Origin of the sequence: Pseudomonas coronafaciens pv. oryzae str. 1_6, assembly GCF_000156995.2 — a bacterium.
Lineage (GTDB): Bacteria > Pseudomonadota > Gammaproteobacteria > Pseudomonadales > Pseudomonadaceae > Aquipseudomonas > Aquipseudomonas tremae.
Genome location: NZ_CP046035.1, coordinates 5582851 through 5638960, shown reverse-complemented (window position 1 = coordinate 5638960; position 56110 = coordinate 5582851). Strand labels below are relative to the sequence as shown.

The following is a 56110-nucleotide window of genomic DNA, read 5'->3' as shown; positions in this document are numbered from 1 at the left end:
CTTGAACATCTGGAAGACGCCTGTTCCCAAGCTTTGGCTGATGCTGAAAAACTGCTCGCCAAGCTTGAGAAACAACGCGGCAAGGCGCAGGAGAAACTGCACAATTCCCGCATCAAGCTGCAGGATGCTGCCTCCGCCGGAAAATCCAAGGCACAGACCAAGGCGAAAGACGCCGTGTCTGAACTTGAAGAACTGCTCGATGCACTCAAAGAGCGCCAGACTGAAACACGCACCTACATTCTGCACCTCAAGCGCGACGCTCAAGAAAGCCTCAAGCTGGCACAGGGTATTGGTCGTGTGAAAGAAGCCGTCAGTAAAATCCTGACCACTCGCAGCGCCAAGCCTGCCACGCCAAAAGTCGCTGCCAAGGCACCGGCCGCAAAAGCGCCGGCAAAAGCACCAGCCAAGGCAGCTGTAAAGGCACCGGCTAAAACTGCCGCTGCCAAGCCCGTCGCCAAAGCAGCTGCCAAGCCTTCAGCAGTTGCGAAACCGGCTGCAAAACCAGTAACCAAACCAGCAGCAGTCAAGGCGCCAGTGAAAGCGGCGGCCAAGCCTGCTACCCGGACTGCCGCAGCAGCCAAGCCCGCTGTCGCTAAAGCAACTGCCGCCAAACCAGTTGCTGCCGCCAAGCCTGCCGCTGCCAAACCCGCAGCCAGAAGCGCCGCAAGCAAAGCGCCCGCGACCAAAACTACTGCCAGCACTGCAGCCAAACCAGCCGCCGCCAAGCCAGTTGCCAAAGCGCCGGTAAAAGCACCTGCGAAAGCAGCAGCCAAGCCTGCTGCGGCGAAACCGGCGGCACCTGCCGCTGCCAAGCCAGCATCTGCGCCGGCTGCTCCAGCCGCTGCACCGGCAATACCTGCCGACAGCGTGACGCCAACCAGCGCTTCCTAAGCCTGGTCGTCGGTTCGACCCACCGCAATGCGCAGCACATGCAGCGCATTGCGGTTTTCTTCTGTTGGCCCGGTTGCATCACTGTCGACAAGCCCGATCAGCCACTCCTCCGCATCCCTTGCTTCGCCAGCCGGCCAGTCCCCCGTCAGCCCCTCGAGCTTCAGCATCAGACTCTGCTCGGCTTCAAGTTCCAGTGCCTTGACCTTCGCCCGCAGCCCGCCAAGCGCAGCGTCCTCAAGCGCCGCATTTCGCCATTCATTGCGCAAATCCCGCAGCGGACGCACCACATCGTCGTGCCAAGGCGTCGCCAGTTGTCTTATTTGCAGCAATCTTTGCGCGTTGCAGGCTACTTCACGCGTGCCAAGCCAGACCCCGCAAAGCACCATGCACACGTTGCCCCCGTTGGCTTGCAGCGTCAGACAAGCCTGCTCCACACCCGGTCGGGTGTAGAAATCGAGGGTGAAACTCCAGAGCGCTGAAGGCATAGTGATCCACCTGTTCAGGACGAAGCTGGTAGACTCCGCCGCCATTATGATTCGACTTCAAAGCCTTACCTTACAGCGTGGTCCGCAACGTCTGCTAGAAGACGCCGAGCTGACCCTGCACGCCGGCCATAAAGCCGGTCTGATCGGTGCCAATGGCGCCGGTAAATCCAGCCTGTTTGCCTTGCTGCGCGGCGAGCTGACGCCCGACGCCGGCGATTGCCTGTTGCCCGCCGACTGGCGCATCGCTCACATGCGCCAGGAGGTCGATACCCTTGAGCGCATGGCGGTGGACTACGTGCTTGATGGCGATGAGCGTCTGCGCGAAGTGCAGGGTTCGCTGGCCGAAGCCGAGGCGGCTCAGGACGGGGCGGCTCAGGCGCGTCTGCATTCGGAGCTCGACAGCGCCGACGGCTACACCGCTGATGCGCGCGCGCGCAAGCTGCTGGCCGGTCTGGGGTTCACCAACGAACAGATGGAACGACAAGTCGGCAGTTTCTCCGGCGGCTGGCGGATGCGCCTGAACCTGGCGCAGGCACTGATGTGCCCTTCGGACCTGCTGCTGCTCGACGAACCGACCAACCACCTGGACCTCGACGCCATTCTGTGGCTTGAGGACTGGCTCAAGAGTTATCCCGGCACCTTGCTGCTGATTTCCCACGACCGGGACTTTCTCGATGCCGTGGTCGATCACATCGCCCACGTCGAGCAGCGCAAGATCACTCTGTATCGTGGTGGCTACAGCGCCTTTGAACGGGCCCGCGCCGAACGTCTCGCTCAGCAGCAGCAAGCGTACGAGAAGCAGCAGGTGCAACGTGCGCACATGGAGAAGTACATTGCGCGCTTCAAGGCCCAGGCCACCAAGGCCCGTCAGGCCCAGAGCCGCATAAAGGCGCTGGAGCGCATGGAGGAGTTATCCGCCGCGCACGTCGATTCGCCGTTCAACTTCGTCTTCCGTGAGTCCGACAAGATCTCCAGCCCCTTGCTGGACCTGTCCGACGCGCGTCTGGGTTACGGCGACAAGACCGTACTGGAGAAGGTCAAACTGCAACTGACGCCTGGCGCGCGCATCGGCCTGCTCGGTCCCAACGGAGCGGGCAAGTCGACGCTGATCAAGAACCTCGCAGGCGAGCTTGAGCCGCAGAGTGGGCGACTGGTCCGCGGCGAAAACCTCACCGTCGGTTACTTTGCCCAGCATCAACTCGACTCACTGGACGCCAAGGCCACGCCATTGCTGCACTTGCAGCGTCTGGCGCCCACTGAACGCGAGCAGACACTGCGCGACTTCCTCGGCGGCTTCGACTTTCGGGGCGCGCGTCTGGACGAACCGGTGCTGAATTTTTCCGGTGGCGAAAAAGCCCGACTGGCGCTGGCACTGATTGCCTGGGAAAAACCCAACCTGTTGCTGCTCGACGAACCGACCAACCACCTGGACCTGGAAATGCGCCTGGCGCTGACCATGGCCCTGCAGGAGTTTGGGGGCGCGGTACTGGTGGTGTCTCACGATCGACACTTGCTGAAAAGCACCACCGATGACTTTCTGCTGGTGGCCGACGGCCGCGTGCAGGAGTTCGATGGCGATCTGGACGACTACACGCGCTGGCTGGCGGATTACCGTTTGCGTAACGCGCCGGTCAGCACCACGCCGGTCAACGCCGACAAGACCGACAAGAAAGCCCAGCGCCAGCAAGCTGCGGCGTTGCGTCAGCAACTGGCCCCGCACAAGCGTGAAGCCGACAAGCTGGAACGCGACTTGGGGTTGGTGAACGAAAAGCTCGCCAAAGTCGAAGAGGCACTGGCCGACAGCGCCAACTACGACGCTGCCAACAAGGACAAACTACGCGATCTGCTGGCCGAGCAAGCGAAGCTGAAAGTGCGCGAGTCCGAACTGGAGGACGCGTGGATGCAGGCGCTGGAACTGCTTGAGTCCATGCAGGCAGAACTGGAAGCACTGTCGTGAGCGAGGCAAGGGATTGATGGAGGTCTTGGGGTTGCAGATATCCGCCTACTGGATTGAGCCTGTGCTGATCGGCGTGCAAATTCTGCTGATCCTGCTGGCCGGTTATGTTTTGCAGCGGGTCGTGGGTGGTTTTCTCACCGGCCTGGGAGAGCGTTATCCATTGCCGCCAGAGCTGCTGGTGCCGGTTCGCGGAGGGCTGCGCTGGCTGATCATGGGCAGCGCATTTGTGTTCGTGCTGGGCAGGCTAGGGGTTTCAGCCACAGTACTGTGGACGGCGCTTTCCGGCTTCGTGGCCGTGGCGGCGGTTGCGTTCTTCGCAATGTGGAGCGTGCTGTCGAACCTGCTCTGCGCCATTCTGATCTTCACCATCGGGCCGTTCCGCATCGGCGACATGGTTGAGCTGGTCGACACACTGGACAAGCCCGGCGTGAAAGGCCGGGTCGTCGCCATCAACCTGATGTTCACCACGCTTATCGAGACGCCAGAAGCCGGCGGCGCGCTGGTTCAGGTGCCCAATAGCCAGTTCTTCCAGAAGTCGGTGCGTCGCTGGCGCGGCAGCGACCTGTTTCCGCAGATGGTGGTCGCAAAGCAGCCGGATGAGCAGGATTGAAAACAGTTAGCCTTCCCAAGCATTAACCACTAATTTATCGGGCATTCGACTTTGCTTGAGGTGCGTCATGGCGCTTGAAACGTGGCTGGGCTTTTTCGCGGCCTGCTGGATCATCAGTCTTTCTCCCGGCGCAGGCGCTATCGCCTCGATGTCCTGCGGCCTGCAATACGGCTTCTGGCGTGGCTACTGGAATGCCTTGGGCCTGCAGATCGCACTGGTGGCCCAAATAGCGATTGTCGCGGCAGGGCTTGGCGCGATATTGGCAGCCTCCGAGATGGCGTTCACACTGATCAAGTGGTTTGGCGTGGCGTACCTGGTCTATCTGGGCATCAAGCAGTGGCGTGCGCTGCCCACCGACCTTGGCGGCGAATCTGCCGTGCGCCCCGTCGGCAAACCTATGACACTGGTAATGCGCGGCTTTCTGGTCAATATCAGCAACCCCAAAGCAATGGTTTTCATATTGGCGATTCTGCCGCAATTCATTGATCCGGCTGCGCCATTGCTGATCCAGTACGTGATCATCGCCGCAACCATGGTCGTGGTCGACCTGATCGTCATGGCGGGCTACACCGGGCTGGCGTCGAAAGTGTTGCGCCTGCTCAAGACACCTCGCCAGCAACGCCGCCTGAACCGCACCTTTGCAAGCCTGTTCGTGGGCGCGGCGGGCTTCCTGGCGACGTTGCATCGCGGCACGGCGTAGCCACTTATTCTGCGCTCATGAAAGCTCATTGTTGCGCGCTTGCGCCCTCAGGGGAGAAGCGTGCGGTGGGCAAATGAACATTCCATAACATTCAACTTTTTAAGGCGTTTCCTACAAGAAAAAGGGACATGTTCTCTTTTTGTCTGTGCAAATCAGGAACAAGATCTGTTCGGGTTGATGGCTGGCTACGTAAAACGTGCGCTTCTAAAGTGGCCTCTCACCTCACCCACAGGATTCGCCAACATGTTTTCAAATACCCTGATCGCCTTTACTCAGCCCGCTACTCGCTGGTTTGGCAAGCCTCTCAAACTGTTGATGGCAGGTCTCGGACTGCTCGGTGCCAGCCTTTCCGTTGCTGCATCCAGTGAAGGCAATACACACCCCACCTTGCGCGCCTTGTCGGGCGTCTCGCCTGTCGATCATTTGCAGGCAGCGACCACAGCGTTGGTGGTCATCGACTTCCAGAACGAGTACTTCACCGGCAAGTTACCAATCCCGGATGGCATACAGGCGCTCGACAACGCCCGACGCCTGATCAACTTTGCCGATCAGTCGGGCATCCCGGTGTTTCATGTCCAGCACGTAGCGCCGAAAGACTCACCGCTGTTTGCCGAAGGGAGTCACGAAGCGCAATTCCATCCCTTGATGCAACCCCGTGCTCAAGACCAACATGTACAGAAGAACACCGTAAGCGTGTTCGCCAGTACCGACCTGGACAGTCAGCTGAAAGCCCGCGGAATCAAGACCGTTATTCTGGCGGGCCTCATGACTCATGCGTGCGTCGCCGGAGCCGCCAGAGATGCAACCCCGCTGGGCTACACTGTAGTGGTAGCCGCAGATGCATCGGCCACTCGGGCGATAACCCGGTTTGATGGCAACTCCGTGACCAGCCAGCAACTGCATCAGGCAGCCCTGACTGAAATTGAAGACACCTTCGGGGATGTGCTGTCGACAGACCGCATCACAGCGTTGTCTCTGCGCTAGGCACATCGGGGGAAGGCTCTTGAACCAGTTGCACGCCATCAAGGCTTTTCGCAGCCTCGTCGAGGCCGGGAGTTTTTCCTTGGCAGCAGAACGTCTGAACACCACACATTCGACGATCTCCAGGCACTTGCAGCAACTGGAACACGTCTTGGGTGCGCAACTGGTAAACAGGACCACTCGCCATCTGAGTGTGACCAGTGCCGGAGAACACTATTATCTGGCCTGTATCGACATACTCGACCGTCTGGATCAGGCAGCGCTGTCAGTCTCGTGTGCCGGCCAAAAGCTTGGCGGATCCCTGCGAATCAGTGTACCGATGGTCATCGGCACTCTGGAGCTGGCCAGTTGGTTGCCTGCTTTTCAGAAGCGCTACCCGGAGATACGTCTCGAGTTGAGTTGTAGCGACCGGTTTGTCGATCTGGTCGCGGGAGGGTTTGATCTGGCCTTGCGTATCGCAGAGTCTTTGACAGATACCACCCTTGCAGCAAGGCTTCTCGCCGTATCGGAGGTTCGTCTGGTGGCGTCACCTGGCTATATCGCTCGCCATGGCCTGCCACGCACAGCAAACGACTTGCAGCATCATCAGTTGTTGGGGTTCTCTGGTAGCCATGCAGAATGGCTACTGACCTCGGCCACGGGTCAGCCTGAGCGCATAAGGCCAGCAGGCATGCTACGCAGCGATTCGATTGCAGCCTTGCACGCTGCTGCACTGGCAGGTTCGGGCATTGCTGCCTTCACTGACATCACTGTCAGACAACCATTGGCACAAGGGCAGCTCGTGACAATTCTGCCCGACTGGAGCCTTGGGCAGCGTCGCTATCATGCGCTTTACCCGCAAACCCGCTACGTATCTCCATGGGTACGCGCTTTCATCGACTTCATGGTTGAGCATTACCGAGGCGCGTCTGGCTGACCTGGGTTGCTCTTGCACTGCTAGCGCAAGATTCGCGGTGCTTCATCTCTCGGCAGGCTATTTTGTGGCTCGCGTCGTTCGGTGAACCCGATCTCGCCACGCAACTGCTCACGTAACTGACGAGTGACGTCTTCACCGATGGACCTTGAGACTTCCCGAACAACCAGACCGCGATTGTGCGAGACCTTGATGTCACGCCCGTTCACCAGCTTTGTGTCCTGCCCCTCGCCCATAGCGGTGAAGGCCGAGGTGACCTCGAAAGTACGTGTGTTTATCAGGCTGAAATCGGCAACAAGGGTTAGTCCAAGAATCGCCGAATGACTATTGGTGTTGGCTATTTCGCCGACGTCCTCGCGAAAGTCGATGTCCGAGACAGTCCCGAACAACACATAGTCTGCGCCTTTGAAGTGGCCGTCCTTGATACGCTTGATAACGTCGTAGACATCTTCCTTGGAGCCAGTGGTGTAAGGCGTACCCTGCACCAACTGGAACATCCCGGACTTTAGAATCTCGCCCTTGATGTCACCACTGAATTTGCGCAGCTCACTTTGCTCGATATAGCTGGTCCGCGACTCGTATTCGTCATAACTGGACGACGCTCGGGTACTGTAGTAATCCGCGCTCAGGGTGGAGCGTGCAGAAACGGTATGGATGTATTGCTCCACACGCTCCTGAAATGCCATATCCGTCACTGCCACCTTCGGGGCCGCCTGCGCCCCTATGGCGCAGACCAAGCTGATAATTCCGATCCATGTGCGCATTGATTAACGCTCCGTGGTTTTACGAATTTCTTTTTCATCCATCCACTCTGCAAGACCGCTTTCGACGTCAACCAATTGCAGGCTGAACTTGTAGAAGACGTCCTTGTAGTCGGCGCTGCGCTTGACGATGGAACTGATCGAGCCTTCCAGGCGATATTTGGCGGCGATCATATTGCCGGTCTTGGCAACAGTGGCTTTCTTGTACAGACCGCTCTGGTTTTGCAGCTTGAGCTGATCGACCTGGTTCTGCATCTGGTTGTCATCACTGGCAAAACGGGCTGTGCCGCTTTTCATCAACTGGGTCTTGATCGACGTTGTGATTTCACGGGTGTCGATATACTCGCTGGTCTTGTTCTTCACATCGTAGACCTGGACAACCGGGCGCCCTTGCAGGATGCCTGACTGGGCCAGAGAGCGAGTCATGCTTTCCGCGATCATTTGCAGATCGGTAGAGCCGAACTCATTGGTGATTGTCTCGACAGCCTTGGTGTCGCCGTAACTGATGTTCTTGCTGCCCAGACCCGGTGAGGTATTGGCACAGCCGTTAATCAGCAGTGCAGCGGCAGCGATGAAGCAAAAACGTTTGAACAGCATTGTTTGATTCTCCAGAACCGAAAAATGGGCTATGAGCTCAAGGCGTATTGATTTCGATGCGGAAATCGGTCGCGCGCGGGACCGGCGCAATGGCTGGCAGCACGGCGCTTTGCGAGCCATACAGCGTCATGCTTTTCCAGCTTTCTTCATCGGCAACAGGGAAGCCATCGTTGCCCAACCAGGCGAAGCGGTAATACATCATCTTGTTGCGGCTGCTGATGTTGGTCAGTTGTGCCTTGACCGTCAGGAAGCCGTTTTCGCGTGCAACGCGCATGGCCCCGACTTCAATATTTTTCATGTTACCCATCACTACTACCTTGCTGGCAGCACTGCCCGGAGCGGGCGGCGGGGTAGCGCAGCCAGCCAGCAGGGCGAGCGCCAGCACGCCGAAATACTTCATGCACATGGAAAGTCTCCGTTCAGGGTTATTTGGCGGTGGCTATGGCCTGCGGCACGTTCGACGGATTGACCTGCGCCGCGAGACTGCCCGCAAACACCTGACTGCCCAAGGCACGCAAGGAAACCACCTGGTAGCGTTGATCGACCTTGACCCGCACGTGGGAACCGCCCAGTGAGTTGGGCAGGATGATCTGATGCTCGCCATGCGTCAGACGCAAACGAGCGACGAGCGTATTGTCCGGCAACGTGCGCCAGGTACGTGTGTCGGCACCTTCGGTAACGGCCGAAGCAATTCCCACCGCAAGACCTGCCAGCGGGTTGACGTCGTTGAGTTGCTTTTGCGCAACACCACGGGTGATGGCGCGCACCGTGGTCCGCAGGATGATGCCCGGCATGTCGTCACGCAGCGCACGGCGTGACATGGTTGTGGTGCTGTTGAGCAGAGTGAGATTGAGTGGCTGGCCGTCCAGCACGATCTGGTTGAACGTCGGCGTGGTGGTATCCGCGGTTATGACCGGGAAAGACAACGGCGTGATGACCAGATTTCCGCTGATCGGCAGCGGCAATGGAATGCTCACCGAACCACGGGCAGGGGCAAAGCCACTCTGCACAATGATCAGCACCTCACTGTTACCGTCCTTGCTGGCAGCGGCGTCGAGATCCTTGATGGCCTGTTCCAGCAATGGTGTGTTGGGCCGTAGTTCGGCCGCTTTGCGATAGCCCGGCGCAGCGAGGCCCTTTTCGCCCAGCGCTTCATAGACAAAGCCCGCCAGATAATGACTGAACGCGCTCTGGTAGCTGTTTTTCAGGCTGATGACTTCCGGGGCGTCAAGCAAGGCCACCGGATAGCCACGCAGCTCCTTGAATTGGGTTTTAACGCCTTGATTCTCGGCTTCGTGCTCGCTTTTCAGGTACTGCTTGTCACGCAGTTCGGCAATGACCGCTTCGCGTTCGTGAGTTTTCTTTATCTCGGTCCGGGCACCTTCGAAGTCGTTGCGAGCCAGCAGGTTGAGCGCCATCTGGGTGGTCAACATGACTTTTTCGTAGTCGTAGCCTTCGTAGCGACGCACCTTGTCGTTCACCAGAAAGCTGCCGAAGCTGGCCAGATACTTGTCGGTATCGAGCTTGACTGACTCCTCCCACTTGAACACCGTCCGATCAGCCGTGCGCCATGCGATCTGGCTGCCGCTGAAATCGCCTTTGGCGCGTAGCAGCTCGCCTTTCTCAAAGTAGTAGAGAAGGTCTTTATCTTCGCCCGTATTGTTTTTCTCCAGCGAACCCAGTGCAGCGTCAACATTGCCGCTGGCCAGCTGCTGGCTGGTTTCCTTCAGTTCTGCGTCGTAGCTACGAAAAGCAGAGCAGCCTGCCAATTGCGTCGCAATGATCAATACGAGCGCGGTCAAGGCACGAGGAGAAGACATGGTGCGTTCTATTCCCTTAGTGATTGCAGAGGCGAGAGGCGCCTGCCATGCAGTCCATGATCAAACAGCAGTGCTGTCTGAGTGTCGTTTACACAACCAAATCAAGGTGGTGGCGAAAGCGCGGGAGTATAAACTGCGAAACGCTTAAAGCAATGGCATTTTGATATCTCACATGTCTTTCAGACTTTTCCCACTTCCAACCCACCTGTTGTCGGCAACGTGACTGGGTTTTCCAGCGTTTCCTGAAAAATTCAGTAACAAAAACCTGTCATCACTCTTGAGTAGCGCTCTGGCTGAGTTAACAATGCAACGCATCGCATTCTTACCGAGATTCTGCAATGCCCCTCCGTTCTCGTTTCCTTGCCTGGCTGTTAGTGCCGTTACTGACGCTGTGCAGCCTCGGCGTGCTGGCCGACCCCGTCGAGGGCGCAGCTCAGGCATTGCATCTGCTGGACTATCTCAGCGCCGATTACCCTTCATCGGTGGCAGATGGCGAGGTTGTGGCCGAAACCGGCTATCAACGGCAGACCGATGCCCTGACCACGCTACAGGCGCTGATCCTGACGCTGCCAAAGCGTGCCGAGCGTGCGGAACTGGAGCAAGGCATCGCTGAGCTGGCACGTGCAGTCAGTGATCGGCAGGACGGCGCTCGCGTCGCCCGTCAGGCCCGGCAACTGGCCGCGAAACTGGCGGCGGCCTATGAAGTCAGCCAGGCACCGGCCATCACGCCGGACCCTGAGCGTGGCGCGCCCTTGTATGCCCAACATTGTTCGGTCTGTCACGGCGATACAGGGGCCGGTGATGGCCCTGCAGGCATCGGCCTGGAGCCGGCACCTTCTAACCTGCGTGATACGGCGCGCCTGGACCGCCTGAGCCTGTACGACCTCTACAGCTCGCTCGGGCTGGGCATCGCAGGCACCGACATGCCTGCGTTCGCTGATCAGCTGGACGATCGTCAGCGCTGGGACATTGCCACCTATATCGCCAGTTTCAGCGCGCAACCGGTGGCCAACGCCACAAAAACCTTCAACATTGCCGACCTGGCGCGTCAGACCCCGGCAGAAGTCCTGGCAGCCGAAGGCTCCGATGCTGCAGCGACTTTTCGTGCTCAACGCGCACAGCCACCACAAGTGCAGCGCGGTCCGGCGCAATTGCTCGACTACACCAGCGTAACGCTGGACAAAAGCCTGGCCGCTTATCAGGCAGGTGACCGCGAGCAGGCCTACGACTTGTCAGTAGCGGCTTATCTGGAAGGCTTCGAGCTGGTCGAAAGCTCGCTGGACAACGTGGACGCTAACGTTCGCAAGGACACTGAAAAGAGCCTGATGGCTTACCGGCAGTCGCTGCAGGACAGCTTGCCGCTCCCGCAGGTCGTACAAAAACTGGAGGTCGCCAAAGCCAGACTCAAGCAATCGGCGGGGCTGTTGGGCAGCGATGGCCTGAGCCTGTCGCTGAGCTATATTTCGGGCCTGTTGATCCTGCTGCGTGAAGGGCTGGAAGCGATTCTGGTGCTGGCAGCGATTCTGGCGTTCCTGCGCAACACCGGGCAACAGTCTGCGGTGCGCAGCGTCAATGTGGGCTGGGGCCTGGCGTTGCTGGCCGGCCTGGGTACCTGGGCGCTGGCGGCTTATGTCATTGATGTCAGTGGTGCACAGCGCGAGTTGCTGGAGGGCGCCACGGCGCTGTTTGCCAGCGTGATGGTGCTCTGGCTAGGCGTGTGGATGCACGACCGTCGTCACGCTGACGCCTGGCAGGATTACATCAAAAGCAGCCTGGTCGGCGGCGGCGGCCGTTTCGGGTTCGCGGTGCTGGCCTTCTTCTCGGTATACCGGGAGCTGTTCGAAGTCATCCTGTTCTACGAAACCCTATGGTTGCAGGCAGGCCCGGCCGGTCACGATGCAGTATTGGCGGGTGGTGCCACAGCGTTGGTGCTGCTGGTGGGTCTGGCGTGGATCATCTTGCGCGGCTCGGCAAAACTGCCCCTTTCGATGTTCTTCGGCATCAACGCCGCGTTGCTCTGCGCACTGTCGGTGGTCTTCGCCGGGCATGGCGTGAAGGCGTTGCAGGAAGCGGGCATATTCGGCACCCGTCCGGTTCCGTTCTTCGAATTCGACTGGCTGGGCATTCACGCCGACCTGTACTCGCTTGGCGCACAGGCCGTCGCCCTGACAGCCATCGCTATTCTGTACGGACGAAGCCGCCTGGCCGACAAATGCAGGCATCGGGCAGCAGACTGAACTTACACATGCTCAAGGGCAAGCGGCGTCCGCCGCTTGTCCGGACAGTATTCATACTTGCGATCAACGCCCCGCGTCAGATGTTATGCACACTGTACAAAGAACCACCTGTCAGTTCTGTCAGTAGACGCACTTTTTCTTCAGGCCTAGTGTAGCGGGACGCCAACTCGGCTATCGGGTACTGGCGCATTTACCTGAGAACGAGGTGGGTGATGGCCAAGTACGAGATACGGTTGTGGGCTGAAGATATCGAGCAACACGACCATCCTGAAATAGCCATCCAGTTTTTCGAGGACGACGACCTGCAAGAACAGGCCTGGGTGAGGTTGCATCCCCACGGCACACACCATATTCGCGGTGAACTGGGAAGGGATGAGGAAGTGCTGACTGTTCTGGCACTGGCCTTCAGGAAAAAGGTTTCTGAATTGGCAGATTGGTAAAGCCTGGTTAGCGCTTGTAATAACACCTGACTTACACAGGTGCCGGAGAAGCGGGCAGTACTGGCATCTCAATCAATAAAAGAGGATTGAGAAGATGGCTAATTATGAAATAAAGTTATCGACCGATGAATTGATGGGCGACAGCAGTCCTGAAGTCATGGTGGAATTCTGGAACACCAAGCTCAATGCTGGAAAGGGAGATGTCGAATTTATAAGCTTCGTTACATCCTCCGGTCAAGGCAAGGGTTATGACACTGTACGAAGCCAGGCAGATGCTGATGGCGATGGCATTCTGGATGCTCGAGACAACACGTTATTGATCGCATTGGCCAACGCGTTTGTGGGGATAGACACGTTGATAAAAAAGAAAAAAGTAAAGAAACCGAATTGATCGTTACATAAAAAGGGGCGCATTAGCGCCCCTGAACACATGGATCGTCACTGAAGTCAGCTCGGATCAACCGGCTTCTTCAACTTCGGATTCGGGAAAAACTGCACGCCCTGAACCTTTGGGTCAGCCGGTTTTACCGCAGCCTTGTTGACGCGCGTGCCCAACTCCTTAGGGATCGAAATCCCTTGGGCATTAAGCGTATCGCTGTAGCCACACCCCACGCACTCGCGGTGCGGCACGTCGTCTTCGCTCCACATCATCAGCTTGTCAGGCTCGCTGCACGCCGGGCAGACAGCCCCGGCGATGAAGCGTTTCTTGGTAACAATTACCGGTGTATCGGTCATGCTGCCGCATCCTCACTCAAGCCACTGTGACGCAACAATGCGTCAATCGACGGCTCGCGTCCGCGGAAGTCGACGAACAGCACCATCGGCGCCTGTGAGCCGCCACGCGCCAGAATCGCTTCGCGGAAGGCGCGACCGGTTTCGGCATTGAGCACGCCATCTTCCTCGAACTTCGAGAACGCGTCGGCAGACAGCACTTCGGCCCACTTGTAGCTGTAATAACCGGCTGCATAGCCGCCTGCGAAGATGTGCGCGAAGCTGTTCGGGAAGCGGTTGTAGGCGGGCGGACGCATCACCGAGACTTCGTCACGAACGCCCTCCAGAACTTCAAGCACGCTGCGGCCATCACCGTGAGTAGCGTGCAGCTCGAAGTCGAACATCGAGAATTCCAGCTGACGCACCATCATCAGACCGGACTGGAAGTTCTTGGCTGCGAGCATCTTCTCCAGCAAGTCCTGCGGCAATGGTTCGCCGGTTTCGTAATGACCGGAAATCAGTGCCAGACCTTCAGGCTCCCAGCACCAGTTTTCCATGAACTGGCTCGGCAACTCGACCGCGTCCCAGGCCACGCCATTGATACCGGACACACCGGCATGCTCGACACGGGTCAACAAGTGGTGCAGGCCGTGACCGAACTCGTGGAACAGGGTGGTGACTTCATCGTGGGTCAGCAGTGCAGGCTTGCCGGCAACGGCCGGTGTGAAGTTGCACACCAGATTGGCCACCGGGCTTTGCAGCGTGCCTTCAGCCGTGCGGCGACGGTCACGAGCGCCGTCCATCCAGGCACCGCCACGCTTGTTGGCGCGGGCATACAGATCGAAAAAGAAACGCCCGACGTGCTGGCCGTTTTCCTTGATCTCGAACAGACGAACGTCCGGGTGCCAGGTATCGAAGCCTTTCTGCTCGGCGATCTCGATGCCGTAAAGACGCTGGACGATAGCGAACAGGCCGCCGAGCACTTTGTCGATGGGGAAGTAGGCGCGCAGGATTTCTTGAGAAACGCTGTAACGCTGCTCACGCAGCTTCTCGCCGTAGAAACCGCTGTCCCAGCTTTGCAGATCCGGGCAGCCCTGTTCGGCGGCGTAAGCCTTGAGCTGCTCCAGGTCCTGAGCGGCGAAGGGCTTGCTGCGCTTGGCCAGATCGCGCAGGAAACTCAGCACCTGATCGCTGGACTCGGCCATCTTGGTCGCCAGGCTCAGCTCGGCGAAATTCGCATAACCCAGCAACTGCGCCAGCTCCTGACGCAGATCGAGAATCTGCTCCATGACCGGAGTATTGTCGTTCTTGCCAGCGTTCGGGCCTTGATCCGAGGCGCGAGTGCAGTAGGCCGCGTAGACTTCTTCGCGCAGCGCGCGGTCTTCGGCGTAGGTCATCACCGCGTAGTAGCTCGGGAATTCCAGGGTGATCAAATAGCCTTCGAGATCCTTGGCCTTGGCGGCGGCAGCCATCTGTTGCTTGGCAGAATCGGTCAGACCAGCGAGGGCGGACTCGTCAGCGACCAGCTTGGTCCAGGCCTGAGTGGCATCGAGCAACTGATTGGAAAACTGACTGCCCAGCTCCGACAGCTTGCTCTGTACTTCGGCGTAACGCTTCTGCTGCTCGGGCGGCAGATCGATACCGGAAAGACGGAAGTCGCGCAGCGCCTGTTCCAGGATGGTCTTCTGACCGACGTCAAAGCCTGCGGCCTCAGGGCCGTTGGCCAGCGCTTCATACGCCTGGAACAACGCGCGGTTCTGACCCATCTCGGTGGAGTAAGCACTCAACGCCGGCAGGCACGATTCGTAGGCTTCACGCAGTTGCGCGCTGTTGCACACGGCATTCAAGTGGCTGACCGGACTCCATGCCGCGCCCAGGCGGTCATTCAATTCGTCCATGGTCAGCACTAGCCCGGCCCAGGTCGGTGTAGAACCCTGTTTGGCGAGGATGTCAGCAATCGCGGCACGGTTGTCGGCCAGGATCTGTTCAATAGCAGGTTTGACATGTTCGGCACGAATCGCCGAAAAGGGTGGCAGGTCGTACGATTGCAGAAGAGGGTTGTTCGCGCTCACGGTTTTGCACCTTGCCTTGAAGAAACACTCAGCCATCTTAATTACAATCGACGCCGACCGCAGCAACCAAACCTGTTCTGCACGCCTATCACTGTCAAAGAAGGAGCCTATCGTGGCTATCCGCACGTTTCAGGAGCACACCCCAGCCCTCGGCGAACGGGCCTTTGTCGATCATTCGGCGATCGTCATCGGCGATGTCGAAATTGGCGCCGACAGTTCAGTCTGGCCGCTGACGGTCGTACGCGGCGACATGCACCGCATCCGCATCGGCGCACGCACCAGCGTGCAGGATGGCAGCGTGCTGCATATCACCCACGCCGGCCCTTTCAACCCGGACGGCTTCCCGCTGCTGATCGGCGACGAAGTAACCATCGGCCACAAGGCCATGCTGCACGGCTGCACATTGGGTAACCGCATCCTGGTCGGCATGGGCACCACCATCATGGACGGCGCCGTTGTCGAAGACGAAGTGATCATCGGCGCAGGCAGCCTGGTGCCACCGGGCAAAGTGCTGGAAAGCGGCTTTTTGTACGTTGGCCGTCCAGTCAAACAAGTGCGCGCACTCACCGAAAAGGAAATCGCCTTTTTCCCTTACAGCGCTACGAACTACGTGAAGCTCAAGGACCAGCATCTGACGGAGGGGTTTGATAAGCCGTAACTATCGTTCCTACGCTCCAGCGTAGGAATATCTCCCGTGACGAATTCTGCGCCGCGCCACGTCCTCAGGGTCGGACGCAGAGCGTCCAGAAAGGCATTACCACGCGGAGCGTCGTAACGATAATCGGGTGCTCAAGGCATCAATGCTCGTAGCGCCGCCTTGCGCGCCTCAACCGGCATCCCGCCCAACTTTTCCACAGCCCGATAAAACGCCTGCCAATCCCCGTTCTCCTGCCTGAACAACGCCGCAAACGCTGGCACCCATTGATCATAAAGCCCGAATGGCAGCAGTTTGGCGTTGTTCATCGGACCTTTGATCCAGCCATCAAAACGCTTGTCGCCCGCCCATTGCTCGTCACGTACCTTCCGATAATCCCGCCGCAGCCGCTCGAACTCCTCAGCCTTGCGCATGCGCATCACCTCAGCCGACAGCGGCTGACGATAAAGCGCCTTGAGCCGCTCGCGGGTATCCAGCACCAGCTGAATAAACTGATCACGCCGCGCCGACTGCGAAACATTCTCGGGCGGCAAACCGCGCGCAGCGCGCCACTGCCGCGTACCTTCCTGCTCGACGAAACTGGCGTAGGACTCATTGAACTCAGTGTCGTCCTTCACATAAAAACGCTGATGCGCCAGCTCATGAAAGATCAGCGTCGCCAAACGCTCGTCGCCCCAGCCCAGCATCGAGCTGAGGATCGGATCATCAAACCAGCCCAACGTCGAATACGCCTCGACGCCACTCAGATACACATCCTTGCCCGCCTGCCGCTGCAACGCCGCCTCGCCACGCGCTCCGCCAGGGCTGTAATAACCGCGATACGCCACACACCCGGCAATCGGAAAACAGTGCGTGACAGGCTCCAGCGAAAACTCATCCGTCGCAAACACATTCCACACCACATAAGGCCGCCCCAAATCCGCATACAGGCGATAGCTCTTGTTATCCGGCAGGTGCAAATGCTCGCTGGCAAACGTCCGCGCCAGTTGCGACCGGGCCAGATGGTCGCGTAAACCGGCGTCCCGCGCCGGGTCAGCGATAATCTTGTCCACAGGCTCACGCGCCTGCAGCAACTGCCACTGCCCCTGCGCCAACTGTCCATAGTAGGAAACGCTGGAGCAACCGGAGACCAGCGTAAAGGCCATGAGTGCTAAAAGGTTGCTAAGGCGTGAAGCGGAAGGCGTGGGCATGGAGGGCAGGGCTTTGGTGGTGTGGATACGGTGATGTTATGCCGGACGGGTGTGCGGGTGTGCAAGTGTTGTGAGGGTATGAAACGGCGCATTGCGCTGCTTGTTAACCGTATCCAATTGACAGACTCCGGCCGGTTCACTGTAATGGCCGGCGCTACGGACAACGCAAGGGACCTGCCATGACCAAAACACCCACTTCCGGCCGAGGCGATCTGCCCCGCGCGCTGATTTTCATCCCGCTGGGCCTGTGCCTGCTCTACCTTACTGTTTGCCTGGTCGTTGACCGGATTAACTTCCTGGCCCAGGCGCAACACGCTGAAGGGCATGTCAGCGCCCTGAATGCGGGCGGCAGCCACCCACAAGTGGACTTCACCGATACTGCGGGCAAAGCGGTCAGCTACCCCCAAGGCGGCTTTATATTCGGCTATTCGGTGGGCGACCCGGTGACGGTGCTCTACCTCGTCGAGGCCCCCTCCCGCACCGCGATCATTGAAGACCAGGGTGCGCTATGGGGCGCGAGCCTGCTGACGGGCCTGTTCGCGATTGTGTTTACCTCAGGAGGCGGTTGCCACATGGCTGCATGGATTCGCAGGCGCCGGATGTCACGGCTACTTTAAGGACCGAATGCCCATTGTCATTCGCAGGCGCTAGAAGCCTGCCGGCATAGGCGGGTTTGGCTTGAACACACTCAAGGGGTCGCCTTACACGTTCGCTGTGGTTCGGTCAGGGCTGGCTTGGTTATCGACACGAGATTACCGCAGTCAGGCAAGATCAACGTAAAAACGAGAGCTATTACGGTCATCAATAATTACAGCTGAGCCCATACGCTTATCCAGTCAACACACATTGGAGGCATGGTAATAGCGCAATATTCCTGTTGCTCATCATCCTGATAGTTAGCCTTCCTAGAGGCTTACCTAGCTTAAAATCTTCCATAACAATGTTAATCGCCATAAAAATTTTCAGCTTTTCTAGAGACGACTTTATCTGGATAAAAGTCGAAGATATGGGCAACACAGTTTCAATTCGCCCGAGAAACCGACGACAGGTACTGTTAGCTGTTATTCGCCAACCACGCATCAAAAACCTCCGAATGCTGAGCGGTTAGCAGCCTTTCAAAAAGATCTTTCTCGCCTAGATATAAACAGTGCCTAATCACCGTATATGGGTCAAATTTATAGCTCGGATAATTTTTTTCAAAAAACTCTTTATACCTTTTTACTTTCGATATATTTTCTCGCATGTAAAAATTAAACTTCCCTCGACTTAAGTCCGGCTTAAGAGAAACAACCTCTTCCGTAAAGCCATCAACTTTCCGCGCCTCAAACTCGAACTCGTTAAAAAAGTGATGTGCGATTTTCAAGAAACTGAAAGCATTGAGAGATGAAGGAGTAATCTTGGGATACAATTCTCCCGATTCAATTTGATCAGACTCCCTACTAATTTGCTCTTGCGGAATATCCTCGGCCTTCATACCCTCAACAGTAGCATTGCGGATTTCTCGAAACTCCCGATCGGCCACCTCAAATAGCGCAGCCAAGGAGTTAATTCTACGCTTAAGATTAATAGGTATAGATTTTTTATACTTTATTTTGTGATCCAGTACACTCCACGAGTCCTGAATTATGGTACGGACTTGAACCTCAAAACCAAGGTTAACGAATTGCGAATACTCGGGTAACTCTTTGCGCTTTTCGTTTAACTCCAAGTCTAAATGCAAGCCTTTATAACCGAATGAATTCTCGGTATTTTCAATCTGCGCGATTTTATCAGTAATATCTATGACCTTAAAGTGATCACTAAGAAGCTCCTTAATTTTTTCTATATCATCTTCGTATAGACAAACTACACGCACACCTATAAGGTCAGTAATATGATCTAGTATTTGGTAGTCTTGAGAGCTGGACTCAAGTCCTATCTTGTACTTTTCAATGAATTTTTTTACACACTCATCCCTGTCTTTGACGCGACCTTCTATTTTCGACAGCGCTATATCGCTTGAACTTCTGATTAGAGAGTTAACTAACGTTATAAACGAGTTTTTCGCGCCATCTAACAGCCCATGGTTCCCATTGTAATAATCACAGAAGTTTTGTTTTTCAACCTCAAAATCCATAGATGGCATTTTTTCTCCCTGGAACCATTAACTGTTAGTTGGCACAAATGGCTTGTATCTAAACCAATGATTGTCTGTCAATCATCCTTATCAGTGCTCGACGCTCTGAATCTGAGGGTCGAGCAAGAGCTAGAACCAAAGCCGCAGGGCATATGAGTACGCTACTGATGAGTTTAATTGCGTCCTTTAGTCTAATTATGGCTGATAGTCGCACGCCTATCTTATTATGTGAGAGCGATCAACTAAAAACTTACTCAACCGTTAAACTTCGCGAACCTATAGCCTCTGCCAATTACTCAGTAGTTATATCTTCTTTCAGGTTCAGACGAAAAGTGTCACGAGCGGTTTTTCCAACGTAGGAGGTAAGTGCATAGTTCGCTGTTCCGCCCACGATGACGCCAATCCCGAACGGAATAATTTTTGCTGCGGCTTTCTGAGTGAAAGAAATACCGATCTTTGCAAACAATTCCTTGATGATCTGAAGCGTAGGCCCCTTCAAATACTGTCGTACCATCCGCACACCAGCCTTGCTAGCTATCTTGGTGGCGCCAGCAGACCCCATCTGCTCCAAGGAGCCGTAAAGCGCAATGATATATGACATATGCTTGGCATCTTCGTTAGACATCTTGCCGTTGATTGCCACTGCCAAGCACATGGTCATATCGATCTGCAACTTCATACATACAGATATATCCGCCAAACCGCCGCCAACAGCACTCACCGCAGTACCAATACCGGGAATGACACCAGGAAGAGCGGTGACGGCACCAGACGTAGCAGCCAGCTTTGAATAGCGGCTTATGATTTTATCGACAACCGCGCCCTGAATTTTTTCGTCTGTAGCGGATGGAGACGAGCTGCGTGCTTGGTTTTCGTACTGGGCAACCAAATCACGCGCATCCTGAGGGCTAATGGAAATGGCCTCTACCATCTTCATCAGTGAGGAACTGCTTTCGTCTTTTTGAGTGGTCATGCCAGATTCCGTTCTTGAGATAATCTATCCACAGCCTGTTATAGGCCGAGTGCTTACGGTTAGAGTGCCATAACCAATATCAAAACAACATCACCCAAGTGACCTTACGTCGCGAATTGATCAACTTTTTGAACCGGTACTTTCTGACGCCAGACGCAAAAGCATCACTACTCGGCGTTCCTATTGCCCCCCCTGAACCTTCCCATCCCTTAACACTCACTTCTACATACCCTTCCTCAACGCCAACCGCCGAAAGGATTCCGCATGTCTACAGCCCCAACCCCGCAAATTCCCCCCGTCCAACGCGAACTCAGCCTGCGTGCCGTCGTTACCGGCGTCATCCTCGGCATCCTGCTTACCCCCTCCAACGTCTACGCAGGCCTGAAGATCGGTTGGTCGTTCAACATGTCGATCATTGCGCTGCTGATCGGTTACGCCATCTGGCAGGGCCTGGCCAAACGCTCGTCCGATCAGCTGCCGTGGACGTTGCACGAGAGCAATATCAATCAAACGGTAGCGTCGGCGGCGGCGTCGATTATTTCCGGTGGATTGGTGGCGCCGATTCCGGCTTATACCTTGTTGACGGGGCAGCAGCTGGATGCGATTCCGATGATGGCGTGGGTGTTTTCGGTGAGTTTTCTGGGGATCTGGATTGCGTGGTATTTGCGGCCTTCGTTGCTCAATGACACCTCGCTGAAGTTTCCCGAGGGCATGGCGACGCTGGAGACCCTGTTGCATATTTACAACCACGGACGGGAGGCGACGACGCGGTTGAAGGTGTTGCTCAGCGCGGCGTTGCTGTCTGCGCTGGCGAAGTGGGTGGATACGTTTGTGTGGGCGTTTCCGCGCTGGTCGCCGAGTGCGCAGCTGGAGCGTTTGACGTTCACCGCAGACCCTTCGCTGCTGTTGGTGGGGTTCGGTGCAATCATCGGCATTCGTGTCGGTATGACGCTCTTGCTGGGTGCCTTGCTGGCGTGGGGCGGGCTGGCGCCGTGGTTATTGGCGCAAGGGCTGGTGACGTTACCGGCCGGCAGCAGTGGCCCGCAGTTCGCGGCGCTGGTGGAGTGGTTGCTGTGGCCGGGTGTGAGTTTGATGGTCTGCTCGACGCTGGCGTCGCTGACGATTCGGTTGTGGGCATTGCACAAGTCCACAAAGGCAGGTAGCGGCACGATTTGGGCAGTGCCCAAAGCGGGACCTGCGCTTGGTCTGATGCTGTCGATCATTCTGGTGGTGAGCCTGCAGGCGCTGTTGTTCGGGATCAATCTGTGGATGGCGTTATTGACCATTCCTCTGGCGGTCTGCCTTGCGGCAGTGGCTGCGCGGGTTGTCGGTGCAACCGGCATTCCGCCTATCGGTGCGATCGGGCAGTTGTCGCAGTTGAGCTTTGGCATCGTCGCGCCAGGTCAGGTCACGATCAATTTAATGAGCGCCAACACGGCGGGCGGGGCGGCAGGACAATGCACGGACCTGATGAACGACTTCAAGGTGGGTAAGGCGATTGGTGCAACGCCACGCAAGCAACTGGTCGCACAAACGCTGGGGATTTTCGTCGGCAGTATCGTCGGGGTGCTGGCCTATATGGCGCTGATCCCGGACCCGCAGACCATGCTGCTCACCGAAGAGTGGCCAGCTCCGGCCGTTGCTACCTGGAGGGCTGTGGCGCAAACCCTGACCCACGGGCTGGACTCGTTGTCGGAGAGCATCCGCTGGGCTATTTTCATTGCGGGCCTGGTAGGTGTATTGCTGGGTGTCCTCGACAGCACGTTGCCAACCCGTCGCGCCCGATACTTGCCAAGCGCTGCCGCCCTGGGTCTTGCGTTTGTGCTTCCGGCGTCAGTGTCGTTGATGATGGCCCTCGGCGCGGTGCTCACGTGGGTGGTGAGCTGCCGCTGGGCGAGCCTCACCGAGCGCTTCGCGATTACTGCAGCAGCAGGGCTGATTGCGGGGGAGAGCATCACCGGGGTGGGGGCGTCGTTGTGGCAGATGTTTGGTAACGGGTAACCAGGAAGGTAAAACCTTCGAATACTTATGGCAGGGTATGCGTCAAGCAACACCTCAATCCACGTAGCCTGGAACTACCAAAATGCGCCTGTTCCCCCTGATAACCGCCTTCACCCTCGCGACTCTCGCTGGCTGCGCCGGTCCGTTGCCAGCCGTCGACCCGAACATGGCGTGGGTCGACATGCGCACTATCACCGGTCAGTTGATCATGGCCGACAAGCTGGATGGCGAAAACACTTACGACGGGCGCTATTTTCAGGTGACGCCGGGCAGCCACGAGCTGCAAGTGCGTTATGACTACGAGTACCGGTCGGGCGGGATGGGGATGATTGGTGACGAGTACACAGAGATTACCTGCTACGTCAGCGTTCGGTACGACCACTTCGTCGCAGGGCAGCGCTATGTGCTGGAGGTGCGCTCACTGGCTAACAGTGTAGACGCCTGGCTATACGATGCAGAGCGCAAGGTGGTGGCCGAGGAGGAACAAGAGGGCGGCGTTCATTGCATCTGAACAGCCGGTCCAGTCAGCGATCGTTACGCTGATAGATAATCTTTTTAGTGCCGTTATCGCAGGTGCCTACGACCATATTGGGATCGGTAGCCTCTTCGTTGGCAACGATTTCCAGGGTGTAGGACGTCACGTTATTGGCCTGGATCTTGGCTTCGATTTCATCCTTGAGTTCTTCACAGGATTTAGGCGCTGCCAAGGCGCTGGTGGCCAGCACGGTACAGGTCACAGCCAGAATAAAACGTTTCATGCTCGACTCCTGATCAAAATCAAACCACACGCCGATAGACGCGCGACTGATGAAGCAAGCCAGCTTTATACAGGAGATACAGGAGCGCACAAGGCGCTCCCGCAAGGCTCTCCGTGGATCAGCTCACTAATGTGGCGTCCAGGGTGATCTTGGCGTTCAACACTTTTGAAACCGGGCAGCCTTCTTTGGCCTGCTTGGTCAATTCGTCGAACTTCTCTTGTGTTGCACCCGGCACTTTGGCTTTGAGGGTCAAATGCACAGCGCTGATGGCGAAACCGCCTTCAACCTGGTCCAGCGTTACGTCAGCTTGCGTGTCGATGCTGTCGGCGGTCAGGCCGGCGTTGCCCAGAATCATGGACAGGGCCATCGAGAAACAGCCTGCATGGGCTGCACCGATCAGCTCTTCCGGGTTGGTGCCTTTGCCACCTTCAAAACGTGCCTTGAAGCCATAAGGTGCTTCACGCAACACGCCGGTTTCCGTGGAGATGCTGCCGATACCGCTTTTCAGATCACCTTCCCAGTGGGCGGATGCTTTCTTGACGATGCTCATGGTGGCTCCTTTTGGAATGAATTTGGATCATTGCTGTTACAAGGTTCTGAGGATAGACGACTCTGGAAAGTTCAACCGTCGGAAAGACCTACCGTTTAAGTAGGTTTTTGCCCGCGTGCCATTGAAAAGCAAGACTTGCGCCCGCACTGCTGTTTCATCATGGGCAGCTCCAGCAGCCAGCCCATCTCAATTCGAGGAGCTTCCCCGGCCTATGAAACGTCTGGCAGATGTAAAAATTTCGACTCTTGATCTGGTTCCTGTGCGTCATGACAGGGGGCCAGCGGAGTCCTTGCGCAACTCTCTGAACCTGGCTCAACACGTTGAAAAACTGGGCTACAACCGCTTCTGGGTGGCGGAACACCACAACATGGACGGTATCGCCAGTTCAGCGACCTCTGTGCTGCTGGCGTACCTGGCCGGTGGTACGTCGACCATTCGCGTGGGCGCTGGCGGGATCATGCTGCCCAACCACGCGCCGCTGGTGGTGGCCGAGCAGTTCGGCACCCTGGCAAGCCTTTATCCCGACCGGATCGACCTGGGCCTGGGCCGCGCACCAGGTTCCGATCAAATGACCGCACGTGCGCTTCGTCGCGAGCGCTCCGGCAGCGCCGAGGATTTCCCGGATGATGTCACCGAGCTGATGGAATATCTGGGGCCGCGCACGGCTGATCAAAAAGTGATCGCTGTACCAGGCTCGGGCACCAATGTACCGATCTGGTTGCTGGGGTCGAGCCTGTTCAGCGCTCAACTGGCCGGCATGCGCGGGCTACCGTATGCCTTCGCTTCGCACTTCGCGCCGCGCTACATGCACGAGGCGATTCGTGTTTATCGCAATCATTTCCAGCCATCCGCAGTGCTCGACAAGCCGTACGTGATGCTCGGCGTTCCGCTTTCTGCGGCACACACCGACGAACAGGCCGAGTACCTGGCGACCTCGGTCTACCAGCGCATTCTGGCGTTGATGCGCGGGCACAGCCTGATGCAGCGGCCACCGGTCGAATCGATGGACGGCCTGTGGCTGCCACATGAGCGTGAAGCAGTAGCGAGTTTTCTGGGGCTGGCAATGGTCGGCGGTCCGGACAAGATCCGCGCCAAGCTGGATGTGCTGCTCGAGCAGACCGATGCCGATGAACTGCTCTTCACCTGCGACATGTATGAGCATCAGGATCGACTGCGCTCATACGAGATTCTGGCGCAGGTTGCACACGGCTAGGCGATTTTCCGAATCGGAAATAATCGACCGCAAACACAATCGCCCCGGACAGAGAACACTCGGTCCGGGGCGATTCTGTTCATCTACCCCGCAAACGGGATTAACCGACGGCCCGACCTGAATCAGGCTCGACCGGTAATCAACCGCGCTGGTAGACAATTTCCTTGGCGCCGCCTTCACAGGTGCCGACGACTTGCTTGTCGGACGAAGCACTGCCTTTCTCGACGACTTCCAGCGTGTAGGACGTTACGCCCTTCGCTTGCAGTCTGGCGTCGATTTCACTTTTCAGTTCTTCACAGGGTTTGCCTGCCGCGAGGGCAGTGCCTGCGATGCTCAACAAGCCTACAGCCAACAAAAACTTCTTCATGGGTGATCCCTCTCGTCCGGCCATATACAGACGCCATCGGAACAGGCGCCCACTCAACATCCCACGCTCATACCCCTCCCGTGACGGGTAACAGGGTATGTAGCGCAGATTATGGCAATCGGCCAGCCAAAAGGTTCAGCGGTGCTTAGCTGTGGGTGATACGGAAGCCGACTTTCAGGGTGACCTGAAAATGCGCCACTTTGCCATCTTGGATATGACCACGTGTTTCGGTCACTTCAAACCATTCCATAAGCTCAAGGCTTTTGCTGGCTTCGGCCAGGGCGTTATGGATTGCATCTTCGATGGTGGTGGTGGAAGAGCCGACGATTTCGACTTTTTTGTACGTGTGGTGATCGGTCATGGCAGTTCTCCTGGGGTCTGAAAAAGGCGCGATATAAAGCGCGCTCCCTGCTTCTGTCAGGGGAACGCGCGCAAAAGTTCAGCGCTTTATACAAATCGCATCGCACTTTCCAAAAAGCCCGCAGTCCGAAACAACACGCTCACTCATCATTGCAGGAGAAACACCATGGCTACTACTTCACTTCGTAAGGCCTCGTTGCAGAGTATGGAAGCTGAGATCGAGAGCCTCTTGAAGTCGCTCGAAGGCCTGAAAGCCGATGCTACCGACGAGTCGCGCAAGACCCTGAAAACATTGAAAGCCAATGCGGAAAGCGCATTGAGCCATTCGCGCAGCCTGCTCAGCGATGTCTACGAAGACGTCAAAGAGAAGACCCGCGAAAACGCGCTGGCTACCCGTGACTACGCTCAGGAACACCCATGGACTACCGCCGGTGTTGCCGTCGGTGCTATCGGCCTGATCGCAGCCTACATGCTGTTCAAGCGCGGCAACTGATCAGATTTTGATCGGGTCTCCAGACTGCCTTAGCTCATTTTTTAACCACTGAGCCAACTGTTGCGCCCGACCATCGGCCGCACGTCTGGGTACCCAAAGCGCCAGCTGCGCCGGGGTTTCGCTGAAACCCCATGGCGCAGCCAGGCGTCCGGCCTTCAGGTCATCGATGACCAGCGGCTCCGGTGCAATCGCAATCCCCAGGCCAGCCACGGCTGCCTCCAGCAAATAATACAAATGCTCGAACCCCTGACCATAGCGCAGCGTCTGCGGATCGATCCCGTTTTGTTGCGCCCAACTCGGCCATGCCTGAGGCCTTGAAGTCGTTTGCAACAAAGACTCCTCCAGCAATACATCGGCAGGTGCTTCACGCAGGCTGTCGAATCGTGCGAAGCGGGGGCTCAATACCGGTCCTATTCTCTCGCTGGCCAGTTCGAATACCTGCATGTCAGCCGGCCACGGTGGCTCGGCAAATACCAACAATGCATCCAGCCCCGGACGACGCGGATCAAGATCGCCTTCGCCAGCCGACAGATGCAAGCGCAGGTCAGGCAACTCAGCATTCAAACGGCTCAGACGCGGAATGAACCAGCGCGCCAGCAGGCTCCCGGAGCAGCCCAGTACGAAGGGCGCATCGGCGCTTACCTTGCTCAGTTCGACGCAGACACCACGCAACCGATCAAACGCTTCGCCACTGACATCGCGCAGCCGAATACCCGCATCTGTGAGTTTCAGGCCACGTCCGTCTTTGCTGAACAGGCTCACGCCCAGATGCTCCTCAAGCACCTTGAGCTGACGACTGACAGCGCCATGCGTAACGCTTAGCTGTTCAGCAGCCTGGCTGACGCTGCCCAGTCGGGCAGTGCTTTCGAAGGCGCGCAGGGCGTTGAGGGGAGGGAGGTCACGGCTCATGATCTGTGAGTTTTCCTGACAGGTTTCTGCGATCTTATCGGTTTTCTTTCGGGTATGTGATGGTTAAAGTGGACTCATTGCCGATCCGGCTCACTCAATTCGCATAACACTGCAACTGGAGTATTTCATGACCCAGACCAACTTCCGCAGCGGCCCTGACACCAACGGCCTGTTCGGCTCATTCGGCGGCCGCTACGTGGCAGAAACCCTCATGCCGCTGGTGCTTGACCTCAACCGCGAGTACGAAGCGGCCAAGGCAGACCCGGAATTCGCCAAAGAGATGGCTTACTTTCAGCGCGATTACGTGGGCCGCCCGAACCCGCTGTACTTCGCCGAGCGCCTGACCGAGTTCTGTGGCGGCGCAAAAATCTATTTCAAGCGTGAAGAGCTCAATCACACTGGCGCGCACAAGATCAACAACTGCATTGGTCAGGTGCTGTTGGCCAAGCGCATGGGCAAAAAACGCCTGATCGCGGAAACCGGTGCCGGCATGCACGGTGTGGCCACTGCGACTGTTGCAGCACGTTTCGGCCTGCCCTGCGTGATCTACATGGGCGCCACCGACATCGAGCGCCAACAGGCCAACGTGTTCCGTATGAAGCTGCTGGGCGCTGAAATCGTCCCGGTCACTTCCGGCACCGGCACCCTGAAAGACGCGATGAACGAAGCCCTGCGTGACTGGGTGACCAACGTCGACGACACCTTCTACCTGATCGGTACGGTGGCAGGCCCGCACCCATACCCAGCGATGGTCCGTGACTTCCAGGCCATCATCGGCAGAGAAACCCGAGAGCAGATGCAGGAGAAGGAAGGCCGCCTGCCCGACAGCCTGATTGCCTGCGTTGGCGGTGGCTCCAACGCCATGGGCCTGTTCCATCCGTTCCTCAATGACGCCAGCGTTGAAATCATTGGCGTCGAGGCTGGTGGTCACGGCGTGAGTACCGACAAACATGCAGCCAGCCTGAACGGCGGCGTTCCGGGCGTACTGCACGGCAACCGCACGTACTTGCTGCAGGATGGCGACGGGCAAATCACCGACGCGCATTCGATTTCTGCCGGTCTGGACTACCCGGGCATCGGCCCGGAGCACGCCTTCCTGCACGAAGTGAAGCGCGTCGAATACGTCAGCATCACCGACGACGAAGCACTGGACGCTTTCCACCAGTGCTGCCTGCTCGAAGGCATCATTCCGGCACTGGAAACCGCTCACGCCCTGGCCGAGGCCATGAAGCGTGCGACCAACCTGCGTGACGATCACTTGATGGTCGTGTGCCTGTCCGGGCGCGGTGACAAAGACATGCAAACCGTCATGACCCACATGGCAGCCGCCGAACAAACCAAGGAGATGCTGGTATGAGCCGTCTAGAGCAACGTTTCGACCAGCTGAAAACTGAGGGCCGTGCTGCGCTGGTCACCTTCATTACCGCCGGCGATCCTGGCTACGACACCTCATTGAAAGTCCTGAAAGGGCTGCCTGCTGCGGGCGCTGATGTGATCGAACTGGGCATGCCGTTCACTGATCCGATGGCCGATGGTGTGGCCATTCAGCTGGCGACGCTGCGTGCGCTGGACGCGGGCCAGACCCTTCAGAAGACCTTGCAGATGGTCAGCGAGTTTCGGGTCGACGATCAGACCACACCGATCGTGTTGATGGGCTACTACAACCCGATCCACCGTTTTGGCGTTGAAGCATTCGTGGCGCAGGCCAAGGAAGCGGGCGTTGATGGTCTGATCATCGTTGACCTGCCGCCTGAACACGATGCGGAGCTGGCAACCCCGGCACAAGCGTCCGGTATCGACTTCATCCGTCTGACCACGCCAACCACCGACGACGCGCGCCTGCCGCGCGTGCTGGAGCGCAGTTCCGGTTTCGTCTACTACGTTTCGGTTGCCGGTGTGACCGGCGCTGGCTCGGCAACCACCGAGCACGTCACTGAAGCCATTGCGCGTCTGCGTCGTCACACAAGCCTGCCGATCAGCGTGGGCTTCGGTATCCGCACTCCCGAGCAGGCAGCCGCCATTGCTCGTCTGGCGGAAGGCGTGGTGGTGGGCTCGGCATTCGTCGACAAGATCGCCAATGCCGAGTCGCCGGAGCAGGCAATCGATGACGTGCTGACGTTGTGCGCCGCACTGGCCGAAGGCGTACGTAACGCACGGGTCAACCGGGGCTAAAGTTTCTGCCGTTGAATAAAAGGGGTTCATGACCAAGTCATGAACCCCTTTTTTGCTGCATCGGACAAAGCCGAATTCTGCCCCCATGAACTGCCAAAACGACGAGTTTCCGAGGATATACCACCCTCTTCGCGGACAAGTCCGCTCCCACAGAAAGCCCCTCTCTACCTGAGGTCGAGGCGCGACGCAGAGCCTGGCCAGGCTCAATCCTGCTTTTGATTAACCCGCGCCAAAAATGTCATCAATGCCCCTGACACAAAATCAGGGTTTTCCAGATTAGCGATATGACCCGCCTCGGGCACCAGTACATAAGGGCAGCCAATCAGGCCGGCCATCTCACGGGTTTCCTCAGGCGGGCGCGGGATGTCCGCATCGCCACACATCACCAGCGTGGTGTCGGCATTCAGTTGTTCGATCAACCCCAGCCGGTCGTCACGACCAAAAATCATTCGCCCCAATGGCGCAATGGTCTGGCGCAACTGCTCTGCATTCATGCCTGCCAGCGCCGCCCGAAAGACCTGATACACAGGCGACTGCGGATCAATACCAGGACGGAAAAAAATCGGCACCACGATATCCAGCAACGGCGCAGGAAAAGCACCGGTTTCTTCCAGTTTGTCGATCAACGAGAAGTAATAGGCCTTCGTGGCTTCGGTTTCCTTGCCCAGGTAAGTATCCATCAACACCAGCCCGGTGATGCGCTCAGGTGCCAACAGCGCAGCAATGGCACCCCACATACCGCCTACCGACAACCCTACGATACTGCAACGCTCGATGTTCAAATGATCCAGCAGCGCCAGCGCATGACGGGCCAGATCATCGAGATTACGAGTGCCTTCCGGAAAGCCATCAGACTCACCATGCCCCCAAAGGTCCGGCACAATCACCCGATACTGACTCGCCAGGGTATCAAGCTGCGCGCTCCACATGCCTTTGTCCCAGAGATAACTGTGACCCAGCAGGACAACCGGACCGGTGCCTTGGTCCGAGTAGTGAAGAGCCTTGCCATCGATGAGTAGATTCGGCATTTCTGATGATCCTGTGTTCTGGTCTTTCAGCATTCAGTTCAAGCGCCCGTGGCAGGCTACTTATTATTTTGAAACGTATGCATGACCCTTTTATTGAAGTTCGCGTCGCAACGGACCGAGCGGTCATTTTTCAGCCAGGCAATATTACACCGCAATCGAAGGTAACGGCCTGCCAGCCAGCGACACGCCGCTCAACGCCTGCTCACTCGCCAGCCAATCCATGAACTGCTGGACGATCTGCACGCGCCGTTTGCGCTGGGGTAACACTACGTAATAACCGTGGCCAGAGATTGCTGAGCCAGCGATGGGCCGGCAGAGCAGGCCCTGGTCGAGGAGGTCGTCGACCAGGTGTTTCCAGCCGATGGCGATGCCTTGTCCGCCGATGGCGGCCTGGATCAGCAGTGTGTAGTTATCGAAGCGCAACTGGCCGGGGGCGGGGGCTTGGGGAATGTCGAGGGCACGGAATACACCCGCCCAGTCGAACCAGTTGTTGATGCTTTCGCCGCGCAGGTGCAACAGCGGGAAGCCGCGCAGTGCCTCATTGGGCAGCGGTGTCTGGCGACCGGCAATCAGTTGCGGGCTGCACACCGGAAAGACTTCTTCGCTGAACAGCCAGTGGCTTTCGCCCTGTTTGAAGCGCCCGTCACCGAATAGCACAGCGACGTCGATATCGGCGCGGAGCATGCTGTGGGTACGCTCACTGGTGACCAGGCTGACGTCCACGTCGGGGTTGACCTTGTGGAATCGGTGCAGGCGCGGCATCAGCCAGTAGGCAGCGAAGGCAAAGTCGGTCGCGACCTGTAACACTTCATGCTGGCGCTGTTCGGTGATCGCTATCAGCCCGCTGTCGATGGACTGCAAGCCCGCCTGAACATGGCTGAACAATATTTCACCGGCCTCGGTAAGCTCGATACCGCGATAGATGCGGTCGAACAGACGAGTTGCCAATTTCTCTTCAAGGCGCTTTATCTGCTGACTGACAGCAGGCTGGGTGGTGCCCAGTTCGATAGCCGCAGCGGTAAAGCTGCGCAGCCGGGCCGCGACTTCAAAAGCACGCAGCAGGTCGAGGGACATGTCGCCAAACGATTTAAACATTAGCTGGGCTTATCCTAGGCATTGCCTGGCATGGGCTTTACCATAAAACACTAGGGTATCATCCTCGTACTTAGCAATTTCGCATAACTTTTCACAATGGGATGCAGCGATTACATGAAGCGCAAAAATATTCTGTTCATCATGGCCGATCAAATGGCCGCGCCAATGTTGCCGTTCTACGCCCAATCGCCAATTCTGATGCCGAACCTGAGCCGCATTGCTGACAACGGTGTGGTGTTCGATTCAGCGTATTGCAACAGCCCTCTGTGCGCGCCATCGCGTTTCACCCTGGTCAGCGGTCAGTTGCCGAGCAAGATCGGCGCATACGACAACGCAGCTGATTTCCCGGCGGATATCCCGACCTACGCTCACTATCTGCGCGCGCTGGGCTACAAGACCGCTCTGGCAGGCAAGATGCATTTCTGCGGGCCGGACCAACTGCACGGTTACGAAGAGCGCCTGACCAGTGACATCTACCCGGCCGACTACGGCTGGTCGGTCAACTGGGACGAGCCGGATGTGCGCCCGAGCTGGTATCACAACATGTCGTCGGTATTGCAGGCCGGCCCGTGCATTCGTACCAACCAGCTGGATTTCGACGAAGAAGTGCTGTTCAAGTCCCAGCAATATCTCTATGACCACGTACGCCAGGACGGTGATGCGCCGTTCTGCCTGACCGTTTCCATGACTCACCCTCACGACCCGTACACCATCCCCAAGCCGTTCTGGGACCTGTACGCCGACGAAGAAATTCCGATGCCGCCGCCGCACGCCAATCAGGCAGCGCTGGACCCGCACTCACAACGGCTGCTCAAGGTGTATGACCTGTGGGACAAGCCGATGCCGACAGACAAGATTCGTGATGCACGGCGTGCCTACTTCGGCGCCTGCAGCTATATCGACCTGAACGTCGGCAAGCTGATGCAGACGCTTGATGAAGTGGGTCTGGCGCAAGACACCATCGTGGTGTTCTCCGGTGATCACGGCGACATGCTTGGCGAGAAAGGCCTCTGGTACAAGATGCATTGGTTCGAAATGGCTGCTCGCGTACCGCTGGTGGTTTACTCACCGGGGCAGTTCGAGCCGGGGCGCGTGAGTGCCTCGGTATCGACTGCCGATCTGCTGCCGACTTTTGTCGAAATGGCCAACGGCAAACTCGACAAAGGCATGCCGCTGGACGGGCGCTCGTTGATGCCGCACCTGAAACGCAAAGGCGGTCATGACGAGGTGTTTGGCGAGTACATGGCCGAAGGCACCACCAGCCCGTTGATGATGATCCGTCGCGGCGCTTACAAATTCATCTATTCGGAACAGGACCCGTGCCTGTTGTTCGATGTGAAGAACGACCCGAAAGAGCAGAAGGACCTGAGCCAGTCGTCAGCCCATGAAAAGCTGTTCAATGACTTCCTGGCTGAAGCTCGGGCCAAATGGGACATTCCGGCGATACACCAACAGGTGCTCGCCAGCCAGCGCAGAAGACGCTTCGTCGCTAAATCGCTGGCAACCGGCAAGCTGAAGAGTTGGGATCACCAGCCACTGGTCGACGCCAGTCAGCAGTACATGCGCAACCATATTGATCTGGACGATCTGGAGCGCAAGGCACGTTTTCCGCAACCTTGACCCTGCCCACACCAAAAAAATCAAAAGGGGTACATCAATGATGAAGTTAACCACAGCCGCAGCGGTCACGGTCATGACGCTCACCAGCCTTGCGGCGCAGGCCGAGGACGCGAGTTGCAGCACCGTGAAGATGGCCGACCCGGGCTGGAGCGACATCGCGACCACCAACGCAATTACCAGCACAGTGCTCGAGGGCCTGGGCTACAAGCCCAAGGTTGACACGCTGGCGGTGCCAATCGCCTATGGCGGCTTGAAAGACGGCAAGCTGGATGTGTTTCTGGGTAACTGGATGCCGGCGCAACAGGGCTTTTACGACAAGTTCGTGGCGACCGGCGATGTGACGCAACTGGCCAGGAACCTTGAGGGCACAGAATTCACGCTGGCCGTGCCGGATTACGTCTGGGACGCAGGCGTGCATGATTTCGCCGACCTGAGCAAGTTCGCCGACAAGTTCGACAAGAAGATCTACGGCATTGGCTCTGGCGCACCGGCCAACCTGTCGCTACAGGAGATCATCAAGAAGAACGAGTTCGACCTAGGCAAGTGGAAGCTGGTTGAGTCGAGCGAGCAGGCGATGCTCGCCGAGGTTAATCGCAACGTGAAAAAGAAGGCGTTCGTGGTCTTCCTTGGCTGGACGCCACACCCCATGAACGTGCAGATCAAGGGCATGCACTACCTCAAGGGTGGCGAAAAATATTTTGGTGACACGGGCTCGGTCTTCACCCTGACCCGCAAGGGTTACGCTGAAGCCTGCCCGAATGTGGGCAAGCTGCTGACCAACCTGAGCTTCACCCTGGACATGGAAAACAGCATCATGGCCGAGGTGACCAACAAGAAGGTCAGCAACAGTGAAGCAGCAAAAGCCTGGATCAAGGCCAACCCGGCGGTACTGGACAAGTGGCTGGATGGGGTGAAAACCGTCGATGGCAAAGACGGCCTGGCGGCGGTGAAAGCGAAGTTGTAGGCGTAAGATTCCGAGTACGCAGCGTGGCGCATATTTGTGACGCGGAGCGTCACCCAGGGCATTCCCACGCGGAGCGTGAGGAACGATAGTTCTATAACTATCGTGCCCATGCTCTGCGTGGGCATGCAGTTCCGGGACGCTCTGCGTCCTCTACGTTCAATTCACCCGAGGGACCGATGCGCTGGCTCAATCGCCATAAATTTCTACCGTTCCTCGCCTGGTTGCCCCAGCAGACTCGCAACAGCATCGGGCGGGATGCGCTGGTAGGTTTGAGCGGGGCCATTCTGGCGCTGCCGCAGTCCATCGCTTACGCACTCATCGCCGGGTTGCCGCCGGAGTACGGCCTGTACGCAGCCATTGTTCCCGTCATCATCGCCTGTCTGTGGGGCTCGTCCTGGCACCTGATCTGCGGGCCGACTGCGGCTATTTCCATCGTTCTGTATGCCAGTGTCAGTCCGCTTGCCATGCCAGCCAGTCAGGACTACATAATGCTGATCCTGCTGCTGACATTCATCGCCGGAGCCTTCCAGCTGTTGCTGGGGATGATGCGTTTCGGCGCGCTGGTAAATTTCGTTTCGCACTCGGTGGTGCTCGGCTTCACGTTGGGCGCCGCCATCGTGATCGCCCTTGGACAGATGCCAAACCTGCTGGGCCTCGATCTGCCGAGCCAAACCACTGCCCTCAATAGCCTGAACGCGATACTCGAGCATCGCGGCGACGTCGACATGCCTTCACTGATACTCGGATTGCTGACCTTGGCACTGGGTATCGGCCTGAAAGCTCTGGTGCCGCGCTGGCCGACATTGCTGATCGCATTGGTGGCGAGCAGTCTGTTGGTGTGGCTATGGCCGGCGATGTTCGGTCAAGTGCGGGTGGTCAGCACCTTCCTCGGGCATCTTCCGCCTTTCAGCCCGCTGCCGATGGACCTCGAGCTGATCCTCAAACTACTGCCGACCGCAGTGGCGGTGGGCATGCTCGGGCTGGTCAACAGCCTGTCGATTGCCCGCTCGCTGTCAGCTCGTTCGCAGCAGATGCTCAACGCCAATCAGGAAGTGCGTGCCCAAGGCCTGTCGAACATGGTCGGCTCACTGTTTTCCGGCTATCTGTCAGCGGGCTCGTTCACCCGTGCAGCGCTGAGTTACGAGGCGGGCGCTCGCTCGCCGTTGGCCGGGGTGTTTTCAGCGCTGTGGGTGGCACTGTTCGCCGTCGCCGGAGCCTCGTTGATCTCGCATATTCCGATCCCGGCCATGGCGGCTTCAATCCTGCTGATCTGCTGGGGCCTGGTGGATCGTCGCGGCATTCGCGCACTGTTCCGCGTCAGCCGCGCCGAGTTTTTCGTGATGGCGCTGACCTGCCTGGCCACGCTGCTGCTTGAGCTGCAAACTGCGATTTATGCAGGCGTGCTGGCCTCACTATTCTTCTACCTCAAGCGCACCTCACAACCGCGCGTGCAGCAATGGCGCGAAGGAGACGAGGATGTGCTGCGGGTCGGCGGGTCGATCTTCTTCGGCGCCAGCCATTACCTGCAAACCCGACTGCAACGCACTGAAGGGCTGCGTGTGGTCATCGATGCGCAGCAGATCAACTTCATTGATTACTCGGGCGTGGAAATGCTCCATCAGGAAGCACGACGCCTGGGTCAAAAAGGGCGAGTATTAGTCCTGCGCAATGCCAGACCACAAGTGATAGAGGAACTGCGCAAGCTGGAAGGACCAGAGAACTGCCCGATTCTGTTTGAGGATTGAGTTGTAACTCATCGTCGCGACGCTCTGCGTTCAGTGTTATACGCAAGTCCGCTTTTGATTCTGGCCGAAGGCCGTGGAAGCGAAGCGTCGCCCGGTCCGCTTCCACGGCCTCCGGGCAGAAGCCAAATCTACGGGCTTATCAGGGCTTGCGTATAACGCAGAGCATTGGCACGACAGTCATTGCGCCAGCAACCTGCGCAACTCCGCCAGCACCGGTGCCGAATCCGGCCGCACGCCACGCCACAACAGGAAGGCTTCTGCCGCCTGCTCAACCAGCATCCCCAGCCCATCAACCGACTGCGCTGCGCCATGTTCGCTAGCCCAGCGGCAGAAAGCGGTAGGCTCTTTGCCATACATCATGTCGTAGCAAAAGGTCGCGCCGGGCTGGACAAGGTTCGGGGAAACAGGCGGCAGCTCCCCGGCCAAGCTGGCGGATGTAGCGTTGATGATCAGGTCCACCGGCTCTTCCAGCCAGTCAAAGCTGCTGGCAAACACCGGACCGAGATCAGCAAACTCCTCAGCCAGTCGCTCGGCTTTCTCGACGGTACGATTGGCGATCACCAGCACAGCGGGCTGTTCCGCCAGCAACGGCTCCAGCGCCCCACGAACGGCGCCGCCAGCGCCAAGCAACAGAACGCGCCGACCGCGCAGCTCAACTCCACAATTTACTGTCAGATCACGCACCAACCCGGCGCCGTCGGTGTTGTCACCCAGCAGCGTGCCGTCATCGAGTTTGCTCAGTGTATTGACCGCTCCCGCACGCTGGCCTCGCTCGGTCAGGCTGTCGGCCAGACGATACGCCTCTTCCTTGAACGGCACCGTCACATTGGCGCCGCGCCCGATCTGGAAAAACGCCTTGGCGAACACGGTGAAATCATCCAGCGGCGCCAGCGAAGCGCGGTAATCCAGCGATTGTCCGGTTTGCTCAGCAAACAAACGGTGGATCAAAGGCGACTTGCTGTGACCGATTGGATGACCGAAGACGACGTACTGGTCCATCAGTTTTCTGCCAACCAGTCGCGATCAGTCAGGAAATACTCGGTCAGGCGCGCCTCTTCGCTGCCCGGCGCGGCTTTCCAGTCATAGCCCCAGCGAACCTGCGGCGGCAGAGACATCAGGATCGATTCGGTACGGCCACCCGATTGCAGACCGAACAACGTGCCGCGGTCATACACCAGGTTGAACTCGACGTAGCGCCCGCGACGGAACTCCTGAAACTCGCGTTGCTGCACGGTATAAGCCGCAGCCTTGCGACGCCGCACAATCGGCAGGTAGGCATTGATAAATGCATCACCGATGGCGCGAATGAACGCGAAGCTGGTGTCGAAATCCCACTGGTTCACGTCATCGAAAAACAGACCGCCAATACCCCTTGGCTCGTCGCGATGCTTGAGGTGGAAGTAGCTGTCGCACCATGCTTTGTAGCGCGGGTAGACATCATCGCCGAAGGGCGCACAGGCACGCTCGGCAACCCGGTGCCAATGCACGCAATCTTCCTCGACGCCGTAGTAAGGCGTCAGGTCGAAACCGCCACCGAACCACCAAACGGCCTCTTCACCTTCTTTCTCGGCAATGAAAAACCGCACGTTGGCGTGAGAGGTGGGCACATGCGGGTTATGCGGATGGATCACCAGCGACACGCCCAGTGCCTCGAAACCACGCCCGGCCAGCTCTGGCCGATGCGCACTTGCCGACGGCGGCAGGTTGCTGCCAAATACATGGGAAAAGTTGACGCCGCCTTTCTCGATGACCGCGCCATTCTCGATCACTCGCGTGCGACCACCGCCGCCTGCCGGACGTGTCCAGGCATCTTCCACAAAGTGTGCATTGCCATCTTCCTGTTCAAGCGCGGTGCAGATACGGTCTTGCAGGTCGAGCAGGTAGGCTTTTACGGCCTCGGTACGGGTACTCATGAGGATCCCTTACGGCTGACGTCAAACGGCTGGCCCCGGAACAGAAGGGGCGCAGGCAATTGGCGCGTAGCATACCATCGGCAGCGCGGGCTGGCAGTTGACGAAGGCCGGGGGAAAGAGTCCGATGGGTGCCTTGGCAGCCTTTTAACCATCAAGGAGAGAGCACATGGCAAAGCGTATCCAGTTCAGCACGGTCGGAGGACCCGAGGTTCTTGAATATGTCGATTTCGAGCCGGAGGCTCCGGGGCCACAGGCGGTCGTTGTGCGCAACAAGGCGATTGGCCTGAATTTTATCGATACCTATTACCGCAGCGGGCTTTATCCGGCGCCGTTTCTGCCATCCGGTCTTGGTGCCGAAGGGGCCGGGGTGGTCGAGGCAGTGGGCGATGAAGTAACGCGCTTCAAAGCAGGTGACCGGGTTGCCTATGGCACCGGGCCTCTGGGCGCGTACAGCGAAGTGCATGTGCTGCCCGAGGCGAATCTGGTCAAGCTGGCCGACTCGGTGAGTTTCGAGCAGGCCGCTGCGCTGATGCTCAAGGGCCTGACCGTGCAATACCTGTTGCGCCAGACGTATCAGGTGAAGCCGGGCGAGATCATTCTGTTTCATGCCGCCGCAGGCGGAGTCGGCTCGCTGGCCTGCCAATGGGCCAAGGCGTTGGGCGCCAAGCTGATCGGCACGGTCAGTTCGCCGGAGAAGGCTGCACACGCCAAGGCGCTCGGTGCCTGGGCGACTATCGATTACAGCCATGAAGATGTCGCCAAGCGCGTGCTGGAGCTGACCGACGGCAAGAAATGCCCGGTGGTCTACGACGGCGTGGGGCAGGACACTTGGCTGACGTCGCTCGACAGCGTGGCACCGCGAGGCCTGGTGGTGAGTTTCGGCAATGCATCAGGGCCGGTATCCGGCGTGAATCTGGGCATTCTGGCGCAGAAGGGCTCGGTGTACGTGACCCGCCCTACATTGGCCACCTACGCCAACAATGCGCAGAACCTGCAGACCATGGCTGACGAGCTGTTCGACATGCTCGCCAGCGGCAAGCTCAAGGTCGATGACATTCAGCAGTATGCGTTGAAGGATGCCGCCAAGGCACAGACCGAGCTCTCGGCGCGGCGCACCACTGGCTCGACCATCCTGATTCCTTGAACGAGCGTCAGCCAGCGCGCATCACCTGGCCGGTTGCGATATCACGGATCACGCTGGGGTTTCGGCGGCCGCCCAGGCTGCCGCCGAGTACGCCGTCGATCTGCCCGCGAAAGTACTGCTCGACGCGCAACCGCGAACGCGCAGCCGGGCGACCTGCCGGGTTGGCCGATGTGGAAATCAGCGGGCCGACCAACGCACACAACTCGCGCACGGTAGGGTGATCGGTGACACGCAGCGCCACGGTTTCGTGAATGCCGGTAATCCACTCGGGTAGCAGGTTCTGATGCGGCACCAGCCATGTATTGGGCCCCGGCCATGTACTGGCCATGCGGTCGAGCCACAGTTCGGGAAAGTCTTCGAACAGAAAGTCGAACTGACGAATGTTGTCCGCGATCAGGATCAGGCCCTTTTCCACAGGCCGCGACTTGATCGCCAACAGACGATAAACCGCTTCCTCATCCCAAGGATCACACCCCAGCCCCCAGACTGCTTCGGTCGGGTAGGCAATCACGGCACCGGCTCGAATATCCTGAGCGGCTTGTTGCACGCGCCAACTGCTGACCATTGTTTGTCTCTCCGCTAGATCCTGGCAGCAGTTTAACCTCAGGGCGCTCTGGCGAACCATCGTCCCGCTTCACTGCTTATCCTTCCGTCCAGTTCCAGTTCGGTCAGGCCCGCCAAGACCTTGGGCAACGGCCAGCCGCTGGACACCGACAGCCCTTCGCTGGTGTGTGGCGCGGCATGCAGCAGGGCCAGCAATGGATGGTTGCAGGGCGCTGCTCTAACAGGCTCGGGGGCAACACTGGGCGCCATGCTCCTCCAGTGTTGCAAGCCTTCAAGTATGTGGTCGACAGTCTCGACCAGCGTTGCGCCATCGCGTATCAATTGATGGCAACCCTTCGCGCCCGGATGGTGGATCGAGCCCGGAATCGCATAAACCTCTCGGCCATGCTCGGCTGCCAGTCGTGCGGTAATCAACGAACCGCTGGCTAGGCTGGCCTCGACTACCAGCACGCCGAGCGACAGGCCGCTGATGATCCGGTTGCGCCGCGGGAAGTTGCTGGCCTGCGGTTGGGCGTCCAGCGGGAACTCGGAAATCACTGCGCCGCCCTGCGCTGCCATCCGGTCTGCAAGCGCACGATGCTGCTGTGGATAAAGTTTCTCGAGCCCTGTGCCGAGCACACCGATTGTAAGCCCACCGACATCCAGCGCGCCCTGATGCGCGGCGCCGTCAATGCCGCGAGCCAGACCGCTGGTGATCACAAAACCGGCGCCCGCGAGGCTGCGTGCAAAAGCCGTGGCGGTGTCCAGTCCGGGCCGCGATGCGCGGCGACTGCCGACCATACCCAGCTGCGGGCGCTCCAGGATCGAAGGGTCGCCGGCGACGAAGATCAGCGGCGGCGGGTCGGCGATCTCGGCCAGTAAGGCGGGGTAGCAAGGGTCGTCCCACATCAGTAAATGCTGGCCCGGACGCTCTAGCCAGGCCAAAGCTGCACTGGCGCCGTCACGCACCGTGGCATCACGACGGGCCTCGGCACACGCGCTCGGTATACCCAACGCCCGCCACGCGCTGGCGGGCGCGCTCAAGGCCGAGGAGGCCGAGCCGAATGCATCGATGAGCCTGGAAAAGCGCTTCGGCCCTACCTCAGGCAGGCGGTGTATACGCAAACGGGCTTCCAGCTCTGCGGGCGAAGAGAGGGCGTTTTCGAACAATGGCATGAGATCGTCCCTGATCCATTGTGCATCTCAGATGATGCACAAACCTGTGGATAACTCTGTTGACAACAATTTGATAAGTACCTGGTTCGTCAGGCAAATACGTGTCGATACTGAACACGGCTTTACGGGTTGCGAACCTTGTCCATGATGGCCAAAGATCGATTGGCTTGCAGGACCAAGGCGTAACTAAGCTTGTCGTACGTGCGGAAAACCATCAGCAGGCCCGCCCGTTCGTCGGGGATTTTCACGAGATCGCCTGTGATTCGGTCGCGTACCGTTTCGCTGGTCTTGTAGATCGCGAGTACGTTGCCTTCAGTCAGGCCGTCAAGTTTGCCTTTGTTGAGGGTGACGACATCCAGCACGCCGACCTGGGTCACGCCGCGCGGCACATCCAGAATCAAACCATCTATGGGGGTCTGCGGGGCGCTGGGCAGAAACGTCGAGTTGATCGAACGTTCTTCGCTGGCAAACAGGCGGTCACCCAGACGCACTTCCTGAGTGGAACGCTGCAAGGTCAGGGTCGAGATGTCGCCTTCAGTGGCAACTACTTCGGCGCTGCCGACGTCGTCGGCGTTGATCCCCAGCACTTCCTTGGTCTGCGGGTCGGTGTAGATCTTGCCCTGCCGAAAGATGCCATAAACGCTATGCGACGGGTCCAGCCAGCCGCGCGCATACGCTCGATCACCGGCGCCGCTGAGCACGCGCTCGGCATTGCCTGCGACGATGTAGGGTGCCTTATCGAACTGCTCGGCACTGTCGACGATGCGGTTGCTGATCAAAAAAGCGTTGATCGCGCCCAAGGGTATGCTCGGAATGGCCTGGACCATCGGCGTGCTGCGTACATGCGGTGACAATTTGATAGTGCCGCGCGACTCGCCGCGATTGAGCGTTACCCGTGGCTGACCGTCCACCCAGGTCAGTGCCAGGGTATCGCCTGGATAGATAAGGTCAGGGTCGCGAACCTGTGGGTTGGCCCGCCAGATCTCGCGCCATTGCCACGGTTGGCGCAAGAACTTGCCGGAAATATCCCAAAGCGTGTCCCCGGCCACGACAGTGTAGCTCTGCGGATAGCCTTCCCTGAGTTGCACTTGCGCCTGCGCAAGACCGCTGGCGGTCAGCAGCAGCAGGGCGAGTAGTGATTTCCTCATGCGGTGAATCCCTTTATCATGTTGCCTCACGCGAACCCTAGAGTCCTGTCCTGGGCTGCCCGCCTTGAATTCCCGAGCCTGGCACCCGACATCGACTTTACCTTAACAGTGCAGCTCTTACGTATATGGCCATCCTAAACATCCTCGAATTTCCCGATTCGCGCCTGCGCACCCTCGCCAAACCTGTAGCGATGGTAGACGAAGGCATTCGCCAGTTGGTCGACGACATGTTTGAAACCATGTACGAAGCGCCTGGCATCGGCCTCGCGGCCACGCAGGTCAACGTTCACAAACGTGTGGTTGTGATGGACCTGAGTGAAGACCGCAGCGAACCGATGGTCTTCATCAACCCTGAAATCGAAAAACTGACCGACGAAATGGATCAGTATCAGGAAGGCTGCCTGTCAGTGCCGGGTTTCTACGAAAACGTCGACCGTCCGCAGAAAGTCCGCGTCAAGGCCCTTGACCGCGACGGCAAGCCTTATGAAATGGTTGCTGAAGGCCTGCTTGCCATCTGTATCCAGCACGAGTGTGATCACCTGAACGGCAAGCTGTTCGTCGATTACCTCTCCAACCTCAAGCGTGACCGGATCAAGAAAAAGCTCGAAAAACAGCACAAGCTCAACGCTTGATCCGTTGTTACCCCTAAAAGGCCTGTAGAGGCCTTTTTGTTTTCAAGAACGAGAACTCCATGACTGAGCCACTGCGCATCGTCTTCGCCGGCACTCCGGAATTTGCCGCCGAACACCTCAAGGCCCTGCTCGACAGCGCTCACCAGATCGTGGCCGTGTACACCCAGCCCGATCGCCCGGCCGGTCGCGGACAAAAGCTGATGCCAAGCCCGGTCAAGCAACTGGCGCTGCAACATGACATCCCCGTGATGCAACCGCCTACCCTGCGCGATCCTGCAGCACAGGCCGAGCTGGCAGCGCTCAGCCCTGACCTGATGGTGGTGGTCGCCTACGGTTTGATCCTGCCGCAGGTGGTGCTGGATATTCCGCGTCTGGGTTGCATCAACAGCCATGCGTCGCTGCTGCCACGCTGGCGCGGCGCGGCGCCGATCCAGCGCGCCGTGCAGGCTGGTGATGCCGAGAGTGGCGTGACCGTGATGCGCATGGAAGCTGGCCTGGACACCGGGCCAATGCTGCTCAAGGCAGTGACGCCAATCACTGCACAGGACACCGGCGGCACGTTGCATGACCGCCTGGCCGAACTGGGCCCGCCAGCTGTATTGCAGGCTATTTCCGGCTTGGCGGAAGGTTCGCTGATCGGGGAGGTTCAGGACGACAGCCTGGCCAACTATGCTCATAAGTTGAACAAGGACGAAGCCCGTATCGACTGGAGCCGTCCAGCCGATGAACTGGAACGTCTGGTGCGAGCCTTCAACCCTTGGCCGATCTGCCACAGCACCCTGAACGAAGAAACCTTGAAAGTACTGGCGGCCGATCTGGCTGAAGGGCGGGGCGCGCCGGGGACGATCCTCAGCGCCAGCAAGGAAGGCCTGATTGTCGCGTGCGGCCAGAACGCGCTGCGCCTCACTCGTCTGCAACTGCCGGGTGGCAAGCCTCTGAACTTCACTGATCTGTTCAATAGCCGCCGCGAGAAGTTCGCCATCGGTACGGTACTCGGCCAATGAATCCGCGTCTGGCCGCCGCCAAGGCCCTGGCTGCCGTACTCAGCGGCAAGGCGTCGCTGAACAGCTCGCTGCCGACCCAACTGGACAAGGTCGAACTGCGTGATCGCGGCCTGACCCAGGATCTGGCGTTCGGTACAGCGCGCTGGCAACCGCGCCTGTCGGCACTGGCAGCCAAATTGTTGCAAAAGCCGTTCAAGGCAGCCGACGCCGACGTTGAGGCGTTATTGCTGGTCGGCCTTTATCAGCTGTTCTACAGCCGCATCCCGCCCCATGCCGCCATTGGCGAAACCGTGGGCTGCGCAGACAAATTGAAAAAGCCTTGGGCCAAAGGCCTGCTCAATGCCGTACTGCGCAATGCTCAACGTGATGGCGAAGCACTGCTGATAGAGCTGGAACACGACCCGGTGGTGCGCACCGCTCACCCGCGCTGGCTGCAAAAAGCCTTGAAAGCGGCATGGCCGGAACAGTGGGAAGCCATTTGCGCGGCCAACAACGCCCATCCGCCGATGATCCTGAGGGTCAACCGCCGCCATGACAGTCGGGACCACTACCTCGAGCGGCTGAGGACAGCCGGCCTGGAAGCGAGCGCGTGTACGTTCAGCCAGGACGGCATTGTGCTGGCAGAGCCATGTGACGTGCGCTCACTGCCAGGTTTTGCCGAAGGCTGGATCAGTGTTCAGGATGAAGCCGCGCAATTGGCTGCCGACTTGCTGGAGCTGGCACCCGGCCAACGGGTGCTCGACGCTTGCTGCGCGCCCGGCGGCAAGACCTGTCACTTGCTTGAAGCCCAGCCGCAACTGGGCGGCGTGGTGGCAGTGGACCTTGAGGCCAAGCGTCTGGTGCGCGTGCGTGAAAACCTCGACCGCCTGGGCCTGAACGCCGAACTGATCGCTGCCGACGCCCGTGACACTGCAACCTGGTGGGATGGCAAACCGTTCCAGCGCATTCTGCTCGACGCCCCTTGTTCGGCCACCGGCGTTATCCGCCGCCACCCGGACATCAAACTCACTCGGCAACTCGACGATATCGCCGCGCTCGCCTCCTTGCAGGGCGAACTGCTCGACGCGTTGTGGCCTACGCTGCAGGTAGGCGGCATGTTGGTATACGCGACCTGCTCGACGCTGCCGACTGAAAACACCGAGGTCATCGAGGCGTTTCTGGCCCGTACATCCGGGGCCAGGGAACTCGACATCGCGGGGCAGGCTGGGCAGCCGCCTGCCGGCATCAAGCAACCGCACGGTCGCCAGTTGCTGGCCCAACAGGGTGGTCATGACGGTTTCTACTACGCCAAACTGATCAAGATCGCAGCGTCGCGGGAGTGAACAGTTGAAAATCATCATTCTGGGTGCAGGTCAGGTAGGCGGTACGCTGGCCGAGCACCTGGCGGGCGAAGCCAACGACATCACTGTGGTCGACATCGACGGCGACCGGTTGCGCGCGCTGGGCGACCGCCTGGACATCCGCACGGTGCAGGGCAAAGGCTCGTATCCCGCAGTGCTGCGCCAGGCCGGTGCGGATGACGCCGACATGCTGGTCGCGGTGACCAGCAGCGACGAAGCCAACATGATCGCCTGTCAGGTGGCCCACACACTGTTTCAAACGCCGACCAAGATCGCCCGAATCCGCGAAGCGGCTTACCTGACGCGTGCCGACCTGTTCGATAAAAAGGCGATTCCGGTCGACGTGCTGATCAGTCCGGAACAAGTGGTTACCAACTACATCAAACGCCTGATCGAATACCCCAGTGCGCTGCAGGTCATCGACTTTGCCGGCGGCAAGGCGCAGCTGGTAGCGGTCAAAGCCTATTACGGCGGGCCACTGGTCGGGCAGCAACTGCGCCAATTGCGGGCGCATATGCCTGACGTCGATACACGGATCGCCGCTATTTACCGACGTGATCGTGCCATTCTGCCTAGGGGCGATACGGTCATCGAAGCCGACGACGAAGTGTTTTTCATCGCCGCCAAAGCTCATATTCGTGCCGTAATGGGCGAATTGCGGCGCCTCGACGAAAACTACAAACGCATTGTCATCGCAGGCGGCGGCAATATCGGCGAGCGTCTGGCCGAAGCCATTGAAAGCCGCTACCAGGTCAAGATCATCGAAGTGAACCCGGCGCGTTGTCGCTACCTGTCGGAGAACCTCGACAGCACTGTGGTGCTACAGGGCAGTTCCTCGGATCGCGACTTGCTGCTGGAAGAAAACATCGCCAACACCGATCTGTTCCTGGCCCTGACCAACGACGATGAAGCCAACATCATGTCGTCGCTGCTGGCCAAGCGAATGGGCGCGCGCAAAGTAATGACGCTGATCAACAACGCCGCTTATGTCGACCTGGTACAAGGCGGCGAGATCGACGTTGCGATCAGCCCGCAACTGGCAACCATCGGCACGCTGCTGGCCCACGTGCGACGCGGCGATATCGTCAGCGTCCACTCGCTGCGCCGCGGCGCGGCAGAGGCCATCGAGATTGTCGCGCATGGTGATACCAGTTCCAGCAAGGTGGTCGGTCGCGCCATCAGGGACATCAACCTGCCGACCGGTACTGCAATCGGTGCAGTCATCCGCGATGATCAGGTGTTGATCGCTCACGATGTCACCGTGATCGAGTCAGGCGACCACGTCATCATGTTTCTTGTGGATAAAAAGTGCATTCGTGATGTAGAGCGGCTGTTCCAGGTGGGCCTGAGTTTTTTCTGAACAGCTTGCCATCCTGACTGAACCTCCTGCCGATGCGTCTGGTCGGTGACGCTCGTCGATCAAGGCGAATTCTCTCTGGGCGCGTGCATCACAGACACACGCGCACAATGCCTTCACTGGCCTTCATCAGGGAGAAAACACGCTCAATGTCTCAATCCAAAGATTCCCAGGCCCCGCTTCAAGGCTCACAGACCGACGGCTCTGCCGCTGGCGGCTGGCCTGCGCTCAGTGCAGTCAACAAACACCTGTTGCACCAACATGTTTTGCTCAAGGGCAACCGAACGCTGCTGTCCATGAACAAACCTGGTGGCTTTGATTGCCCCAGCTGTTCCTGGCCGGATCCGAAGAAACCGCACACGTTTGAATACTGTGAGAACGGTGCCAAGGCACTGGCCTGGGAAACGACCAAAAAACGTGTCACACCAGACTTTTTCGCTCTGCATACGGTTAGCGAACTGGCCACATGGAGCGACCACGACCTGGAGAAACAAGGCCGTATTGCTCAGCCGATGCGCTACGACGCCGCCAGTGACAAATACCTGCCTGTCAGTTGGGACGAAGCGTTCGCCGAGATCGGCGAAGAGCTGCGCCATCTGAGCGACCCTTGGAAATTGGAGCTGTACACCTCGGGACGCACGTCGAATGAAGCCGCATTTCTCTATCAGCTGTTTGGCCGCCTGTATGGCATGGCCAATTTCCCTGACTGCTCGAACATGTGCCATGAGACCACCACGTCGGCGCTGCCCGAATCGATCGGAGTTGGCAAAGGCACCACAACGCTGGAAGACTTCGAGAGCGCCGACGCCATTTTCATCATTGGTCAGAACCCCGGGACCAACAGTCCGCGCATGATGTCCGAGCTGCACGCCGCCGCACGCCGTGGCGCGAGCATCATCTCGTTCAACCCCTTGCGCGAAAAAGCCCTGGTGCGTTTTGCAGCACCACAGGACCCGCGCGACATGCTCAGTCGCGGCGGAGTGAAGATCAGCTCTCAATACCATCAGGTCAGAATCGGCGGCGACATGATTGCCCTGCAGGGCGTCTGCAAATTGGTTATCGAAGCGGACGATGCGGCTCAGCGTAAAGGGCTGCCACGTGTGCTTGACGTAGCTTTCATTGAAGAACACACCCACGGCCTTGAGCATTTCGCCGATTACTGCCGACAGCTGCCGTGGGAAATCATCGAGCGTCATTCGGGCCTGACGCGTCAGGCCCTGGAGGATGTGGCGGCGGTCTACATGCGTTCGGAGCGGGTAATCTGTTGCTGGGGCATGGGCATCACTCAGCACAAGCGCGGTGGCGACGCGATGCAGCAGATCATCAATTTGCTGCTGTTACGCGGCAACATCGGCAAGCTGGGCGCAGGCGCTTGTCCCATTCGCGGCCACTCCAATGTGCAGGGCGACCGGACCATGGGCATCTTCGAAAAAGCCGGCGAACCGTTTCTGGCCAGCATGAGCAAGGTATTCGGTTTCGAAGCATCCCGAAAAAAAGGGCACGCTGTGGCCGATACCTGCGAGGCCTTGTTGCGTGGCGAAGTGGAAGCGTTCATTTCCATGGGCGGCAACTTCTTCCGTGCCATTCCGGACACCGATGTCATCTGCCCGACCGTCAGCCGCTTGAAAATGACCGTGCTGGTCAACACCAAACTCAACCGCAGTGCAACGGTACATGGCCGCAAAGCGTTTCTGCTGCCGTGCGTAGCCCGCTCGGAACTGGACATGCAGAGCGGCGTGGCGCAAACCATTACGGTCGAAGACTCGATGTCGATGGTGCACGGCTCGACCGGCATGCTGGAACCTGCCTCGAAAGACCTGATTTCTGAAGTGGCGATCATCGCGGGTATTGCCAAGGCGACGCTTGCACCCAACCCCAAGGTGGATTGGGACAGCTATGTGAACGATTACGCCCGTATTCGCGACAAGATCGAAGAAGTGCTGCCCGAGCAGTTTTATGACTTCAACCAGCGCATCCTCGAGCCCGGCGGCTTCCGCTTGCCCAATGACGCCAGCGAGCACAAGTGGAACACCGAGTCAGGCAAGGCCAACTTCCTCTTTCCTGAAGGAGTTTACGATGAGGACGACACACCACCGGGCGCTGATCATCTGCAGTTGATGACGATCCGCAGCCATGACCAGTTCAACACCACGGTGTATTCCAACGATGATCGTTACCGGGATATATACGGCGACCGCATGGTGGTGATGCTCAATCCACAGGACATCGAGCGCCTTGGCCTCAAGGCAGGGGATTATGTCGAATTCCAGACCGCCCTCGACCCGATCACGCCACGCAGTGCAGCTGGCTTCAAGGTCATCCCGTACGATGTGCCGCAGGGTTGCTGCGCGGCGTACTACCCCGAAACCAATGGCCTGCTGCCGCTGGCGAATCGGGACAGACACGGCAATACACCCGCAGCCAAATCCATCCCGGTAAACCTGGTGCGGATGAACCCGGAAAACACTCAGATTGCGCTGGAACGACGCGGCTTGATTGCGGCGGCCAGCTAAGGCCGCAAGGAAGGCACTATCGCGCCCATGCCCTGCGTCCCTGTCTTCCTAATACCAGCGCGCTTCGCCTGCCGGGCGTTTCTTGAAGCGTTTCATGGTCCACATGTACTGGCTCGGGTACGCCCGCACATATTTCTCGACTACTTTGCTCATCGCCGCTGCGGAGGTTTCGGTGTCGGTGCTATACATGGCCTCGGGAGCCGCTTCGAGCACTACCTTGTAACCGGAACCGTCCGACAGGCGCATGGCGTGGAGGAATACGCCAACAGCCTTGCCACCGGCCAGCATGTTCGGCACAAACTTGCTGGTCAGGGCCATAGTGCCGCAGAAGGGTACGAAGATACCGGCCGATTCTGCCGGCTCAGGATCGGCCGGGATGCCTACCGAACCACCTTTGCGTACTTCCTTGATGACGCTGAGAATGCCTTCCTTGGTCGACGCAGCCACGCGGTTGCCTAGCTGTACGCGTTGCTTGCGCAACAGATCATCCACAGCCTTCAACTTCGGTGGGCGATAGAAAATGATCGGCTTGCACTGGCTGCAATAGAAGTGGTTGAGCACTTCCCAGTTGCCCAGGTGGCTGGTGATGCCGACCACGCCTTTACCAGACGCCAGCGCGTCCTTGAGCACGTCGAGCCCTTCGACTTCACGCACCAGGTTGATCGATTTCTGCGCAGGCCAGATCCACGCGCAGGCACTTTCAGTGAGCGTCTTGCCGATGTCCATCAGGCTGCGGCCGACGAGTTTTTCCAGCTCGGGCTCGCTCAGCTCGGGGAAACACTTGGACAGATTGATCCGCGCCACTTCCCGCGAGCGGTTGGGCAGTTTCCACATCAGCCAGCCGATGGCAGTGCCGACCCATTGCACGGCTCGCCACGGCAACAGCGCAAACAATCGCAACGCCCCGACCATTACGGCGCCTTTGAACTTATCCACAGATGACTCCCAGATTCTCGAGGCGGGTAGTGTAACGTCAGCGGCTCAATATCGCGTATCGATCACAATCGACCGTGTGGTCCATGACCATGCCGCTGGCCTGCATGTAGGCATAACAGATGGTCGGGCCGACAAACGTGAAGCCGGATTTTTTCAGGGCCTTGCTCATTGCTTCGGCTTCGACGGTAATCGCCGGTACTTCGCTGCGGTCCTTGAAATGATTGATCTTCGGCGCGCCACCGACAAACGACCAAAGCAGGCCGACCGGGTCTTCGAGCGCCAGCCAGGCGCGCGCATTGGTGCGCACGGCCTTGAGCTTGAGGCGGTTGCGAATGATGCTCGGATCAAGCATCAACGCTTCGATTTCAGCGTCGCTCAACTGCGCCAGCCGTTCTACATCGAAGCCATGCAAGACCTCGCGATAACGAGCCCGACGCTTGAGAATCGTGATCCACGACAGACCCGCCTGGAACCCTTCGAGCAAAAGCAACTCGAAGAGCTTCTGCGCATCGCGCAGCGGCACTCCCCACTCCTGATCGTGATAAGCGATGTACAGGGGGTCTTCGTTGCACCAAAAGCAGCGTGTCATAGGGCTCCCAGGAGTGGACGTGCGGCCGAATCGGGTATACTCCCGCTCTTTGAATCGCAGCCCAGCACAGGTGAAATTTGTGAGCCAGCCTACGCCAGCCGTGCGTACCTTCCAAGACTTGATCCTCGCCCTCCAGCAATACTGGGCAGAACAAGGTTGCGTGGTACTTCAGCCCTACGATATGGAAGTAGGCGCCGGCACGTTCCACACTGCCACGTTTCTGCGCGCCGTAGGCCCGGAAACCTGGAATGCCGCTTACGTACAGCCAAGCCGTCGCCCGACTGACGGCCGCTATGGCGAAAACCCGAACCGCCTGCAGCATTACTATCAGTTTCAGGTGATTCTCAAGCCGAACCCGGACAACTTCCAGGAGCTGTACCTGGGCTCGCTCAAGCACATCGGCCTCGACCCGCTGGTGCATGACGTGCGTTTCGTCGAAGACAACTGGGAATCGCCGACGCTGGGCGCCTGGGGTCTGGGCTGGGAAATCTGGCTCAACGGCATGGAAGTCTCGCAGTTCACCTACTTCCAGCAGGTCGGCGGCATCGAGTGCTACCCGGTTACCGGCGAAATCACCTACGGCCTCGAACGTCTGGCGATGTACCAGCAAGGCGTGGATTCGGTTTACGACCTGGTCTGGGCTGACGGCCCGTTCGGCAAAGTGACCTACGGCGACGTGTTCCACCAAAACGAAGTGGAACAGTCGACCTACAACTTCGAACACGCCAACGTCGACAAACTGTTCGAGCTGTTCGATTTCTACGAAAGCGAAGCCGCGCGCCTGATCGAGCTGGAGCTGCCGTTGCCGGGCTACGAAATGGTGCTCAAGGCTTCGCACACCTTCAACCTGCTGGATGCCCGTCGCGCTATTTCCGTGACCGCGCGTCAGCAATACATTCTGCGCGTACGCACGCTGGCTCGCTCGGTGGCTCAGGCCTACCTGCAAGCCCGGGCCCGTCTCGGCTTCCCGATGGCGCCGCCCGATCTACGCGATGAAGTGTTGGCCAAGCTGGAGGCAGCGCAATGAGTGCTCAAGATTTTCTGGTCGAACTGGGCACTGAAGAACTGCCACCCAAGACCCTGGTTTCCCTGGCTGAGGCGTTTCTGGCCGGCATTGAAAAAGGCTTGCAGGGCGCAGGCCTGACGTACAGCGCCAAACAGGTCTACGCCGCACCGCGTCGCCTGGCGGTGCTGATCACCGCGCTGTCCACGCAACAACCGGACCGCAGCGTCAACCTCGACGGTCCACCACGTCAGGCAGCGTTCGACGCCGACGGCAACCCGACTCAGGCAGCCCTGGGCTTTGCCAAGAAGTGTGGCGTCGACCTGAACGAAATCGATCAAAGCGGCCCGAAACTGCGTTATAGCCAGACCATCCTCGGCAAGCCGACGATGTCTCTGCTGCCGACCATTGTCGAAGATTCGCTGAACGACCTGCCGATTGCCAAGCGCATGCGCTGGGGCGCTCGCAAGGAAGAGTTCGTGCGGCCGACCCAATGGCTGGTGATGCTGTTCGGCGATCAGGTCGTTGATTGCACGATCCTCGCCCAGAGCGCCGGGCGTCATTCTCGCGGCCATCGCTTCCACCACCCGGAAGACGTGCGGATTTCCTCGCCTGCCGGCTACCTCAGTGACCTGCGCGCCGCTCATGTACTGGCCGACTTCAACGAACGTCGCCAGATCATCAGCAAGCGCATCGAAGAACTGGCAACCCAACAGGAAGGCACCGCCATCGTGCCGCCAAGCCTGCTGGATGAAGTGGCCGGTCTGGTCGAGTGGCCAGTGCCGCTGGTGTGTTCGTTCGAAGAGCGCTTCCTTGATGTGCCTCAGGAAGCCCTGATCACCACCATGCAGGACAACCAGAAGTACTTCTGCCTGCTGGATGTCGATGGCAAGCTGCTGCCGCGCTTCATTACGGTTGCCAACATCGAGAGCAAGGACCCTGCGCAGATCATCGCCGGTAACGAGAAGGTGGTTCGTCCACGCCTGACCGATGCCGAGTTCTTCTTCAAGCAGGACAAAAAGCAGAAGCTGGAAACCTTCAACGATCGCCTGAAAAACGTCGTGTTTCAGGCCCAACTGGGCAGCGTCTACGACAAGGCCGAGCGCGTTTCGAAGCTGGCGGCTTACATCGCACCACGCATTGGCGGCGATGCGCAGCGCGCAGCGCGGGCTGGCCTGTTGTCCAAGTGCGACCTGTCGAGTGAGATGGTCGGCGAGTTCCCGGAAATGCAGGGCATTGCCGGTTTCTACTACGCCAAAGCCGATGGCGAACCGGAAGACGTCGCGCTGGCGCTCAACGAGCAGTACATGCCTCGCGGTGCAGGTGCCGAACTGCCGACTACGCTGACCGGCGCTGCCGTCGCCATCGCCGACAAACTGGATACGCTGGTCGGTATTTTCGGTATCGGCATGCTACCCACCGGCAGCAAGGACCCGTATGCACTGCGTCGCGCGGCACTGGGCATCCTGCGTATCCTGATCGAGAAGAAGCTCGACCTGAACCTGGTCGACACCGTGAAATTCGCGGTCACGCAATTCGGTACGAAGATCAAGCCAGCAGGATTAGCGGAACAGGTACTCGACTTCATCTTCGACCGCCTGCGTGCGCGTTACGAAGACGAAGGCGTCGATGTGGCGGTGTACCTCTCGGTGCGTGCCCTGCAACCTGCCTCGGCGCTGGATTTCGATCAGCGTGTCCAGGCGGTTCAGGCGTTCCGCAAACTGCCGCAAGCTGCTGCGCTGGCCGCTGTGAACAAGCGCGTCTCGAACCTGCTGAGCAAGGCCGAGGGCAACATTGCCCAGACCGTCGAGCCCAAGTACTTCGACAACGCCAACGAGTTCTCGCTGTACTCGGCAATTCAGCAGGCAGACCATGCGGTTCAACCAATGGCAGCAGAGCGTCAGTACAGCGAATCGCTGGCGCGTCTGGCCATGCTGCGTGAGCCTGTCGATGCGTTCTTTGAAGCAGTGATGGTCAACGCGGAAGACGCCAAAGTGCGCGCTAACCGTTATGCCTTGCTGTCGCGTCTGCGCGGGTTGTTCCTCGGCGTTGCCGATATCTCGCTGCTGGGCTGACAAGGGGTCGACGTTGAAGCTGCTGATACTCGACCGGGACGGTGTGATCAATCACGATTCCGACGCTTACATAAAGTCGGTGGAGGAGTGGTTGCCGATTCCGGGTTCGATCAAGGCTATCGCAGATCTGAGCAAAGCCGGCTGGACAGTGGCAGTCGCCACCAACCAGTCCGGCATTGCCCGAGGTTATTACGACCTGGCCACCCTCGACGCCATGCACGCGCGCTTGCGCGAACTGGTGGCCGAGCAGGGGGGCGAGGTAGGTCTGATCGTCTACTGCCCACACGGGCCGGACGAGGGCTGTGAATGCCGCAAACCCAAGCCCGGCATGCTGAAGACCATTGCTCGCCATTACGCAGCAGACCTCAAGGGCCTGTGGTTTGTGGGCGACAGCAAAGGTGACCTGCAGGCCGCACTGGCCGTCGATTCTCAGCCTGTGTTGGTCAAGACCGGCAAAGGCCATAGAACTATGGACGGCGACGTGCCTGAAGGCACGCTGATTTTTGACGATCTGGCGGCGGTTGCCGCAGAACTTATCCACACCAGCGCTTCACTGAACAGCTGACCTGTCAGGTTCAGGACGCTCAATGAGCGGGCACCTGCCCGTACGGTAAACGTAACTATGTCGATCATGCAGGCAATCAGGACTTTCTTCTTTTACCTGTTGCTGGGCACCAGCTCGCTACTGTGGTGCACATTGAGCTTTGTCATTGCGCCTTTTCTGCCGTTCAAAGCCCGCTATCGGTTCATCAACGTCTACTGGTGCCGCTGCGCGCTCTGGCTGACCCGCGTATTTCTGAACATCAAGGTTGAAGTGACCGGAGCAGAAAACGTACCGAAGACACCCTGCGTGATCATTTCCAACCATCAGAGCACATGGGAAACCTTCTTTCTGTCGGCGTATTTCGAGCCGCTGAGCCAGGTTCTCAAGCGAGAACTTCTCTATGTACCTTTCTTCGGCTGGGCAATGGCGATGCTGCGCCCCATTGCGATTGACCGCGACAACCCGAAGGCTGCACTCAGGGAAATAGCCAAGAAGGGTGACGAACTGCTCAAGGACGGTGTATGGGTACTGATCTTCCCCGAAGGCACACGTGTCCCTTATGGCCAGGTCGGCAAATTCTCGCGCGGCGGCACGGCATTGGCGGTCAATGCCGATCTGCCGGTTCTGCCAGTTGCCCACAATGCAGGCAAATACTGGCCTCGAGACGGCTGGGCAAAGAAGCCCGGCACCATCCAGGTGGTTATCGGCGAACCGATGTACGCAGAAGGTACCGGCCCACGCGCGATAGCAGCCTTGAATGACCGTGTGCAGGCCTGGAACGAAGACACACAACGAGCAATGGGCTCGCCCGTCACACCCGCGACGAACACAGAAAAGGTGCCTGCGTGATTTTGTGGATAACCTGTGTACCGTTTTTTTGAAAACACGTGAAATAACCATCTAACTCGCTAATTTATATGCATATTTTTTCAAGCTATAAAAACCGGAAAAACGTGCATAAGTTTTAGTGATGTACCAGAAACCGACCAGAACAGGTCGGTTTTTTTGTGGGTTGAGGCTACGTCCCAGGCACAATCCGCTCATGACTGCATGCCTGCAAACACGCCTCATACGACGTCACCGCGTCAATGAGAACATCAGTGTGCCGTATCCGAGCTGGTCGTAACCTCCGCTGTTGGGGCTGTAGTCACCGCCGCCACCCTCGACCCTGACACGACTGGCAAACGCCTCAACGTTGGGCGCCTTGATGCGTTTCAACACAACATAATGGTTGTAAAGCAACTCCCAGATCGGACGCTCATCGCCTCGAAATTTCTCGGAGATAACGTTTTGCGTGCCTATGCTGTTGGTATACGGCGTGAAGGGTACGTCATGGTCAAGGTTATAACGGGCCACGTATTCAGCGCCTGCCAGCACACGATTATTGTCATAGCCAAACAGGTCGTCTCCTTGATTCCAGGCCATCTGGCAAAATGATCCGAGCAACGCGATGTCCAGCATAGTGTGGGCCTGGTCCCTGCCACTTTCCTGCACCTGACCGAGTAAAGGGTTATAGAGGTGCCAGACGGCATGACCGATGGAGCCATTGCCAGCACCCGTCTTGAAATAATTGACAGCCTCATCGTAAATGTCGCGCCGATCCGTCAAAACGCCGATCGCCAGCATGGCGTTCATGTTCGCGAGGTCCCAGTTGGCCCAGTGATGGTCGACCAGAGCGTTATCGTGATGGACCAGAAAATCGTGGTTCATCGGATAGAACTTCGTCAGCATCATGCTCTGGAAACGCCGAAAATCCGCCGGTGCCCAATGAGGATAATCACGCAGAATTTCTGCCGCATTTGCCAACTGATAACCATACAGACCAGAGGCAAGATAACGGTCGCCCGAGCCTTCGATCGATGTCAGAGTCGAAGACCATTGATTCAGGATGTCGACTGCCTTGGCTCCGTAGGCATCGTCATGCGAGATCCTCCAGCGCAAGGCCAGCGCGTAGGCGGCTGCGACATCATTGAATAACGCGCTGTAGTTTTCCTTGTGCTGGTGGTCCATTCCCCGATAAACCACAGCCTGAGGGTTCGGCTTCCAGCCGAGTGACGCATGACCGTTGTCGATAAGCTTTTGCCAGCCGGCACGCCAGGGTTGGTCATTTTGGGCGACCTTGGTTCGCACGCGCTCCAGGTCGGACTTCGAGTGCAGCAAACCCGGGTGTATGAACGGCTGGGTATCCATTTGCGCTGCACTGCAGTGCGCAGCGACAGACAGCAGAACGCCCAGTAACAAACCGCTCGAACCTGACTGTTTTTTCAGCTTGATACTGCATGATATTTTCAATGATATACCCGTCCACAATCGATTTCAGTTGATGTAATCGGTGCAAACCATCCCGGTGACGTTCAGTTATCAGGCGACTGCCGATAGGCACTGAGTTTTTCCATGATCGCTCCGGCAGCTTCCAGTTGCTGGCGCTCCTCGTCGGTCAGGCAAGCTTCAATGGCTTCGCCAAGCCACTGATCGCGCTGGTCTCGGCTGGTCTGCAAAATCGCTTTGCCTTTTTCTGAAAGACCAATCCATGTACGGCGTTTGTCCTGCGTGTCCGGGCTGCGTGTGATCAGCTCGCGAGCGTCCAGTTCTCTCAGTAGGGAGGCCAGATTCGACGATTGCATGTTCTCGGCTTCGGCGATTTTTGAGGGCGTTGCAGTGCCGTTCATACGGTCAATGGCGCTCAGGACCAACATTTGTGACCAGCTTTCCGGATGATTCTGTGCCTCTTGACGAAGACGTTTGCTCAGCCGGGTCAACTGTTCACGTAATAACGAAATGCTCATTGGCAAACTCCAGATAGCGATAA

General features: G+C 58.3%; 56 protein-coding genes (1 of these 56 cut by a window edge). 30 read left to right on the top strand and 26 right to left on the bottom strand.

Features of this window, described 5'->3' with window-relative positions; genetic code table 11:
- Positions 1 to 891, top strand: partial view of an AlgP family protein gene (locus POR16_RS25720; RefSeq protein WP_122381191.1) — the 3' portion only. It extends 66 nt beyond the left edge of the window; only the last 891 of its 957 coding nucleotides appear in the window; its start codon lies off the left edge, out of view; its stop codon occupies positions 889 to 891.
- Here the strand turns inward: POR16_RS25720 and POR16_RS25715 are convergent.
- On the bottom strand, positions 888 to 1376 hold the full coding sequence (locus POR16_RS25715) for a TIGR02444 family protein (RefSeq protein WP_005894663.1): 489 nt from the start codon (positions 1374 to 1376) through the stop codon (positions 888 to 890). The genes POR16_RS25720 and POR16_RS25715 overlap by 4 nt on opposite strands.
- 46 nt (positions 1377 to 1422) lie before the next feature.
- Here POR16_RS25715 and POR16_RS25710 point away from each other — a divergent pair, with 46 nt between their 5' ends.
- From POR16_RS25710 to POR16_RS25690, 5 genes are all read left to right on the top strand, one after another.
- A complete protein-coding gene (locus POR16_RS25710) occupies positions 1423 to 3333 on the top strand; it encodes an ATP-binding cassette domain-containing protein (protein WP_053479956.1) in 1911 nt (636 codons plus the stop codon).
- A gap of 16 nt (positions 3334 to 3349) precedes the next feature.
- The gene (locus POR16_RS25705; protein WP_005894672.1) at positions 3350 to 3943 is read left to right on the top strand and encodes a mechanosensitive ion channel family protein; all 594 of its coding nucleotides are present in this window, start codon (positions 3350 to 3352) and stop codon (positions 3941 to 3943) included.
- A gap of 67 nt (positions 3944 to 4010) precedes the next feature.
- Positions 4011 to 4643 (top strand): LysE family transporter, encoded by a 633-nt coding sequence (locus tag POR16_RS25700; protein ID WP_005894675.1) that lies wholly within the window; start codon positions 4011 to 4013, stop codon positions 4641 to 4643.
- A 243-nt stretch (positions 4644 to 4886) separates the two neighbouring features.
- Positions 4887 to 5627, top strand: a complete 741-nt coding sequence (locus POR16_RS25695; protein ID WP_005894677.1) for a cysteine hydrolase family protein — start codon at positions 4887 to 4889, stop codon at positions 5625 to 5627.
- Positions 5628 to 5646: 19 nt separating this feature from the next.
- Positions 5647 to 6540, top strand: a complete 894-nt coding sequence (locus POR16_RS25690) for a LysR family transcriptional regulator (protein ID WP_005894680.1) — start codon at positions 5647 to 5649, stop codon at positions 6538 to 6540.
- A 20-nt stretch (positions 6541 to 6560) separates the two neighbouring features.
- Here the strand turns inward: POR16_RS25690 and POR16_RS25685 are convergent, their stop codons facing one another.
- The 4 genes from POR16_RS25685 to POR16_RS25670 are packed head-to-tail and all read right to left on the bottom strand — an operon-like array spanning position 6561 to position 9715.
- On the bottom strand, positions 6561 to 7301 hold the full coding sequence (locus POR16_RS25685; protein ID WP_005894683.1) for a hypothetical protein: 741 nt from the start codon (positions 7299 to 7301) through the stop codon (positions 6561 to 6563).
- Positions 7302 to 7304: 3 nt separating this feature from the next.
- Positions 7305 to 7895: a penicillin-binding protein activator LpoB gene (gene lpoB, locus POR16_RS25680; RefSeq protein ID WP_005894686.1), complete on the bottom strand. Its 591-nt coding sequence runs from the start codon at positions 7893 to 7895 to the stop codon at positions 7305 to 7307.
- 37 nt (positions 7896 to 7932) lie between these two features.
- Positions 7933 to 8301: a YcfL family putative periplasmic lipoprotein gene (locus POR16_RS25675; RefSeq protein WP_005894689.1), complete on the bottom strand. Its 369-nt coding sequence runs from the start codon at positions 8299 to 8301 to the stop codon at positions 7933 to 7935.
- Between the two features lie 19 nt (positions 8302 to 8320).
- Entirely contained in the window at positions 8321 to 9715 is a 1395-nt protein-coding gene (locus tag POR16_RS25670; RefSeq protein WP_053931708.1) for a COG3014 family protein, read from the bottom strand.
- A gap of 338 nt (positions 9716 to 10053) precedes the next feature.
- On the opposite strand from POR16_RS25670, the gene POR16_RS25665 reads away from it, so the two are divergent.
- The 3 genes from POR16_RS25665 to POR16_RS25655 all read left to right on the top strand — a co-directional run bounded on the left by POR16_RS25665 (position 10054) and on the right by POR16_RS25655 (position 12783).
- Entirely contained in the window at positions 10054 to 11952 is a 1899-nt protein-coding gene (locus tag POR16_RS25665) for a cytochrome c/FTR1 family iron permease (protein ID WP_005894694.1), read from the top strand.
- A gap of 212 nt (positions 11953 to 12164) precedes the next feature.
- The gene (locus POR16_RS25660; RefSeq protein ID WP_005894697.1) at positions 12165 to 12392 is read left to right on the top strand and encodes a hypothetical protein; all 228 of its coding nucleotides are present in this window, start codon (positions 12165 to 12167) and stop codon (positions 12390 to 12392) included.
- 94 nt (positions 12393 to 12486) lie between these two features.
- Positions 12487 to 12783, top strand: a complete 297-nt coding sequence (locus POR16_RS25655) for a hypothetical protein (RefSeq protein ID WP_005894700.1) — start codon at positions 12487 to 12489, stop codon at positions 12781 to 12783.
- Between the two features lie 56 nt (positions 12784 to 12839).
- Here the strand turns inward: POR16_RS25655 and POR16_RS25650 are convergent, their stop codons facing one another.
- Complete coding sequence (locus POR16_RS25650; protein WP_005894703.1) at positions 12840 to 13127, bottom strand: YheV family putative zinc ribbon protein; 288 nt, start codon at positions 13125 to 13127, stop codon at positions 12840 to 12842.
- A complete protein-coding gene (prlC, locus tag POR16_RS25645) occupies positions 13124 to 15211 on the bottom strand; it encodes an oligopeptidase A (protein ID WP_162010115.1) in 2088 nt (695 codons plus the stop codon). The genes POR16_RS25650 and prlC overlap by 4 nt, the downstream gene beginning before the upstream one ends.
- Before the next feature lie 76 nt (positions 15212 to 15287).
- On the opposite strand from prlC, the gene POR16_RS25640 reads away from it, so the two are divergent.
- Positions 15288 to 15833, top strand: a complete 546-nt coding sequence (locus POR16_RS25640; RefSeq protein ID WP_005894708.1) for a gamma carbonic anhydrase family protein — start codon at positions 15288 to 15290, stop codon at positions 15831 to 15833.
- A gap of 131 nt (positions 15834 to 15964) precedes the next feature.
- Here POR16_RS25640 and POR16_RS25635 read toward each other — a convergent pair whose 3' ends face one another.
- A complete protein-coding gene (locus tag POR16_RS25635; RefSeq protein WP_024691229.1) occupies positions 15965 to 17020 on the bottom strand; it encodes an aminopeptidase in 1056 nt (351 codons plus the stop codon).
- Between the two features lie 179 nt (positions 17021 to 17199).
- On the opposite strand from POR16_RS25635, the gene POR16_RS25630 reads away from it, so the two are divergent.
- The gene (locus tag POR16_RS25630) at positions 17200 to 17637 is read left to right on the top strand and encodes a DUF3592 domain-containing protein (protein WP_024670004.1); all 438 of its coding nucleotides are present in this window, start codon (positions 17200 to 17202) and stop codon (positions 17635 to 17637) included.
- Positions 17638 to 18074: 437 nt separating this feature from the next.
- On the opposite strand, the gene POR16_RS25625 is transcribed toward POR16_RS25630, so the two are convergent.
- Both POR16_RS25625 and POR16_RS25620 read right to left on the bottom strand, forming a co-directional pair.
- Complete coding sequence (locus POR16_RS25625; RefSeq protein WP_024670003.1) at positions 18075 to 19145, bottom strand: GTP pyrophosphokinase; 1071 nt, start codon at positions 19143 to 19145, stop codon at positions 18075 to 18077.
- A 283-nt stretch (positions 19146 to 19428) separates the two neighbouring features.
- Entirely contained in the window at positions 19429 to 20109 is a 681-nt protein-coding gene (locus POR16_RS25620; protein ID WP_024670002.1) for an EcsC family protein, read from the bottom strand.
- 264 nt (positions 20110 to 20373) lie between these two features.
- Between POR16_RS25620 and POR16_RS25615 the strand changes: the two genes are divergently transcribed.
- The gene (locus tag POR16_RS25615) at positions 20374 to 22110 is read left to right on the top strand and encodes an OPT family oligopeptide transporter (protein WP_005894720.1); all 1737 of its coding nucleotides are present in this window, start codon (positions 20374 to 20376) and stop codon (positions 22108 to 22110) included.
- An 82-nt stretch (positions 22111 to 22192) separates the two neighbouring features.
- Positions 22193 to 22621: a PA0061/PA0062 family lipoprotein gene (locus POR16_RS25610; protein ID WP_005894722.1), complete on the top strand. Its 429-nt coding sequence runs from the start codon at positions 22193 to 22195 to the stop codon at positions 22619 to 22621.
- 13 nt (positions 22622 to 22634) lie between these two features.
- On the opposite strand, the gene POR16_RS25605 is transcribed toward POR16_RS25610, so the two are convergent.
- Complete coding sequence (locus POR16_RS25605) at positions 22635 to 22868, bottom strand: DUF1161 domain-containing protein (RefSeq protein ID WP_005894724.1); 234 nt, start codon at positions 22866 to 22868, stop codon at positions 22635 to 22637.
- 118 nt (positions 22869 to 22986) lie between these two features.
- A complete protein-coding gene (locus tag POR16_RS25600; protein WP_005894726.1) occupies positions 22987 to 23418 on the bottom strand; it encodes an OsmC family protein in 432 nt (143 codons plus the stop codon).
- Positions 23419 to 23629: 211 nt separating this feature from the next.
- Here POR16_RS25600 and POR16_RS25595 point away from each other — a divergent pair, with 211 nt between their 5' ends.
- Entirely contained in the window at positions 23630 to 24631 is a 1002-nt protein-coding gene (locus tag POR16_RS25595; protein ID WP_005894728.1) for an LLM class flavin-dependent oxidoreductase, read from the top strand.
- Between the two features lie 139 nt (positions 24632 to 24770).
- On the opposite strand, the gene POR16_RS25590 is transcribed toward POR16_RS25595, so the two are convergent.
- Positions 24771 to 24998 carry a DUF1161 domain-containing protein gene (locus tag POR16_RS25590; RefSeq protein ID WP_005894730.1) on the bottom strand — a complete coding sequence of 76 codons (228 nt, stop codon included), beginning with the start codon at positions 24996 to 24998 and terminating at the stop codon, positions 24771 to 24773.
- 145 nt (positions 24999 to 25143) lie between these two features.
- Positions 25144 to 25359 (bottom strand): dodecin, encoded by a 216-nt coding sequence (locus tag POR16_RS25585; protein WP_005894732.1) that lies wholly within the window; start codon positions 25357 to 25359, stop codon positions 25144 to 25146.
- A gap of 165 nt (positions 25360 to 25524) precedes the next feature.
- On the opposite strand from POR16_RS25585, the gene POR16_RS25580 reads away from it, so the two are divergent.
- Positions 25525 to 25851 carry an ElaB/YgaM/YqjD family protein gene (locus POR16_RS25580; protein WP_005894735.1) on the top strand — a complete coding sequence of 109 codons (327 nt, stop codon included), beginning with the start codon at positions 25525 to 25527 and terminating at the stop codon, positions 25849 to 25851.
- Here POR16_RS25580 and POR16_RS25575 read toward each other — a convergent pair whose 3' ends face one another.
- Entirely contained in the window at positions 25852 to 26760 is a 909-nt protein-coding gene (locus tag POR16_RS25575) for a LysR family transcriptional regulator (RefSeq protein WP_005894737.1), read from the bottom strand.
- 127 nt (positions 26761 to 26887) lie between these two features.
- Between POR16_RS25575 and trpB the strand changes: the two genes are divergently transcribed.
- A complete protein-coding gene (gene trpB / locus POR16_RS25570; RefSeq protein WP_005894740.1) occupies positions 26888 to 28117 on the top strand; it encodes a tryptophan synthase subunit beta in 1230 nt (409 codons plus the stop codon).
- Positions 28114 to 28932, top strand: coding sequence for a tryptophan synthase subunit alpha (trpA, locus tag POR16_RS25565; protein ID WP_005894742.1), 819 nt, complete (start codon positions 28114 to 28116; stop codon positions 28930 to 28932). Before trpB ends, trpA begins: the two co-directional genes overlap by 4 nt.
- Positions 28933 to 29135: 203 nt before the next feature.
- Here the strand turns inward: trpA and POR16_RS25560 are convergent, their stop codons facing one another.
- Positions 29136 to 29960 (bottom strand): alpha/beta fold hydrolase, encoded by an 825-nt coding sequence (locus tag POR16_RS25560; protein WP_005894745.1) that lies wholly within the window; start codon positions 29958 to 29960, stop codon positions 29136 to 29138.
- A gap of 144 nt (positions 29961 to 30104) precedes the next feature.
- Complete coding sequence (locus tag POR16_RS25555; protein ID WP_005894747.1) at positions 30105 to 31055, bottom strand: choline sulfate utilization transcriptional regulator; 951 nt, start codon at positions 31053 to 31055, stop codon at positions 30105 to 30107.
- 114 nt (positions 31056 to 31169) lie between these two features.
- On the opposite strand from POR16_RS25555, the gene betC reads away from it, so the two are divergent.
- The 3 genes from betC (at position 31170) to POR16_RS25535 (ending at position 35384) form a co-directional block, all read left to right on the top strand.
- Positions 31170 to 32675: a choline-sulfatase gene (gene betC, locus POR16_RS25550; RefSeq protein ID WP_005894748.1), complete on the top strand. Its 1506-nt coding sequence runs from the start codon at positions 31170 to 31172 to the stop codon at positions 32673 to 32675.
- A 37-nt stretch (positions 32676 to 32712) separates the two neighbouring features.
- Entirely contained in the window at positions 32713 to 33639 is a 927-nt protein-coding gene (locus tag POR16_RS25545) for a choline ABC transporter substrate-binding protein (protein ID WP_005894750.1), read from the top strand.
- A 176-nt stretch (positions 33640 to 33815) separates the two neighbouring features.
- Positions 33816 to 35384, top strand: coding sequence for a SulP family inorganic anion transporter (locus POR16_RS25535; protein WP_005894752.1), 1569 nt, complete (start codon positions 33816 to 33818; stop codon positions 35382 to 35384).
- Between the two features lie 177 nt (positions 35385 to 35561).
- On the opposite strand, the gene aroE is transcribed toward POR16_RS25535, so the two are convergent.
- Positions 35562 to 36383 (bottom strand): shikimate dehydrogenase, encoded by an 822-nt coding sequence (gene aroE, locus POR16_RS25530; RefSeq protein ID WP_005894754.1) that lies wholly within the window; start codon positions 36381 to 36383, stop codon positions 35562 to 35564.
- Positions 36383 to 37297: an oxygen-dependent coproporphyrinogen oxidase gene (gene hemF / locus POR16_RS25525; protein WP_005894756.1), complete on the bottom strand. Its 915-nt coding sequence runs from the start codon at positions 37295 to 37297 to the stop codon at positions 36383 to 36385. Before hemF ends, aroE begins: the two co-directional genes overlap by 1 nt.
- 166 nt (positions 37298 to 37463) lie before the next feature.
- Here hemF and POR16_RS25520 point away from each other — a divergent pair, with 166 nt between their 5' ends.
- The gene (locus POR16_RS25520; protein WP_005894758.1) at positions 37464 to 38441 is read left to right on the top strand and encodes an NADPH:quinone reductase; all 978 of its coding nucleotides are present in this window, start codon (positions 37464 to 37466) and stop codon (positions 38439 to 38441) included.
- A gap of 7 nt (positions 38442 to 38448) precedes the next feature.
- Here the strand turns inward: POR16_RS25520 and tsaC are convergent, their stop codons facing one another.
- The 3 genes from tsaC to POR16_RS25505 all read right to left on the bottom strand — a co-directional run bounded on the left by tsaC (position 38449) and on the right by POR16_RS25505 (position 41308).
- The gene (gene tsaC / locus POR16_RS25515) at positions 38449 to 39006 is read right to left on the bottom strand and encodes an L-threonylcarbamoyladenylate synthase type 1 TsaC (protein WP_005894760.1); all 558 of its coding nucleotides are present in this window, start codon (positions 39004 to 39006) and stop codon (positions 38449 to 38451) included.
- 38 nt (positions 39007 to 39044) lie between these two features.
- Positions 39045 to 40160, bottom strand: a complete 1116-nt coding sequence (gene dprA / locus POR16_RS25510) for a DNA-processing protein DprA (protein WP_005894762.1) — start codon at positions 40158 to 40160, stop codon at positions 39045 to 39047.
- Positions 40161 to 40282: 122 nt separating this feature from the next.
- Positions 40283 to 41308, bottom strand: a complete 1026-nt coding sequence (locus POR16_RS25505) for a LysM peptidoglycan-binding domain-containing protein (RefSeq protein WP_005894764.1) — start codon at positions 41306 to 41308, stop codon at positions 40283 to 40285.
- 125 nt (positions 41309 to 41433) lie between these two features.
- On the opposite strand from POR16_RS25505, the gene def reads away from it, so the two are divergent.
- The 5 genes from def (at position 41434) to POR16_RS25480 (ending at position 48154) form a co-directional block, all read left to right on the top strand.
- Positions 41434 to 41940, top strand: a complete 507-nt coding sequence (def, locus tag POR16_RS25500) for a peptide deformylase (RefSeq protein WP_005894766.1) — start codon at positions 41434 to 41436, stop codon at positions 41938 to 41940.
- Between the two features lie 59 nt (positions 41941 to 41999).
- Positions 42000 to 42944 carry a methionyl-tRNA formyltransferase gene (gene fmt, locus POR16_RS25495; RefSeq protein ID WP_005894769.1) on the top strand — a complete coding sequence of 315 codons (945 nt, stop codon included), beginning with the start codon at positions 42000 to 42002 and terminating at the stop codon, positions 42942 to 42944.
- Entirely contained in the window at positions 42941 to 44266 is a 1326-nt protein-coding gene (gene rsmB / locus POR16_RS25490; RefSeq protein ID WP_005894771.1) for a 16S rRNA (cytosine(967)-C(5))-methyltransferase RsmB, read from the top strand. The genes fmt and rsmB overlap by 4 nt, the downstream gene beginning before the upstream one ends.
- A 4-nt stretch (positions 44267 to 44270) precedes the next feature.
- Complete coding sequence (gene trkA, locus POR16_RS25485) at positions 44271 to 45644, top strand: Trk system potassium transporter TrkA (protein WP_005894773.1); 1374 nt, start codon at positions 44271 to 44273, stop codon at positions 45642 to 45644.
- A 146-nt stretch (positions 45645 to 45790) separates the two neighbouring features.
- Positions 45791 to 48154 carry an FdhF/YdeP family oxidoreductase gene (locus POR16_RS25480; protein ID WP_005894775.1) on the top strand — a complete coding sequence of 788 codons (2364 nt, stop codon included), beginning with the start codon at positions 45791 to 45793 and terminating at the stop codon, positions 48152 to 48154.
- A gap of 48 nt (positions 48155 to 48202) precedes the next feature.
- On the opposite strand, the gene POR16_RS25475 is transcribed toward POR16_RS25480, so the two are convergent.
- Positions 48203 to 49090 (bottom strand): lysophospholipid acyltransferase, encoded by an 888-nt coding sequence (locus POR16_RS25475; protein ID WP_005894777.1) that lies wholly within the window; start codon positions 49088 to 49090, stop codon positions 48203 to 48205.
- A 37-nt stretch (positions 49091 to 49127) separates the two neighbouring features.
- Positions 49128 to 49679, bottom strand: coding sequence for a DNA-3-methyladenine glycosylase I (locus tag POR16_RS25470; RefSeq protein WP_005894779.1), 552 nt, complete (start codon positions 49677 to 49679; stop codon positions 49128 to 49130).
- Positions 49680 to 49758: 79 nt separating this feature from the next.
- Between POR16_RS25470 and glyQ the strand changes: the two genes are divergently transcribed.
- From glyQ to POR16_RS25450, 4 genes are read left to right on the top strand one after another with little or no spacing between them, the layout of a single operon-like run.
- Positions 49759 to 50706, top strand: coding sequence for a glycine--tRNA ligase subunit alpha (gene glyQ / locus POR16_RS25465; RefSeq protein ID WP_003379468.1), 948 nt, complete (start codon positions 49759 to 49761; stop codon positions 50704 to 50706).
- Positions 50703 to 52757 (top strand): glycine--tRNA ligase subunit beta, encoded by a 2055-nt coding sequence (gene glyS / locus POR16_RS25460; protein WP_005894781.1) that lies wholly within the window; start codon positions 50703 to 50705, stop codon positions 52755 to 52757. Before glyQ ends, glyS begins: the two co-directional genes overlap by 4 nt.
- A gap of 13 nt (positions 52758 to 52770) precedes the next feature.
- On the top strand, positions 52771 to 53322 hold the full coding sequence (gmhB, locus tag POR16_RS25455; protein WP_005894783.1) for a D-glycero-beta-D-manno-heptose 1,7-bisphosphate 7-phosphatase: 552 nt from the start codon (positions 52771 to 52773) through the stop codon (positions 53320 to 53322).
- A gap of 57 nt (positions 53323 to 53379) precedes the next feature.
- Complete coding sequence (locus POR16_RS25450) at positions 53380 to 54150, top strand: lysophospholipid acyltransferase family protein (RefSeq protein ID WP_005894785.1); 771 nt, start codon at positions 53380 to 53382, stop codon at positions 54148 to 54150.
- Positions 54151 to 54378: 228 nt separating this feature from the next.
- Here the strand turns inward: POR16_RS25450 and POR16_RS25445 are convergent, their stop codons facing one another.
- Both POR16_RS25445 and POR16_RS25440 read right to left on the bottom strand, forming a co-directional pair.
- Positions 54379 to 55491: an alginate lyase family protein gene (locus tag POR16_RS25445; protein ID WP_081022047.1), complete on the bottom strand. Its 1113-nt coding sequence runs from the start codon at positions 55489 to 55491 to the stop codon at positions 54379 to 54381.
- Between the two features lie 164 nt (positions 55492 to 55655).
- Positions 55656 to 56087 carry a MarR family winged helix-turn-helix transcriptional regulator gene (locus POR16_RS25440; RefSeq protein ID WP_005894790.1) on the bottom strand — a complete coding sequence of 144 codons (432 nt, stop codon included), beginning with the start codon at positions 56085 to 56087 and terminating at the stop codon, positions 55656 to 55658.
- Between the last annotated feature and the right edge of the window lie 23 nt (positions 56088 to 56110).

Bases quoted from the DNA above. Each gene is read 5' to 3' on its own strand.
- POR16_RS25715 (WP_005894663.1), bottom strand. From the start codon at position 1,376: ATGCCTTCAGCGCTCTGGAGTTTCACCCTCGATTTCTACACCCGACCG.
- POR16_RS25710 (WP_053479956.1), top strand. From the start codon at position 1,423: ATGATTCGACTTCAAAGCCTTACCTTACAGCGTGGTCCGCAACGTCTG.
- POR16_RS25705 (WP_005894672.1), top strand. From the start codon at position 3,350: ATGGAGGTCTTGGGGTTGCAGATATCCGCCTACTGGATTGAGCCTGTG.
- POR16_RS25700 (WP_005894675.1), top strand. From the start codon at position 4,011: ATGGCGCTTGAAACGTGGCTGGGCTTTTTCGCGGCCTGCTGGATCATC.
- POR16_RS25695 (WP_005894677.1), top strand. From the start codon at position 4,887: ATGTTTTCAAATACCCTGATCGCCTTTACTCAGCCCGCTACTCGCTGG.
- POR16_RS25685 (WP_005894683.1), bottom strand. From the start codon at position 7,301: ATGCGCACATGGATCGGAATTATCAGCTTGGTCTGCGCCATAGGGGCG.
- lpoB (WP_005894686.1), bottom strand. From the start codon at position 7,895: ATGCTGTTCAAACGTTTTTGCTTCATCGCTGCCGCTGCACTGCTGATT.
- POR16_RS25675 (WP_005894689.1), bottom strand. From the start codon at position 8,301: ATGTGCATGAAGTATTTCGGCGTGCTGGCGCTCGCCCTGCTGGCTGGC.
- POR16_RS25670 (WP_053931708.1), bottom strand. From the start codon at position 9,715: ATGTCTTCTCCTCGTGCCTTGACCGCGCTCGTATTGATCATTGCGACG.
- POR16_RS25665 (WP_005894694.1), top strand. From the start codon at position 10,054: ATGCCCCTCCGTTCTCGTTTCCTTGCCTGGCTGTTAGTGCCGTTACTG.
- POR16_RS25660 (WP_005894697.1), top strand. From the start codon at position 12,165: ATGGCCAAGTACGAGATACGGTTGTGGGCTGAAGATATCGAGCAACAC.
- POR16_RS25655 (WP_005894700.1), top strand. From the start codon at position 12,487: ATGGCTAATTATGAAATAAAGTTATCGACCGATGAATTGATGGGCGAC.
- POR16_RS25650 (WP_005894703.1), bottom strand. From the start codon at position 13,127: ATGACCGATACACCGGTAATTGTTACCAAGAAACGCTTCATCGCCGGG.
- prlC (WP_162010115.1), bottom strand. From the start codon at position 15,211: ATGGCTGAGTGTTTCTTCAAGGCAAGGTGCAAAACCGTGAGCGCGAAC.
- POR16_RS25635 (WP_024691229.1), bottom strand. From the start codon at position 17,020: ATGCCCACGCCTTCCGCTTCACGCCTTAGCAACCTTTTAGCACTCATG.
- POR16_RS25630 (WP_024670004.1), top strand. From the start codon at position 17,200: ATGACCAAAACACCCACTTCCGGCCGAGGCGATCTGCCCCGCGCGCTG.
- POR16_RS25625 (WP_024670003.1), bottom strand. From the start codon at position 19,145: ATGCCATCTATGGATTTTGAGGTTGAAAAACAAAACTTCTGTGATTAT.
- POR16_RS25620 (WP_024670002.1), bottom strand. From the start codon at position 20,109: ATGACCACTCAAAAAGACGAAAGCAGTTCCTCACTGATGAAGATGGTA.
- POR16_RS25615 (WP_005894720.1), top strand. From the start codon at position 20,374: ATGTCTACAGCCCCAACCCCGCAAATTCCCCCCGTCCAACGCGAACTC.
- POR16_RS25610 (WP_005894722.1), top strand. From the start codon at position 22,193: ATGCGCCTGTTCCCCCTGATAACCGCCTTCACCCTCGCGACTCTCGCT.
- POR16_RS25605 (WP_005894724.1), bottom strand. From the start codon at position 22,868: ATGAAACGTTTTATTCTGGCTGTGACCTGTACCGTGCTGGCCACCAGC.
- POR16_RS25600 (WP_005894726.1), bottom strand. From the start codon at position 23,418: ATGAGCATCGTCAAGAAAGCATCCGCCCACTGGGAAGGTGATCTGAAA.
- POR16_RS25595 (WP_005894728.1), top strand. From the start codon at position 23,630: ATGAAACGTCTGGCAGATGTAAAAATTTCGACTCTTGATCTGGTTCCT.
- POR16_RS25590 (WP_005894730.1), bottom strand. From the start codon at position 24,998: ATGAAGAAGTTTTTGTTGGCTGTAGGCTTGTTGAGCATCGCAGGCACT.
- POR16_RS25585 (WP_005894732.1), bottom strand. From the start codon at position 25,359: ATGACCGATCACCACACGTACAAAAAAGTCGAAATCGTCGGCTCTTCC.
- POR16_RS25580 (WP_005894735.1), top strand. From the start codon at position 25,525: ATGGCTACTACTTCACTTCGTAAGGCCTCGTTGCAGAGTATGGAAGCT.
- POR16_RS25575 (WP_005894737.1), bottom strand. From the start codon at position 26,760: ATGAGCCGTGACCTCCCTCCCCTCAACGCCCTGCGCGCCTTCGAAAGC.
- trpB (WP_005894740.1), top strand. From the start codon at position 26,888: ATGACCCAGACCAACTTCCGCAGCGGCCCTGACACCAACGGCCTGTTC.
- trpA (WP_005894742.1), top strand. From the start codon at position 28,114: ATGAGCCGTCTAGAGCAACGTTTCGACCAGCTGAAAACTGAGGGCCGT.
- POR16_RS25560 (WP_005894745.1), bottom strand. From the start codon at position 29,960: ATGCCGAATCTACTCATCGATGGCAAGGCTCTTCACTACTCGGACCAA.
- POR16_RS25555 (WP_005894747.1), bottom strand. From the start codon at position 31,055: ATGTTTAAATCGTTTGGCGACATGTCCCTCGACCTGCTGCGTGCTTTT.
- betC (WP_005894748.1), top strand. From the start codon at position 31,170: ATGAAGCGCAAAAATATTCTGTTCATCATGGCCGATCAAATGGCCGCG.
- POR16_RS25545 (WP_005894750.1), top strand. From the start codon at position 32,713: ATGATGAAGTTAACCACAGCCGCAGCGGTCACGGTCATGACGCTCACC.
- POR16_RS25535 (WP_005894752.1), top strand. From the start codon at position 33,816: ATGCGCTGGCTCAATCGCCATAAATTTCTACCGTTCCTCGCCTGGTTG.
- aroE (WP_005894754.1), bottom strand. From the start codon at position 36,383: ATGGACCAGTACGTCGTCTTCGGTCATCCAATCGGTCACAGCAAGTCG.
- hemF (WP_005894756.1), bottom strand. From the start codon at position 37,297: ATGAGTACCCGTACCGAGGCCGTAAAAGCCTACCTGCTCGACCTGCAA.
- POR16_RS25520 (WP_005894758.1), top strand. From the start codon at position 37,464: ATGGCAAAGCGTATCCAGTTCAGCACGGTCGGAGGACCCGAGGTTCTT.
- tsaC (WP_005894760.1), bottom strand. From the start codon at position 39,006: ATGGTCAGCAGTTGGCGCGTGCAACAAGCCGCTCAGGATATTCGAGCC.
- dprA (WP_005894762.1), bottom strand. From the start codon at position 40,160: ATGCCATTGTTCGAAAACGCCCTCTCTTCGCCCGCAGAGCTGGAAGCC.
- POR16_RS25505 (WP_005894764.1), bottom strand. From the start codon at position 41,308: ATGAGGAAATCACTACTCGCCCTGCTGCTGCTGACCGCCAGCGGTCTT.
- def (WP_005894766.1), top strand. From the start codon at position 41,434: ATGGCCATCCTAAACATCCTCGAATTTCCCGATTCGCGCCTGCGCACC.
- fmt (WP_005894769.1), top strand. From the start codon at position 42,000: ATGACTGAGCCACTGCGCATCGTCTTCGCCGGCACTCCGGAATTTGCC.
- rsmB (WP_005894771.1), top strand. From the start codon at position 42,941: ATGAATCCGCGTCTGGCCGCCGCCAAGGCCCTGGCTGCCGTACTCAGC.
- POR16_RS25480 (WP_005894775.1), top strand. From the start codon at position 45,791: ATGTCTCAATCCAAAGATTCCCAGGCCCCGCTTCAAGGCTCACAGACC.
- POR16_RS25470 (WP_005894779.1), bottom strand. From the start codon at position 49,679: ATGACACGCTGCTTTTGGTGCAACGAAGACCCCCTGTACATCGCTTAT.
- glyS (WP_005894781.1), top strand. From the start codon at position 50,703: ATGAGTGCTCAAGATTTTCTGGTCGAACTGGGCACTGAAGAACTGCCA.
- POR16_RS25450 (WP_005894785.1), top strand. From the start codon at position 53,380: ATGTCGATCATGCAGGCAATCAGGACTTTCTTCTTTTACCTGTTGCTG.
- POR16_RS25445 (WP_081022047.1), bottom strand. From the start codon at position 55,491: ATGGATACCCAGCCGTTCATACACCCGGGTTTGCTGCACTCGAAGTCC.
- POR16_RS25440 (WP_005894790.1), bottom strand. From the start codon at position 56,087: ATGAGCATTTCGTTATTACGTGAACAGTTGACCCGGCTGAGCAAACGT.